A 57,671-nucleotide genomic window follows, 5' to 3' on the forward strand; every position below is an offset into this window, starting at 1 on the left:
CCGTGTAGTTGTTGTACGACATCTCCTTGCCGTGCAGCTGCTCCGCCTCGGCCAGACCGCCGGTGCCCGAGGTGTAGAGGGCGGCGGGCTGGTGCGGGTTCTCGCCGTAGCGCAGGACGCTCTTACGGGTGAGGGCGTCGCCCAGGAACTCCGGGAGGCCCGAGTCGTCGGCGGGCGCGTAGCCGTCCACGAACCAGGAGGCCACGGCCACGTCGTAGGCGGCGGTGTGCTGGAACGCCTCGGCGGCGAGCCGCTTGCGGGCGGTGAGGTCGAAGCCGCCGGCCTTGACGGCGGCGAGGACGTCCGCGTACCGCTCGGGGCTGGTGACGACGGCCACGGACGGGTGGTTCTTGGCGGCGGCGCGGACCATGGAGGGGCCGCCGATGTCGATCTGCTCGACGCACTCGTCGTCGGAGGCGCCGGAGGCGACGGTCTCCTTGAACGGGTAGAGGTTCACGACCACCAGGTCGAACGGCTCCACGCCCAGCTCGGCGAGCTGCTCGCGGTGGGCGTCCAGGCGCAGGTCGGCGAGGATCCCGGCGTGGACGCGCGGGTGGAGCGTCTTGACGCGGCCGTCCAGGCACTCGGGGAAGCCGGTGAGCTCCTCGACCTTGGTGACCGGCACTCCGGCGGCGGCGATCTTCCCGGCGGTGGAGCCTGTGGAGACGAGTTCGACGCCCGCCTCATGGAGACCGCGGGCGAGGTCTTCGAGCCCCGTCTTGTCGTAGACACTGACCAGGGCGCGGCGGATGGGCTTATTCACCGACATGACCGAGATGAACCTTTCGTCCCTCAATGCGATGGCCGTCACGGGCGATCCGCCCCACGGCCTCGACGAGCAGCGAGCGCTCGACTTCCTTGATGCGTTCGTGAAGGGCGGCTTCGCCCTCCGGGGTGTCCTCCTCGGTCACCTCGACCACGCCCTGCGCGATGATCGGACCGGTGTCGACACCGTCGTCGACGAAGTGGACGGTGCAGCCCGTGACCTTGACGCCGTACGCGAGTGCGTCACGCACTCCGTGGGCGCCGGGGAAGCTGGGCAGCAGGGCGGGGTGGGTGTTGACGGTCCGGCCACCGAAGGCGGCGAGGAACGCGGGGCCCACGATCTTCATGAAACCGGCGGAGACGACGAGGTCCGCGCGGTGCTCGGAGACGGCCGCGGTGAGCGCCTCGTCCCACTCCGCACGCGTCGCGTGGTCCTTGAGCTTGCACACGAACGTGGGGATTCCGGCCTTCTCGGCCCGCTCCACGCCACCGGTCCCGTCGCGGTCGGCGCCGACCGCGACGATCCGCGCCCCGTACGCCGCCGGGTCCTCGCCGATGGCATCGAGCAGGGCCTGGAGGTTGGTGCCGGATCCGGAGACCAGCACGACCAGCCGGGCGGGAGAGGCGGAGGGAGGCGGGGAGGCCACGTCGGGGCCCTTTCTCACGTGATGACCGCGGGGTGACGCAGGTGCGGGTGAACTCTGTGCGGTGAACTCTTTGTAGGGTCGTACGAAAGAATCGCTTCGCCCGATACGGGGAACCCTACGAACGGGCCGACCGTCAGCAACGATACCGGCACACCCGGCGGCCCCCACGGGACGGGGGCCGGGCCGAGAGGTAGCGTCAGGGGATAGCGAGCCGTCCACCGGGCGGACGAACCGCCCTCCGGGCGGACATGACGAGATGGGGAAGACGTTCACCACATGCCGGACCGACGCCGTCGCACCGCCTTCCGCCTCCCGTCGCCCGCACGGGCCGCTCTGCTGATGCGGGAGCGCCAGCCCTCTTCGCCGGACTCCTCCTCCGCTTCAGACCCTTCCGGTTCTTCCGGTTCCTCCGGTTCGTCGCCGGACGCGCCCGCGAAGCCGGCCGACGACAATCCGTTCGCCCCGCCGCCGCCCGGCCGGCCGGACCAGCCGTGGCAGCCGCGCCACCCCTCCGGATCGGACGGCAAGGGCGAGGACGAGGGCTCCGGCGGCCGCTCGTCCTGGGGCAGCCAGTGGAGCAACAAGCAGCCGGGCCGAGGCGGCGGCGGCTTCGGCGGCCGTTCCGGTTCGAACGGCCCGGGCGGCAAGGGCGGGCCCGACGGCGGCCCCGCCGGGATGCGCTGGGACCCGACCGACCCCGTGCAGCGGCGCGCCCGCTACGCGCTGCTCGGCGGTATCTGGTCCGTCTTCTTCGCGCTCTTCGACTTCACGGAGATCGCCCTGCTGCTGGGCGCGCTCTCCGTGTACTGGGCCATCAGCTCGCTGCGCGCCGAACCCAGGAGCCCGTCTACGCCGGACCGTACGGCGGTGGGCGCGGGCGCCGGAGCTCCGGCCGCGGGTGACGGCGGTGCCGCACCGGCGGCCGCCTCGGGCCGGACCGGTGAGCGCCGTCCTCAGACCACGGCGGCCATCAGCGGTCTGGTGACCGCGCTGCTGGCCCTGATCATCGTGATCACGACGTACACCGTGCAGCTGGTCTACCGCGACTACTACACGTGCGTGAACGACGCGCTGACCAAGACCGGCGCGGTGGCCTGCAACGACCGGCTGCCGAAGCCGCTGGAACCGCTCTTCGGCGTCAAGGAGTAGCACCGCCCCGGCCGTCGGCGGACTTCTCGCCGGCGGGGGCCGCGTCCACGTCCGTGTCCGCGGGCTTCGCGGGCGTCTCCCCGGAGCGCAGGGCTGCCGGGACGCGTGCGGGGAAGTCGGCCATCAGGCCGCCGGAGCCCCGCTTGAGGGAGGCCCACCGGGCCTCCCTCGCCTCTTTCTCGTGCCAGGGGTCGGTCGGCAGGAAGTCGTACGGTTCGAAGCCCGCGTCGTCGTCCGTGTCCTCGCCCTCCGGGACGGGCTCGGGCTCGGCCGCCTTCTTCCCGGGCTTCTTCTCGCCGGGCGCCTCCTTCCCGGCCGCTTTCTTCTTCCTGGCCGCTTCCTTCTCTCCGGCCGCCTCCTTCTCTCCGATCGCTTCCTTCTCTCCGCCGGCGGCCGCTTCCGGTACGGCCGCGTCCCGGCGCCAGGCCCACCCCGGTTCGCGCAGCCGCCACAGCCGCAGGAGCAGGGCCGCCGGTACGCCGATGGCGGCCGTCCACCCCAGCGCCGCCGGGCCCGCCAGCCACCACACCGGCCCGAACGCGGCGAGCGCTCCTGACCCGAGCGGGCCGCCCGCCACCGCCATGAGCAGCGCCGTGACGGCTCCGCACCCGAGCGCCGCGAGCCCCGTCACCAGCACCGTCTCGCGCGGGGCCCAGGCCTGCGCGCGCGGCGCTTCGGCGGGAGCCGCCCGGCGTACGACGCACCAGGCGACGGCGAGCGCGGCCACGGCCGGTACGGCGAGGGCCGCCCAGTTCAGCCAGGTGGCCGGGGACCGCTCCGGTACCGCCGCCAGCAGCGGGAAGTGCGGTAGGGCCGGCGTCCCGGCGAGGCCCAGCGGGGTGGCCGTGGCGCCCGTACCGAGCGCGAAACCGGGGCCGAGCCCGTACGCCGCGCCCCACAGCGCCGCGTTCGGCACCAGCGACACGGCGAGCAGCAGCACCGCCAGCCGCCCCGGCCAGTCACCGGAGAGCGCCAGGAAGGAGTCCTGCGCCGCCGTCGCGTCCCGGCCCAGCGCCACCGACACCAGCAGCGCGCCTCCGCCGACCAGCACCGCGATGCCGACCGCCGCCGCCCGGCACGCGGCCTCGGCCCGGTCGCGGAAGAGGGTCCGCGCGACGGCCTCCTGGAGCACCAGCGGGAACCAGGACGGCAGCGGCCCGAACGGACGTCCCGCCGCCGTCCACACCCCGGCCGCCGCCGCACCGGCCACCACCAGCGCCACCGGGAACGCCAGCGTGTCCGGCACGACCCGCAGCGACCCGCCGCGCGCATAGGCCGCAGCCCCGGCCACGACCAGCAGGTATCCGGCGGTCACCGCACAGAACGCGCCCGCCTGCGAAGGCCTGGCCCGCCCCTCCTCCTCCGGCTCCGCCGCGTCGCGCGCCGCCCGGTGCGCCAGCCAGACGGGACCCACCACGAGGAGCAGCGGAACCACGCCGACCGGTGCCGGTACGCCGCTGAGGGTGTCGGGCCGGACCAGTTCGGCGCCGTGTGCGAGCAGCCAGACGGCGGCGGCCGCCCGCAGCGCTCCGCCGGGTCCGCTGTCCGGGTACGGAGAGCTGATCCACACCGCCGTCACCAGCACGGCCAGGGAACCGAGACCCAGACCGGCGGCGGCCACGCCCCGCAGAAAGGCGGAGGCCAGGGCGAGGGTCCTGGTCCGTTCGGGCGGCAACATCGGGCTGCGTTCGGTCATTTGGGTCACGCCGCCCATGCTCCCAACGACACGCGCTCAACCCGCGTAACGCGCGAACGGCCGCCGTGTCGCTCAATATACGTTTATGTACTTTTTCTACCGGTGCAGCGCTGCCGGGGGTCGTCGATGACCCGGAGCACCACCGACGAGCCCGCCGCACACCCGCTGCCCTCCCCCAAGGAGCGGCGCAGACTGCGCGAGGCGAAGTCGCTGACGGAGCAGCAGGTGGCGGAGGCCGTGGGCGTCACGCGCGCCACCGTGCGCTCCTGGGAGACGGGCCGCACGAGCCCGCGCGGCCGCAAGCGCGCGCTGTACGCGAAGCTCATCGCTCCGGACCAGAAGCCGAGTCCGGAGCGGAAGCCGAAGCCGCCTCCCGCGCCCCTTGCCGTGAGAGGGCCCGAGCCCGCGTCCGTGATCGCCGCCGATCCCGTGTCCGCGAGCCCGCCAGGGCCCGCTCCCGCGAGCGCGCCCGGGCCGGCCCCGGCGAACGCGCCCGAGCCCGCGAGCGCGTCGACGGCCCCGGACGCCTCGTCACCTCCCGTACCGGCGACTCCTCCTCCGCCCCCCGAGCCGCCGCCCGCCACGCCCCGGCTCTCCCCCGACGAGGCGTTCGACGCGCTGTACGCGCACGCCGCACCCGGCCTCGTACGGCAGACCTACCTCCTGACCGGGCGGCGCGGCCTGGCGCGGGAGTCCGTCGAGCGGGCCTTCCAACTGGCCTGGCACCGCTGGCCCGAGGTGGCCGTGGACCGGGACCCGGCCGGCTGGGTGCGGGCGGCGGCGTACGAGTACGCGATGTCGCCCTGGCACCGGCTCCGCCGCGTCCACCGGCACCCCGACGAACCGCCCACCGAACCGGCCCGGCGGGCCCTGTTCGAGGCGCTGCTCGACCTGCCTCCGGCCTACCGGCGCACCCTGCTCCTCTACGACGGGGTCGGCCTGGACCTGCCGGAGACCGCGGCCGAGACGGAGGCGTCCACTCCGGCGGCGGCCGGACGGCTGGAGGTGGCCCGGGCCGCCGTCGCCGAGCGGCTGCCCGAACTGGCGGCCGCCGCCTCACCCGCCGAACGGTCCGAGCTGCTCCACGACCGGCTCGGCGGCCTCGCCCGCGCCGAGCACGTTCCGACCCCGTCGCCCGCGCGCGCGGTCCGCACCGGCGGCGAGAACAAGGCACGGCTCTGGACGCGGGCCGCGATCGCCTTCGCCGCCCTGCTCATCGGCGCGACCGCGCTGACCCTGCACACCGCGCCCACGCACTACGAGCCGCCGATCGCACCGCCCGAACGGGTCGGCGGCGTACCGCCGCGCGGTGGTCCGCAGAAGCTGACCCCGCAGGACCTGAAGCTGCAGAAGTCGCTGAAGGAGGAGCTGGCGCACGGCCCGGAACGGCTGGTGCCACGCATCCCCTGACCTGGGGGAACGGCGAACGGCGCGGGCCCGCACCCCTGGTTCGGGGGTGCGGGCCCGCGCCGTTCACGCGTGGTGCGGCTGCCTGGCTCAGGCGCCGAGGATCTCGCGCGCCAGCTTGGCGGTCTCGGTCGGCGTCTTGCCGACCTTCACGCCGGCGGCCTCAAGGGCCTCCTTCTTCGCCTGCGCGGTGCCGGAGGAGCCGGAGACGATGGCGCCCGCGTGGCCCATGGTCTTGCCCTCGGGGGCGGTGAAGCCCGCGACGTAACCGACGACCGGCTTGGTGACGTTCTTCGCGATGAAGTCGGCGGCACGCTCCTCGGCGTCGCCGCCGATCTCGCCGATCATCACGATGAGGTCGGTCTCCGGGTCCGCCTCGAACGCCGCGAGGGCGTCGATGTGCGTCGTACCGATGACCGGGTCGCCACCGATGCCGACGGCGGAGGAGAAACCGATGTCACGGAGCTCGTACATCATCTGGTAGGTCAGCGTGCCGGACTTGGACACGAGACCGATGCGGCCGGGCTTGGTGATGTCGCCCGGGATGATGCCGGCGTTGGACTGGCCGGGGGTGATGAGACCCGGGCAGTTCGGACCGATGATCCGGGTCTTGTTGCCCTTCTCGTTCGCGTACGCCCAGAAGGCGGCGGAGTCGTGAACGGCGATGCCCTCGGTGATGACGACCGCGAGCGGGATCTCGGCGTCGATCGCCTCGACGACGGCGGCCTTGGAGAAGGCCGGCGGGACGAAGAGGACGGACACGTTCGCGCCGGTCTTCTCCATCGCCTCGGCGACGGAGCCGAAGACCGGGACCTCGGTGCCGTCGAAGTCGACGGAGGTGCCGGCCTTGCGCGGGTTCACGCCGCCCACGATGTTGGTGCCGTCGGCCAGCATGAGCTTGGTGTGCTTCATGCCCGTGGCGCCGGTCATCCCCTGGACGATGACCTTGCTGTCCTTGGTGAGGAAGATAGCCATGGTGTGGAGTCCCTCGTCCTTACTTCGCAGCCGCGGCGAGCTCGGCGGCCTTGTCGGCCGCGCCGTCCATGGTGTCCACGCGCTGCACGAGCGGGTGGTTGGCGTCGGAGAGGATCTTGCGACCCAGCTCCGCGTTGTTGCCGTCGAGACGCACGACCAGCGGCTTCTCGACCTTCTCGCCCTTGGACTCGAGCAGCGCGAGCGCCTGCACGATGCCGTTGGCGACCTCGTCGCACGCGGTGATGCCACCGAAGACGTTGACGAAGACGGACTTGACGTCCGGGTCGCCGAGGATGATCTCCAGGCCGTTCGCCATGACCTCGGCGGAGGCGCCGCCACCGATGTCGAGGAAGTTGGCGGGCTTCACGCTGCCGTGGTTCTCACCGGCGTACGCGACGACGTCCAGGGTCGACATGACCAGACCGGCGCCGTTGCCGATGATGCCGACCTCGCCGTCGAGCTTGACGTAGTTGAGGTTCTTGGCCTTGGCGGCAGCCTCGAGCGGGTTGGCTGCGGCCTTGTCCTCCAGGGCCTCGTGGCCCGGCTGGCGGAAGTCGGCGTTCTCGTCGAGCGAGACCTTGCCGTCCAGCGCCAGGATGCGGCCGTCCTTGGTCTTCACCAGCGGGTTGACCTCGACGAGGAGCGCGTCCTCGGCGACGAAGGTGTCCCACAGCGTCACCAGGACCTCGGCGACCTTCTCGGCCACCTCGGCCGGGAACTTCGCCTGGGCCACGATCTCGCGGGCCTTGGCGATGTCGACGCCGGAGTTGGAGTCGACCGGGACCTTCGCGAGGGCCTCGGGGGTCTTCTCCGCGACCTCCTCGATGTCCATGCCGCCCTGCACCGAGGCCATGGCCAGGAAGGTGCGGTTGGTGCGGTCCAGGAGGTACGAGACGTAGTACTCCGCCTCGATCTCCGGCGACAGCTCGGCGATCATCACCTTGTGGACCGTGTGGCCCTTGATGTCCATGCCGAGGATGTCGGTCGCTCGGGCGACCGCCTCGTCGGCGTCGGCGGCGAGCTTGACGCCGCCGGCCTTGCCGCGGCCGCCGACCTTCACCTGCGCCTTGACGACAGACTTGCCGCCCAGCTTCTCGGTCGCCTCGCGGGCTGCCTCAGGCGTGTCGATGACTTCACCGGCCAGCACCGGTACACCGTGCTTGGCGAAGAGGTCCCTCGCCTGGTACTCGAACAGGTCCACGCGCGTCCGTCCCTTTTCAGTGGTATCGCGGTTCGTTCTTCTGCGTGGGCAGTGCCGCGAAGGGCAACGTGACTGCTGTGTCACCAGGGAGGCGCACACGGTGTCCGAGTACGCGGCATGTCCATCCGGCAGGTTATCCCCGCACTCCGTGTGACCCTAAATCGCAGATCACACCTGAGCGGTGATAACGGTCACAGAGGGTGCCGGGCGGGCGTGTCCCGTGAGGTGTCGCCGGGTGTCCCGTGGTGCGTCTACGCGCCGGTCTCCTTGTCCGGTATGGGCAGGGGCCGCTTCTCGATCGCGGCGGCCATGATGTCCGGGAAGAGGTCCGGCGTACAGGCGAACGCGGGGGCGCCCAGTGCGCCGAGCGCTGCCGCGTGCTCGTGGTCGTAGGCGGGTGCGCCCTCGTCGGAGAGGGCGAGCAGGGTCACGAACTGCACCCCGGACGCCTTCATCGCCGCCACCCGCTTCAGCATCTCGTCGCGGATCCCGCCCTCGTAGAGGTCGCTGATCAGGACGACCACGGTGTCGGCGGGCCGGGTGATCTGCGACTGGCAGTAGGCGAGCGCCCGGTTGATGTCGGTGCCGCCGCCGAGCTGGGTGCCGAAGAGGACGTCGACCGGGTCGTCGAGCTGGTCGGTGAGGTCGACGACCGCCGTGTCGAAGACGACGAGGCGGGTGGCGAGAGTGCGCATGGAGGCCAGGACCGCGCCGAAGACCGAGGCGTAGACGACGGAGGCCGCCATCGAGCCGGACTGGTCGATGCAGAGGATGACGTCCTTCTTCACGGACTGCGACGCGCGGCCGTAGCCGATGAGGCGCTCCGGGACGACCGTGCCGGTGTCCGGGCCGCCGTCCGCACCGGGGACGGTCAGGTAGTTCTTCAGGTTGGCGCGGATCGTGCGGTCCCAGTCGATGTCCCGGTGGCGCGGGCGGCTGATCCGCGCGGAGCGGTCCAACGCGCCGGTGAGCGTGGCCCGGGTGCGGCTCTCCAGCCGCTTCTCCAGGTCGTCGACGACCTTGCGGACGACGGCGCGCGCGGTCTCCTTGGTCGTCTCGGGCATGGCCTTGTTGAGCGAGAGCAGGGTGCCGACGAGATGGACGTCCGCCTCGACGGCCTCCAGCATCTCCGGCTCCAGGAGCAGCGCGGAGAGGCCGAGCCGGTCGATCGCGTCGCGCTGCATGACCTGGACGACGGAGCTGGGGAAGTACGTACGGATGTCGCCGAGCCAGCGGGCGACGGAGGGCGCCGACGCGCCGAGCCCGGCCGAACGTCCGCCGCCGCCCCGGCCGCCGGGCTTCTTCCCGCCGCCCCCGCCGTAGAGCGCGTCGAGCGCGCCGTCCATCGCGGCGTCCTGGCCGGTGAGGGCGCAGCCGGTGCTCTCCGCGCTGTCCGCGCCGAGCACCATGCGCCAGCGCCTCATCCGCTCGCCGTCGGTGGCGTGCGCGCGCTCGGTCCGTGTCTCCACCGTCTCCCCCGTTCGGTCGTGGTCCTGTGTGGCGTGCCGGGTGGCGTGGGCGGTCATGCGGTCGCCTCCTCCGGTACGGGTGTTACGGCCGTGGTCGGTGTCCGGTCCAGGAGCAGGTGCAGCACCTGCTCCACCGCGTCGGCCCGGTCGGCGTCGAGGCCGGGGCCGAAGCCCGGGTAGGCGTGGTCCGTGGCGTCGGGTCCGGCGCCCTCGGGGACGGGGCCGCGCCGGACCAGCTCGCCGAGGGTGCGGCGTACGCCTGACTCGAAGGCGGAGAACGTACGGCGCAGAAGTGGCAGTACGTCGGTGAAGGTGTCGGCGGGCACGCCGGAGAGCCAGCCGTCGACCAACGCGAGCAGCCGCTCGTCGTGGACGAGGAGCATGCCGCCGCCGGAGGCCCCGCCGACGAACCCTTCGATCCAGGCCGCCGCGTCGGTGGGCGGGGGGCCGGGTGAGAGGGCCAGGCCCATGAGCCGGGCCGCCTCGTCCTCGGTGAGCCGCCCGTCGTCGAGCAGCAGCCGGGTGGCGCGGCCCCGGATGATCCCGGCGACGGTGTCGCGTCCGGCGAGCTTGCGCAGGACGGTGGCCCAGCGGTCGCGGAGGCCGGAGGTGGGGGTGGCGACGGTTGCGGCGGGCGTGGCGGCGCGAGCTTCGGCTTCGGCTTCGGCTTCGGCAGGAGTGGTGCCGGCCTCGGCGGGCGTGGCGGCGCGAGCTTCGGCAGGCGTGGCGGTGTCCGCTTCGGCGGGCCTGGTCCCTGCGGCGAGCAGGCCGATCGCGCTGTGCACGCCGTCCACCTGGCGGTGGAGCGCCTCGGCGCCGTCCGTGTCGAGGCCGGTGCAGGCCGGGGGCAGGCCGACGCAGATCCGCTCGGCGAGTCCGGCGGCGACCTCGGCGAGTGCGGCGGTGTCCGTGGAGCGCACGTCCCCGTAGCGCAGGGAGCGGGCGAGGGCCGGAAGGGCGTCGGCGAGGTGGCCGACGTCGGCGTCGAGCGCGGCACGGTCGGCGAGGGCCTTCATCACGACCGGCAGCGCTTCGGGCAGGCCCGCCAGCAGGCAGTGCTCTGCGAGCGCGGTGACCTCGGAGAGCGCGGTCGCCGCGAGGGCCTGGGACTCGGCCTTCGCCGTGGCGGCGGTCTCCACGGTGGTGCCCCACACGCCGGCCTCCGCGACCCGGACGTGCAGCTCCGGCTCCCAGCGCAGCCGCCAGCTCTCCCGGAAGGTGCCGGTACTGCCACGGCCCGCGGCCGGTTCGCCCCAGCCGATACCGAGGAGGCGCAGCCGGTGCAGGAGGCGGCTCCTGGCGGCGTCGGTCTCCTTGCGCAGGTCGAGGCCGAGCTCCTTCTCCAGCGCTTCCGGCTTGAGGCGGAGGGTGCGCTGGGTGCGGGTCAGGTCGCGTTGGAGCGGGACCGCCGGGGCGCTGTCGGGCACCTCGCCGAGGGTCTCGCCGACGACGAGCCGGTCCTGGATGAGCGCGAGCGGTACGTCGGAGCCCTCGCACATCACGGCCCGTACCGCGTCGGTGGTCTCGCTCAGCCCCGCCAGCGGACGGCCCCGCATCGCCGCGAGCGTCTCGGCGAGCCGGACGGCCTCGATGACGTGGGCGGTGGAGACGGGCCGGTCCTCCTCGCGCAGCAGCCCGGCGACCTTCGTCATCCAGCGCTCGATCGGCCGGTCGGCGGCGCCGAAGAGGTGCCCGTACCACCCGGGCGAGTCGATCCCGGCACCGTAACCGCTGTGCCGCGCGAGGCGGCGGTGGGTCCACGGCACCCAGGTCATCTCGGCCTTGACCTTCGGAAGCCCCTTGAGGAGGGCGCGGTCGGCGGCGAGGGTCGTGCGGGCGGCGAGCGCGGGGACGTGCCAGGCGCCGCAGACGACGGCGAGGCCGTCCCCGAACTCCTTGCGCGCGGTGCGCAGTTGGATCCGCATGTACGCCTCGCGCACGGCGTCCCTGGGATGCCCGCCGTCCCCGTACGCCTCGCGCAGGGCCGTCATGGCCTCCGCGAGCGCGGCGAACGGCGCGAGGGCGTCGGCGGTGGCGTCGGCGGCCGGTGAGCGGTGCTCGACGACGTCCTCCCACCAGCGCTCGGGGTCGTCGTATCCGGCGGTCTCGGCGAGCGCGCGGACCGGATCGACGGCGGGGGTGACCTCCTCGGCCACCGGGGCCTCGGGAGCGGGTGCGGTCTCCTCGCCGTGGGGCTCCTTGAGGGCCAGGGAGTGCGTGGCGGGAAGGTCGATGAAGCGGACCGGGACGTCGTGGGCGAGGCCCCAGCGGATCGCCACCCACTCCGGCGAGAACTCGGCCAGCGGCCAGAAGGCGGCCCGCCCCGGATCGTCCACGGCATGGGCGAGCAGGGCGACGGGCGGCCGCATCCGCGGGTCGGCGGCGAGCGGCAGCAGCGCGTCGCCTTCCGGCGGCCCCTCGATGAGCACGGCGGCCGGCCGGGCGGCGTCGAGCGCGGCACGGACCGCGCGGGCGGAGCCGGGCCCGTGGTGCCGCACGCCCAGCAGCAGCGGCCCGGCGGCGAACGCGGTGTCCACGGCTCCGGTGGCAGCGAGGCTGGTGGCAGCGGGGCTGGTGGCCACGGCTCCGGAGGTGACCGGGCCCGCGGTGGCCACGGCTCCGGTGGTGCCCTGGGTGCCGGTCATACGGAGACCTCGCGGCAGGCGCGGTAGAAGTCCTTCCAGCCGTCCCGCTCGCGCACCACGGTCTCCAGGTACTCCTGCCAGACCACGCGGTCCGCGGCCGGGTCCCGGACGACCGCGCCGAGGATTCCCGCCGCGACATCGCCGGGGCGCAGGATGCCGTCGCCGAAGTGGGCGGCGAGGGCGAGACCGTTGGTGACGACGGAGATCGCCTCGGCCGTGGAGAGCGTGCCCGAGGGCGACTTGAGCTTGGTGCGGCCGTCGGTGGTGACGCCGTCGCGCAGTTCGCGGAAGACCGTCACCACGCGCCGGATCTCGGCAAGGCCCTCCGGTGCGGCGGGCAGGTCGAGCGAGCGGCCGATCTGGTCGACGCGCCGGGAGACGATGTCGACCTCGGCGTCGGGCGTCGCGGGGAGCGGCAGGACGACGGTGTTGAACCGGCGGCGCAGCGCGCTGGAGAGCTCGTTGACCCCGCGGTCGCGGTCGTTGGCCGTGGCGATGACGTTGAAGCCGCGGACGGCCTGGACTTCCTGGCCGAGCTCCGGGATGGGCAGGGTCTTCTCGGAGAGGATCGTGATGAGCGAGTCCTGCACATCGGCGGGGATGCGGGTCAGCTCCTCGACGCGGGCGGTCATGCCGTCGGACATGGCCCGCATGAGCGGGCTGGGCACCAGCGCGTCGCGGCTGGGGCCGTGGGCGAGCAGCTGGGCGTAGTTCCACCCGTAGCGGACGGCTTCCTCCGGGGTGCCGGCGGTGCCCTGCACGAGGAGTGTGGAGTCGCCGCTGACGGCGGCGGCCAGGTGCTCGGAGACCCAGGTCTTGGCGGTGCCGGGGACGCCGAGCAGGAGCAGCGCGCGGTCGGTGGCCAAGGTCGTCACGGCCACCTCGATCAGGCGGCGCGGGCCGACGTACTTCGGTGTGATCACCGTCCCGTCGGGCAGCGTCCCGCCTTGCAGATAGGTGGCGACGGCCCACGGCGAGAGGCGCCAGCGGGCGGGCCTGGGCCGGTCGTCGGCGGCGGCGAGCGCCTTCAGCTCGTCGGCGAACGCGTCCTCGGCGTGCGGGCGCAGGGCCTCGGCGCCGGACGTCTCGCCGGACGCCTCCCCCTGCGCGGTGGTCGCGGTGGTGGTTTCGGGCACGGTCATGGATCCCCCTCCAGATCGTCGACTGATCGGTCGACCTGATGTGGTTCCACCGTGCACCATGCCACTGACAACGGGCCCTGAGCTGGGACTTCAGGGTCCTGACCGGGAGCCAGGACCCTGTGGTCAGAACCCCGTGGCCAGGACCCTGTGGCCAGGCCCCCGTGGCCACGGGGGCCTGCCCGGCTCCGGTCAGCCCACGATCGGCGAGACGGCGACGCAGCCGCCCGCCGTGAGCATGCCTTCGCCCTTCGCCTCCTTGATGACCTCGCCCTTGTACGTGATGCTGCAGGTGACGTCGGCGCCACCGGCCTCCAGCGCCATGGGCATGACGGCGGGCGGCATGATGCCGCGCAGCGTCACGGTCTTCTTCCACGGCAGGGTGGGCGAAGTGACGGTCTCCAGCTTCGGGTCCATGGCGTCGCCGCCTCCGCCGTGGAACGCGATCTCGTCGACGCTCGTACCGGTCACCTCGTACGTGACCTCGTACGTCTCGTCCACGGACTTGTCGACCGCCTTGCCGACCGCCTCGTCCACCGAGTCGGCCGAACAGGCGCCGAGAGCGAACACGAGGCCGGTGACGGCGAGGGCGCCGGCAGCCGCGCGCAGACGGCCGCCGGTGCGGTGGGTGTGCTTCATGTGGGACCCCCCTGGATCGGTCCGCGACCGGATCCCTTCCGGACGCGGAGATCGCAGGAAAACGCAAAGGGCGAGTAAAGTCAAATGGGCCGGCAGCCATCGAACGCCCAGGTCAAGACGATTGTCAGTGGTGCCGCCTACCGTCGTTGACATGCTGCTATCTCACGGGGGAGAACCCTTGCCCGCCACGGAACCGGTGGCGCGCTGGACGGTGGAGCAGGTGCTGTCCCTGGCTCCTGACGACGCATCACGCAAGGCGGGGAACAAGCTGGCCGCGGCCGGACACTGGTCGGGCACCGGCTTCGACGGATCGGGGGCGGTGTGGGGGCTGTGCAGGGGAAGCGGGAGCAAGCCGTACCAGACGGTGGTCGACACCACGGGGCCCGCGTACAAGTGCAGTTGCCCGAGCCGTAAGTTCCCGTGCAAGCACGTGCTGGGGCTGCTGCTGCTCCGGGCCTCCGGCGACGGGGCCGTCCCACGGGGCGAGCCGGCGGACTGGGCCGCGCAGTGGCTGGAGGGCCGGCGAGGGCGGGCGGAGGCCGCGCAGGCCAGGCAGGAGGCCGTCGCGAGCGGCGAGCCGGTCTCCGGCCCGGCCGACGGCGCGGCCGCCAGGAAGCGGGCGGAGCGGCGGGCCGAGCGGGTCACCTCGGGGGCGCAGGAGCTGGAGCAGCGCCTGACCGACCTGCTGCGCGGCGGGCTCGCGACCGCCGACCGCACGGGGTACACGCTGTGGGAGGAGACCGCCGCCCGCATGGTCGACGCGCAGGCGCCCGGGCTGGCGGGCCGGGTCCGGGAGTTGGGAGCCATACCCGGCTCCGGTCCGGGCTGGCCGGTGCGGCTGCTGGAGGAGTGCGGCCTGCTCCATCTGCTGGACACGGCCTGGCTGGGCCGGGAGCGGCTGCCGGAACCGCTGGCCGCCACGGTGCGTACGCGGGTGGGGCTGCCCATGTCCGCCGAGGGCCCGCCGGTCCGCGACCGGTGGCTGGTCCTCGCGCAGTACGACACGCCGGACGGCCGGCTCACCACGCGGCGCATCTGGCTGTACGGGAGCGATTCCGGCCGCACGGCCCTGCTGCTCTCCTTCGGCGCGGCGGGCCGGGCCCCGGAGCTGGCGCTGCCGGTGGGCATCACGATCGACGCCGAACTGACGGCGTACCCGGGCGGCGGCCTCCGGGCCGACCTGGGACGCCAGTTCACCCCGCCCGCGCCGACGCCGGGCACCCCGCCACCGCCGGGAAGCTCCACGGCATCGGCACTCGCCGCGTACGGAGAGGCGCTGCGGGGCGATCCGTGGCTCGACGCCTGGCCGGTCACGCTGCGGGACGTCATACCCGTGCCGTCGGAGGGCGGCTGGCAACTGGCCGACGCGGAGAGCGAGTCCGCGCTGCCGCTCACTCAGGCGGCGCTGTCCCGGCCGGGTTTGTGGAAGCTCGTCGCGCTCTCCGGCGGCGCCCCGGTCACGGTCTTCGGTGAGCTGGGCCACCGGGGCTTCGAGCCGTACGCGGCGTGGAAGGCAGGAGGTGGAGGTGGAGTTGGGGGCACCTCGGACGGGACCGTGCGGCTCATCTGATCCGGACGGACAGCGGTCGGACCACCGCGCTCGGCGGCTCCGGAGCCGGGGACGCCCCGGACCGAGCCGTGCGGCTCATCCGACCCGTACGGACAGCGGTCGGGCCACCGCGCCGGCCGCCCGTGCCCGTCGTCAGCGACCACCTGCCCGACCGCCCGCGCCCGTCGCTTCCGACCGCCTGGCCGCCTGCCGCTGACGCCCACCGCCGGACACCCCCGGCGGACGCCCTCGCTCGATGACCTGAACGCCACAGAAGGGGACCCGATGCCTCCCACCACAACCGCAGCCCACCTCCTCGCCTCCCTCTCCTGGGAGGAGCTGGTCACCTCGGCCCTGCTCGGCACCGACCGCCGCCCGCCGGCCGCGCCCGGAGGACCGGTGCCGGCCGACGGCCCGGCCGCTCTGCTGGGCGCCGCCGCCCTGCACACCGTGCGGCGGCGGGCCGGGCTGCTGCCCGCCGTGGCGGGGGCCAGGCCCGTGCCCGCGCCGCAAGACCCGCGCCCGCACCTGCCCGAGGCCGCCCGGCACCGGCTCGGCCAGCTGCTCGCCGACCGGGCAGCGCCGAGCTCCTCCGGGCGGCGCGGGGCCGCGCCCGACCTCACCGAGCTCATCCCGCAGTGGCTGGCCACCGCCAACCGGCGCGGCTTCCGGCCTCCGGCCGCGCTGGTGCCGCCGCTGCTGGACGCGGCGCGGGCCCGCACCGACCTGCGGCCGCAGGCGCTCGCCTTCGCCGGGCCGCTCGGGCTGTGGCTGGCCGCGCTGAACCCGGAGTGGAAGTTCGCGCTGCGCGGTTCCGCCGGCGGTTCGCTCGTCCCCGACACCGACGATCCGGAGGCGGTGCGCCGGCTGTGGGAGGAAGGGCTGTTCGCGGAGCGGGTCGCGCTGCTCGACGCCGTACGGACGCGGGATCCGGCCGCCGCGCTCGCCCTGCTCACCACGACCTGGTCCACCGAGCGGGCCGAGGACCGGCTGATGTTCCTGGACTCCCTGCGGAACGGGCTCCGGGAAGGCGACGAGGAGTTCCTGGAGCAGGCGCTCGCGGACCGCAGCCGCAACGTGCGCGCCACGGCGGCCGAGCTGCTCTCCGCCCTGCCCGCGTCGGCCTTCGCCGGGCGGATGGCGGCCCGTGCGACGTCGTGCGTGAATCCCGACCGTACGGGGGCGGGCGCGTCCATCGCGGTGGAGGCGCCGCACGAGTGCGATGCCGGGATGCAGCGCGACGGGGTGGCGGCCGTTCCGCCGACGAGCCGGGGTGAGCGGTCCTGGTGGCTGGGGCAGTTGGTGGAGGCCACGCCGCTCGGGGTCTGGCAGGAGCGGTTCGGCGGGCGCCCGGCGGCGGAGATCGTGGCGCTGCCGGTCGCCGACGACTGGGCGGGCGAGCTGCACGCCGCCTGGTGCCGGGCCGCGGTGCGCCAGCGCCACCCGGAATGGGCGCGGGCCCTGCTGGGTGCGGCGGCGGCGCCTCCGGCCGGCTCCACCGGCCCCGCGTCGATCGCCGAGCGGTCCAAGCTCCTGGCGGTGCTGTCCGAGGCCGAACGGGCGGACTGGGTGGCCGCGTTCGTCGCAGCACACGGGCTGTCGGAGGCGTTCCAGCTGCTCGGGGTCTGCACGGTGCCGTGGACCGGCCCGCTCGGGCGCTCCGTGGTGGACGCGCTCGACATCGCGCGGGACGGCGGGAGTTACCCGTGGAGCTTCAGCGGGGTGATGGGCCTGGCCGAGCGCTGCCTGGACCCGGCCGAGGCCGACCGCCTGGAGGTCCTCACGGCCACCCCGGACGAGCAGGAGGGCGCGTCGCCGGGAGCGGGCGGCTACTGGGCGGAGGCGTTCCAGCGTCTGGTCTCCACGCTGCGGCTGCGCGCCGCGATGGAGGCGGAGCTGGCCACCTGAAGCCCCGGCCCCAGGCTCCTGCCCCGGCCGCCGCGCCCCGGGCCCGGCGGCCTCGCCCCCTGCCTCCGGCCACGTACGCGATACGGCCTCCCGTTCCCGGCCACGTACGCGCGTACGGCCCCCGGCTCAGGCCTGCGCCGGCTGGCGGACGTTGGCGTTCACCCAGGTGACGATCTCGGTCGTCGTCGCGCCCGGCGTGAAGAGTTCCGCCACGCCCAGCTTCTTCAGCGGCGCGATGTCGTCCTCCGGGATGATCCCGCCGCCGAACACCTTGATGTCCTCCGCCTCCCGCTCCTTCAGCAGCTCGATCACCTTCGCGAACAGCGTGTTGTGCGCGCCGGAGAGGATCGAGAGGCCGATCGCGTCGGCGTCCTCCTGGATCGCGGTGTCGACGATCTGCTCGGGCGTCTGGTGGAGCCCCGTATAGATGACCTCCATACCGGCGTCCCGCAGCGCCCGCGCGATCACCTTGGCCCCGCGGTCATGGCCGTCGAGCCCCGGCTTGGCCACCACCACACGGATCGGACCGGTCACACCCATCACTGCCTCCACATGGTCTCCCGCGCCTGAAGGGCCGGGGATGTGAACGAACGTTATCCACAGCATCCCGCAAGCCGCCGTTTCACGGCAGGCGGGGAGGGGGAAATCACACGTGGGACATGTTCGCCAGGCCCGGTCCCCGGAGAACCGCGGCAATCCGGCCGCGCGGGACACCCCCTGGAGAGCCGCTACGAGGTCGCCGTACCACCGCGCCGCCAGCCGCACGGCACGGTGGTACGGCCCGTCGCCGCCTCCCGGTGCTCCCCGGTGCCCGCCCGTCCAGGAGGCCGCGATGAAGCCCCTCCCCCTCCCTTCCCTCTCCCCGCTGCCCCGCCTCCCCGGCACCCGGCTCTCCACCGCGCTGCTCGGCGCCACCGTGCTGGAGCTGATCGTCCTCACCGGCCACCTGGCCGCCTACCCCTTCGGTCTCACCCAGGAGCGCCGCACCCCGCTCCGGCCGCCGCAGGCCGGCTCCCTGCCCGGCTCCCCCACCGCCGAACGGCCTGTCGTCCTGCTGCACGGGTTCATCGACAACCGCTCCGTCTTCGTCCTGCTGCGCCGCGCGCTCGCCCGCCACGGCCGCCGCCATCTGACGTCCCTCAACTACTCGCCGCTCACCCGCGACCTGCGCACCGCCGCCGAGCTGCTCGGCCGCCATGTGGAGGAGATCTGCGCCCGCACCGGGCAGCGCGAGGTCGACATCGTCGGGCACAGTCTCGGCGGCCTCATCGCCCGCTACTACGTCCAACGGCTCGGCGGCGACCGCCGGGTGCGCACTCTCGTCACCCTCGGCACCCCGCACGGCGGCACCGCCGTCGCGCCCGGAGCAGGCCTCCACCCCGTCGTGCGCCAGATGCGCTCCGGCTCCACCCTCATGGAGGAGCTGCGCCGCCCCGCGCCCGGCTGCCGGACCCGGTTCGTCAGCTTCTGGAGCGAGCTGGACCAGGTGATGGTCCCGGTCGGCACGGCCTGCGTCGACCATCCGGACCTCGACGCCGTCAACGTACGCGTCACCGGAATCGGCCATCTCGCTCTGCCGGTGCACCCGGCGGTCGCCGCCGCGGTCCATGAGGCGCTGGAGGCTCTGAAGCCGACGGCCCACGAGGCTCTGGAACCACAGGAGACCCGGGAGGGAGCAGCACCCTCAACCGGAACGACCTCTGTCGCTTAAAATAGAACAGTTCTCGAACATAGGGCCAAGCCTCTGCCTGTCGTCCACCGAAAGGCGGTCGATTGCCCGTTTCCTGAGGACGCAAAACCTGCCGAAGATTGTCGTCCTCACATACTGCCGGGTACAGTCGCGGCCACTGCTTCCCCTTGGGACCCCCCTCACCGGGATCCCGAACAGTCCTGCTGCCGAGGCGAGAGAGAAGTTGGTGAACGACCAGCACCCCCACGCCGGGCCTGTCGGGTACGACACCCGATCGACCGGCAGCTTCGACACCGACCCGCTCTTCGGTTCCCTCCCCGGCGGTTCCGAGACCACGGATTACGCGGCTTCCGGTTACGACACCTCTTATGGTGCCCACAGCGGTTCGTACGATTCCTCCGCCTGGGACACGGGCGCGCAGCAGACAGTCACGTACGACGCGTACGCCGCCCCGGCCCACACCGCCGACCCCCAGCAGTGGGACACCGGCGCGACGCCTCTCTGGCAGCAGCAGCCCTCCGACCAGGACGGGTTCACCACGGCGGCGTACGGCACGACCTCGTACGGCACCGGGGGCTACGAGACGGACGGCTACGACACCGGCGCCTACGCCACGTACGGCACGGGCACCGCGTACGCCGCGGACGGCTCGTACGCCACAGACGGCTCGTACGGCACAGATGCGTACGAGACCGGCTCGCACGCCACGGGTACGTACGACACCGCCGCCTACGACACCGGCGCGTACGGGACGATCGGCGCCGACGGGACCGGCACGTACGACGCCACCGCCTTCACCACCGGGGCGTACGACACCGGCGCCTACGACGCGACCGCCTGGAACTCCGGCGCCACGCCCGAGGACCCCGCGTACGAACCCGAACAGACTTCGCATCAGCTGTACGAACAGCAGACGCCCGAAGAAGAGTCCGGCACCACCGAATTCGTCGTCCTCGAAGAGGCCGGTCACGCGACCGGCCTCGCCCCGGAGGCCACCCCTGGCGACGACAGCACCGCCCCCGAAGCCTCCCCGCTCTCCGTCGACCGCACCGTCGTCCGCGCCCCCGCCCCGCGCAGCCGGGCCCGCCGCAGGAGCCCCGCCAAGCGGTCCGCCCTCCTGACCGTCGCGGTCCCCTCCGCCTGCGTGATGAGCGTCGCCGGTATCGCGGCCGCCTCCGTCAGCGGGATCAGCGACGAGGAGAAGCCGGAGAAGACCGCCTCGCTGGCCGTCGCCGATCCGAGCACGGTCAAGGCGGTCGCCGCGAACAACAAGCTCGACAGCCAGCTGGAGCAGCTCTCCGAGGGCAGCGACGACTTCCGCCAGCGCGCCAGCCGCACGCAGGAGCGCATCGACCTCAAGCAGCGGCAGGTCGAGGAGAAGAAGAAGCGCGAGGAGGAGGCCGCACGCCGTGAGGCGCTGCGCCCCAAGTTCGTCCTGCCGGTCAAGCAGCACGGGCTCAGCGCCTACTACGGCCAGGCGGGCGTCAACTGGATGTCCGTGCACACCGGCATCGACTTCCCCGTCGGCTACGGCTCCCCGGTGATGGCCGCGACCGACGGCACCGTCCGCACGCAGTACAACAGCGCCTACGGCAACATGGCGATCGTGACGACGGCCGACGGTACGGAGACCTGGTACTGCCACCTCAGCAGCACCAAGATCCGCTCCGGCCCGGTGAAGGCCGGCGACGTCATCGCGTACGCGGGCAGCTCCGGCAACTCCACCGGCCCGCACCTGCACTTCGAGGTCCGGCCGGGCGGCGGTGCCTCGGTGGACCCGCTGGCGTGGCTGCGCAGCCACGGCGTCGAGCCGACCTGACGGAACCGGAACGCGCGTCAGCGACGGGAGAGGGGCGGGACGGCTGCGACAAGCCGTCCCGCCCCTCTCCCGTGACGTCGTCGCCTCCTACAGCTTCCGGCGACCGCCGCTTCTCGACTGCAGCTTCCCGACTACAGCTTCTCGACCGGCGCGTACCGCAGGAGCAGCTTCTTGGGGCGCTCGTCGCCGAAGTCGACCGTCGCCTTGGCCTGGTCGCCGATGCCTTCGACGGCCGTCACCGTGCCGAGCCCGAACTGGTCGTGCGTGACCCGGTCCCCGGCCACCAGCGTGACCGTCGGCTTCTCCGTCGAGCGCCGGGTCGCGAAGCCCGACGGGCCGGAGCGGGCGCGCGAGGAGGAGAGCGAGGACGTGATGCCCGAGGTGGGTCCGGCCGGGGCGGCCATCGGGCCCTTGCGCTTCCACTCCAGGTGCGCTTCCGGGATCTCCTCCAGGAACCGCGAGGGCGGGTTGTACGAGGGCTGGCCCCAGGCGCTGCGCATGGCCGCCCGGGTGAGGTAGAGCCGCTCGCGGGCGCGGGTGATGCCGACGTACGCCAGACGGCGCTCCTCCTCCAGCTCCTTGGTCTGGCCGAGGGCCCGCATGTGCGGGAAGACGCCGTCCTCCAGGCCGGTCAGGAAGACGACCGGGAACTCCAGGCCCTTCGCCGTGTGCAGCGTCATGAGCGTGATGACGCCGGAGCCGTCCTCGTCCTCGTCGGGGATCTGGTCGGAGTCGGCGACCAGCGCGACCTTCTCCAGGAACTCCGCGAGCGTGCCGCTGCCCTCGTCCTCTCCGCGCTCCTGCTCGAACTCCAGGGCCACGGCGGCGAGTTCCTGGAGGTTCTCGATACGGGTCTCGTCCTGCGGGTCGGTGGAGGCCTGGAGCTCGGCGAGATAGCCCGTGCGCTCCAGCACCGCTCCCAGCACGACGGCGGGCCCGGCGCCGGACTCGACGATCGTGCGGAGCTCCTCCATCAGCGTGTTGAACCGCTTGACGGCGTTGGAGGAGCGGGCCGCCATGCCGTACGCCTCGTCGACGCGGCGCAGCGCCTGCGGGAAGGAGATCTTCTCGCGCATCGACAGCGCGTCGATCATGGCCTCGGCGCGGTCGCCGATGCCGCGCTTGGGCACGTTGAGGATGCGGCGCAGCGGGACGGCGTCCTCGGGGTTGGCGAGGACGCGGAGGTAGGCCAGGACGTCCCGGACCTCCTTGCGCTCGTAGAAGCGCACGCCGCCGACGACCTTGTAGGGCAGGCCGACGCGGATGAAGATCTCTTCGAAGACGCGGGACTGGGCGTTGGTGCGGTAGAAGACGGCGACGTCGCCCGCCTTGGCGTCGCCCTTGTCGGTGAGCCGGTCGATCTCCTCGGCGACGAACTGCGCCTCGTCGTGCTCGGTGTCCGCGACATAGCCGGTGATGCGGGCGCCGGAGCCGGCGTTGGTCCACAGGTTCTTCGGGCGGCGGCTCTCGTTGCGCTCGATGACCGCGTTGGCGGCGGAGAGGATCGTCTGCGTGGAGCGGTAGTTCTGCTCCAGGAGGATCGTCTTCGCGTCCGGGTAGTCCTCCTCGAACTGGAGGATGTTACGGATGGTGGCGCCGCGGAAGGCGTAGATCGACTGGTCCGCGTCACCGACGACACACAGCTCGGCCGGGGCGTCGGCGGCCTCTCCGGACGGGCCGACCAGCTCCCGTACCAGCGTGTACTGGGCGTGGTTGGTGTCCTGGTACTCGTCGACCAGGACGTGCCGGAAGCGGCGGCGGTAGTGCTCGGCGACGTCCGGGAAGGCCTGGAGGAGGTGGACCGTCGTCATGATGATGTCGTCGAAGTCCAGCGCGTTGGCCTCGCGCAGGCGGGCCTGGTAGAGCGCGTACGCCTGGGCCAGCGTCTTCTCGAAACCGTCCGCGGCCTGCCCGGCGAAGGTCTCCTCGTCGATGAGCTCGTTCTTGAGGTTGGAGACCTTGGCGGTGAAGGACTTCGGCGGGTAGCGCTTGGGGTCCAGGTCGAGATCGCGGCAGACCAGGGCCATCAGGCGCTTGGAGTCGGCGGCGTCGTAGATCGAGAACGACGAGGTGAAGCCGAGCTTCTTCGACTCGCGGCGCAGGATGCGGACGCACGCGCTGTGGAAGGTCATGACCCACATGGCGTTGGCGCGCGGGCCCACCAGCTGCTCGACGCGCTCCTTCATCTCGCCGGCGGCCTTGTTGGTGAAGGTGATCGCGAGGATCTGCCCCGGGTGCACGCCGCGCTCGGCCAGCAGGTGGGCGATGCGGTGGGTGAGCACGCGGGTCTTGCCGGAGCCGGCGCCGGCGACGATGAGCAGCGGGGACCCGGCGTGCACGACGGCTGCGCGCTGCTCGGTGTTCAGCCCGTCGAGCAGCGCGGCGGAGTCGATCACCGGGCGCGGGTGACCGTCGCGGTAATACCCCTCGCGCGGCGGCGGAGGCGCGTCGTAGACGCCCTCGAAGAGCCCCTCCGGCACCGCTTCGGGTGCGTGGTCCTCGGGGGGCGGCGGCGGGCCGTCCTCCGAGGACTGGAGGCCGGTCAGGAAGTTGTCGTCAAAGAGGCTGCTCATCGCCTCCCGAGTCTAGGCGGCCGCACCGACAACCTTCCGCCGAAGGCCGGAAGCGGCCCGGATGGGACCCGGAAGGGACCGTTCCCGGCCGTACGCACGGAGAGCGGACGTCCACGTTCCGTGAAGGAAGGCCCGGTCGGAGGGGGTGCGGGGGACCCGGATCCGGAAAGGTCACGAAAATGTATCGGGCATATCGCTCATCCTCCTTCCCAGCGGTACCACCGGTTGGCTAGCGTGCTCGGTCAGGTGATCCGTAATCTCCCTGAGACGAACCGCGTCTCACGGCCACCTCTGCCGAATCCGTGCTGCCTCCCAGCAGTTCGGAACCGGGGACCCACACGCACAACCGGGGTGAATCGGTCCGTACCCTCGCACAACGGACCGTAGGACAGCCTTCCGTTCCGTCCGAACCCGACAGCTAACCCGGTAGGCGGTCCACGGAAGGAGATGCCGGTCTTGGCATCGCATCGCAAGCCGCGCACGAAGGTGCGCACGACCACCCCTGCCGTCGGGTTCACGACGGCCGCGCTGGCCTCGGTGACGCTGCTCTCCACGCAGAGCGCGACCGCGGCCCCCGCCGAGCCGAAGCCGGCCATCGAGGACGTGCAGAAGAAGGTCGACGAGCTCTACCGGCAGGCGGGCAGCGCGACCCAGCAGTACAACCGGGCGAAGGCCGCCTCCACCGCCCAGCGCACCAAGGTCGACACGCTGCTCTCCGACGTGGCGAAGCGGACCGAGAAGATCAACGAGGCCCGCCGGGAGCTGGGCGCCTTCGCGGCCGAGCAGTACCGCACCGGCGGCATCGCGCCGACCGCCACCTTCTTCCTGGCGGACGACCCGCAGGCGTACTTCGACCAGAGCCGGCTGATGAGCCGGTCGACCGAGCGGCAGCAGAAGGCCGTCGACGACTTCCGTACGCAGCAGGCCGCGGCATCGAAGAAGCGGGCGGAGGCCGTGCAGAGCCTGGAGTCGCTCACCGAGGCGCAGACCACGCTCCGCTCCAGCAAGCAGAAGGTGCAGACGAAGCTCACCGAGGCCCGGTCCCTGCTCGCGCGGCTGACCGCGGAGGAGAAGGCGCGGCTGGCGGAGCTGGAGCGCAAGAAGGAGGCCGAGGCCAAGGAGAAGGCCGAGCGCCTCGCCGCCCGCCAGGCCGCCGAGGCCAAGGAGCGCGAGGAGCGCGAGGCGGCGGAGAGGAAGGCGCGCGAGGAGGCCGCGAAGGAGTCCGGCGGAGACAGCGACTCAGGTTCCGGTTCCGGCAGCGGTACGGGGACGAGTCCGGGGTCCGGTACGGGCACGGGCACCGGGGCCGGCAGCGGTTACTCCGCCAAGGCCGAGAAGGTGCTGGCCTTCGCGCGCGCCCAGATCGGGAAGCCGTACGTGTGGGGGGCGTCGGGCCCGTCCTCGTACGACTGCTCGGGGCTGACCCAGGCGGCCTGGCGGGAGGCCGGCGTCACGCTGCCCCGGACCACCTGGGACCAGGTGAAGGTGGGCACGCGGGTCGCCACGTCCGACCTCCAACCCGGGGACCTGGTCTTCTTCTACGACGACATCAGCCATGTCGGCATCTACAAGGGCGACGGGATGATGATCCACTCGCCGAAGCCGGGAGCGAACGTCCGCGAGGAGTCGATCTACTCCATGCCGATCTACGGCAGCGTGCGTCCGGCGTAGCGCCGAGGGGGCGGTCGCTTCCAAGCGGCCGCCCCGGGGCACCCCGGGGCGCCTCACAGGTCCCTCAGGTCCCTCAGATCCCTCAGGTCCAGAGCACGGCGATGAAGATGTTGGCGACTGTCAGTCCGCCGACCGCCGCGAACGCGCCCTTCCCGACCTTCTCGTCGTCCCGCTTGACGTAGACGAGCGCGAGGATGACGACGAGGAGCGCCAGCTTCACGCCGATCTTGATGTTGTTCACCGCCTGGTCGTCGGCCTGGTTGAGCCCGACCAGCGCGACGCCGGTGACCAGCATGGTCAGCGCGCCGTGCAGCATGGCGGGGACGAAGCGCGCGGTGCCCGCGCCCATCGCCTTCATCTGCGTCAGGAAGCCGCCCAGCAGGGAGGCGATGCCGATGATGTGCAGCGCGACGAAGACGCCGATCAGTGCGTTCATGGTCCGGAGCCTAGCCATGGCCAAACCTTTACCCGGCAGTGAGGCAAGCCTTCCTTGACGCCTTCACCGGAACTGTGTGCTCTCCGTCCGAACCTGCCGGAATGATCAATTCCGTATCTGCGTCTACGGTCATCCGTCGACGCCGAAGCGTCACATGCGGGCAATAGCTGTCATGGCGACCCTTTTCCGTGCGCCCGGCATAGCGTCCTTGCCGGACCTGCCGGTATCCCCCGGCGGGCAGCCGACAGGAAGGACGCCGCTCCCGTGGCCGCGCACCGGAAATCCGCTCACCGGAAACCCAAGCAGCGCCCGTTCTCCGGCCCTGCTGCCCGCACCGCCGCCACCCTGGCGCTCGCCGGGGCCGCCACCGCCACCTCGGCCACCGGGGCCGGGGCCGCACCCACCGAGCCCGCGCCCACCGCCGCCCAGGTCCGGGCCAAGGTCGACCGGCTCTACCACGACGCCGAGGTCGCCACCGAGAAGTACAACGGGGCGAAGGAGAAGGAGGCGGCCGCCAGGAAGGCCGTCGACACCCTGGCCGACGAGGCCGCCCGCCGCACCGACCGCCTCAACACGGCCCGCCACACGCTCGGTTCGATGGCCACCGCCCAGTACCGCACCGGCGCGCTCGACCCCGCCGTGCAGCTGGCGCTCTCCTCGGACCCCGACAGCTACCTGGAGCGCGCCGCCCACCTCGACCGGGCCGGTGACCGGCAGGCGAGCCTGCTCAGCGGGATCCGGCGCCAGCTCTCCGGCATCGCCCGGGTCAAGGCCCGCGCCGACCAGGAGACCGAGGCGCTCGCCGCCCGCCGCGCCGAACTGCGCGAACACCGCACCGCGATCCAGACCAAACTGGCCGACGCCCGCAGGCTCCTGGCCACCCTCACCGCCGAGGAGCGCGCCGCGTACGAGCGCGCCGCCGACGCGGCCCACGGCGGCGGCCCGGCGACCTCCGCCGACCGGGCCGGCGCGGGCGCGCACGCCGACCGCTCAGCACCCCGCGCCTCGGTCGCCGCGCCCAACTCCCGCGCGGCCAGGGCCGTCTCCTTCGCGCACGGCGCGATCGGCAAGCCGTACGTCTGGGGCGCGACCGGTCCAGGCGCCTTCGACTGCTCCGGGCTGACCCAGGCGGCCTGGCAGGCGGCGGGCGTCAGCCTGCCCCGCACCACCTACACCCAGATCAACGCCGGCCGGCGGGTCTCCCGCTCCGAGCTGGCCCCCGGCGACCTGGTGTTCTTCTACTCCGGGATCAGCCACGTCGGCCTCTACATCGGCGGCGGCCAGATGATCCACGCCCCGCGCCCCGGCGCCCCGGTACGGATCGCGCCGATCGATCAGATGCCTTTCGCGGGGGCGACCCGGGTGGCATAGTCCCCCGCGCCGACCTTTCCCGCCCAGAAGGAACGTCCCGCATGTCGATGGCGAACGCCGTCCAGGAGTACGCCCGCACGCTCACGCTGCGCTCCCCCGGCCACTACCGGGTGGGTCCGTTCACCGTCCGGTACAACCCGGGCTGGGAGCTGAAGTACGCCAACTACGCCATCCCCGACCGGGATGCGGAACCCACGGCGGACGACGTGGCGGCCCTGGTCGCGGCGTTCCGGGAGCGGGCGCGGCTGCCGCGCCTGGAGTTCCTGCCCGCCTGGGCCCCGGCCGTCGAACCGGCCCTGCTCGCCGCCGGGTTCACCGTGGAGAACCGGGCCCCGCTGCTCGTCTGCGCTCCCGAGGACCTCCGTGCGCCGAAGCCGGTCGACGGCCTGCGCATCGCCGTGCCCGCCACCGATACGGAATTCACCGACGCCGCCCGTGTCCAGCACCACGGCTTCGGCGGCGCGGGCGAACCCGAGCCGGGAACGATCACCGGGCTGCGCTCGACGGCGGCCGGTGACGGGGTCGCCGCCCTGGCGGTCCTGGACGGCGCACCGGCCGGGGCGGGCGGCTGCACCCTCCCCGTCGACGGCCTCAGCGAACTGGTCGGCCTCGCCGTAGCCGCCCCCTTCCGCCGCCGGGGCGTCGGCGCCGCGCTCTCCGCCTGGCTGACCGAACGGGCCCTGGACCAGGGGTGCCGGGCCGTCTGGCTGGAGCCGGGCGACGCCGACGTGGAACGGATCTACACGGGCATCGGCTACCGCAGGGTCGGCGAGAAGGTCAACATCTCGCTGCCCCTCTGAGGCCGGAGCGCGGCTGAGCGATGCCCGGCCCGCCCCGCTCGGCTCAGACCAGCCGTCGCGCCGTCGCCCACCGCGTCAGCTCGTGCCGGTTGGAGAGCTGGAGCTTGCGCAGCACCGCCGAGACATGCGACTCGACCGTCTTCACCGAGATGAACAGCTGCTTCGCGATCTCCTTGTACGCGTAACCACGGGCGATGAGCCGGAGCACCTCGCGCTCGCGCTGGGTGAGTCGGTCCATGTCCTCGTCGACCGGCGGGGCGTCCGTGGAGGCGAAGGCGTCCAGGACGAAGCCGGCCAGTCGCGGCGAGAAGACCGCGTCGCCCTCCTGGACCCGGAAGATGGAGTCGACCAGGTCGGTGCCGGTGATCGTCTTGGTGACATAGCCGCGGGCGCCGCCGCGGATCACGCCGATGACGTCCTCTGCGGCGTCCGAGACGGAGAGCGCGAGGAAGCGGACCGGGTCGTCGGCCGCGCCCATCAGCGGGGCGCAGCGGCGCAGCACCTCGACACCGCCGCCGCCCGGGAGGTGGACGTCGAGGAGAACGACCTCGGGGCGGGTGGCCGTGATGACGGTGACCGCCTGGTCGACGTCGGCGGCCTCGCCGACCACTTCGACGCCGGTCTCCTCGGTGCGGCCGATCTCGGCCTGGACGCCGGTGCGGAACATCCGGTGGTCGTCGACGAGCACGACCCGTACCCGTCGCTCCGGGCCCCCGGTGGCTTCGGTGTTCTCGGTCATTCGCTCGCCCTTTCCATCTCCAGCTCGACCTCGGTGCCCCCGCCGGGCACCGAACGCAGCCGGGCAGTGCCGCCGTTGCGCTGCATCCGGCCGATGATTGATTCTCGTACGCCCATGCGGTCGGCGGGAACCTCGTCCAGGTCGAAGCCCGGACCCCGGTCCTTCACGGAGACGAAGACCGTGGCGCCCTCGACCTCGGCGAAGACCTGTACGGCGCCGCCCTCGCCACCGTACTTGGCGGCGTTGACCATCGCTTCGCGCGCGGCCTGCATCTGGGCGCCCAGCTTGTCGTCGAGCGGGCAGTCGCCGACGACCACCACCTCCAGCGGGACGCCGTGCTTGTCCTCCACCTCGGCGGCGGCCCGCTTGACCGCCTCGGCGAGCGTCTCCGGCTCGTCGTCCTCGTCCTTGCCGGTGCCCTCGGGGTTGTAGAGCCAGTTGCGCAGCTCGCGCTCCTGGGCGCGGGCCAGGCGTCTGACCTCGCCGCCGTCGTCCGCGTTGCGCTGGATGAGGGTGAGGGTGTGCAGGACGGAGTCGTGGACGTGGGCGGCGACCTCGGCGCGCTCCTGGGCGCGGATGCGCATCAGCCGCTCCTCGGAGAGGTCCTGGACCATCCGGACCAGGTAGGGCCCCGCGAGCAGGGCGATGCCGGTGAGGACGGCTATGGCGGCGGTCAGGACGTTGCCCAGCTGGGCGGCCGAGCCGCGCACCACCATGAAGACGGCAAGGCCGAGGCCCACGAGGGCGACTCCGGCGAGCGCGCGGGCCAGTTGCAGCAGCCGGCGGCGGCGGCCGACCTCCATCCAGCGGGCGCGCCGCGCGTTGTCCGCCTGGCGCCAGACGAGGACGGAGCCGGCGCCGATGAGGAGCGTCGGCCAGATGTAGCGGTCGGCCTCGCTGCCCATATCGACGTTGACGACGAAGACGACGGCCCCGACGAGGAGGGCGACCAGGGCGAAGACCTGGCCCGGGTCCGGCTTGCGGAGCTTGCGCCGGCCGTCGGCGGCGGTCTCGAAGACCGAGCGCGGGGCGTGGACGCCGCCGACTCCGCCGACGCCGAGAGGGACGACGATCCAGAACACCGCGTACAGCAGGGCGCCCAGGCCGTCGCTGAGGAAGAGCCCGAGGAAGACGAACCGGACCCAGGCGACCGGCAGCCCGAGGTGCCCGGCGAGCCCGCGCGCGACGCCGCCCAGCATCCGCCCGTCGGCGCTGCGGTACAGCTTGCGCAGCGGCGGCTCCTCCGGGTCGGAGGCGAGTGAGCTGTGCGCGGCTCGGGCGGTGGCGGCTGGCATACCCCGATCGTCACACGCGGCGGGGGCGCGAGGCATCAGGGTAGTCCCCCTGATCGACCCTGAGGCCAGCCCTACCCTCGCCGGTCCCACCGCGCCCTCGCCGGTCCCACCGCGCCCTCGCCGGTCCCACCGCGCCCTCGCCGCCCATGGCACCCCTGGCACCCCTGCGGGAAACCTGGCGGCCCACCCCCTGCGGGACGGCCCGGCGCAAAATCAGGGACCGGCCAGGGTCGGCGCGGCTCCCACCAGCGGGTGCGGGCCGTCACCATGGAGGTATGACCGCTCCCTCGGACGCCGTCCCCGGCGTCGCACCCCCCGACGCGCCCGGACCGCAGCTGCGCCGCAGCCCGCGGCAGAAGATGGTGGCCGGGGTCTGCGGCGGGCTCGGCCGGTACTGCGACGTGGACCCGGTGATCTTCCGGATCGTGCTCGGCGTCCTCTCGGCGACCGGCGGGATCGGCCTGATCTTCTACGGCTTCGCCTGGCTCCTGCTGCCGCTGGAGGGCGAGGAGGAGAACGAGGCGCGCCGGCTGCTGTCGGGCCGGGTCGACGGGGCGTCGCTGGTGGCGCTGCTGCTGGCGCTGATCGGGTGCGGGCTCTTCCTGTCGATGCTGGGCAACCGGGGCATGCTGGCGTTCGCGGCGCTGCTGTCGGTGGCGGTGGTCGGCTGCTCGGTGTGGACGCAGTCCCGCAGGGCGTCGGCGCCGGAGGACCCGGCGGCCCCGCCGGGCACCCCCACCGCCCCCGCCCCCTCGCACACCGGCGGCCTCGGCTCGCCGCCGCCGGAGGTGAAGGCGCCGCCGAAGCCGGGCGGCCCGTCGTGGTGGCGGGACCCGATCGTCAAGGACGGGACGACGGGGCCGGTCGGCTCGGGCTATCTCTGGGGCCCCTCGGACACCGACCCGGAAGCGGCGCGGGAGACGGTCCGGGCCGGGCGTCCCAGCGTGGACGCCCCGTTCCGGCCGCCGGCTCCGGCCCCCGCCGCGCCGGGACCGCGCCCGATCGGCGGGCTCGTCTTCCTGGCCGCGCTGGTGACGGGCGGTCTGACCACCTGGCTGAGCTGGGCCCACGAGCCGCTCGGCACGGTGCTGCAGATGGGCCTGGTGGCCGCGCTCGCCGTCTTCGGGCTCGGGCTGCTGGTCTCCTCCGCGCTGGGCCGGACCGGGTTCGGCACGGTGCTGCTGGCGATGGTCACGGCGGTGCTGCTGGCCGGCGCTACGCTGCTGCCGAAGGAGATCAGCACGGACTGGGCCCGCCAGGAGTGGCGTCCGGCCGAGGTCACCGCCGTACAGCAGCGGTACGAACTGGGCACCGGTGATGCCCGGCTGGACCTGTCCACCGTGGTGGTGCCGCCGGGCGGGACCGTGCGCACCCGGCTGGAGGTCGGGGCGGGCCGGGCGGCCGTCGTCGTGCCGAAGGACGTGACCGTGAAGGTGCGGGCCGAGGCCGGTCTCGGGGAGATCCGGCTGGAGGAGGGCCTGCGGGTCCAGGTCCGCATCAACAGCGACCAGTCGACGCAGCGGACGCTTCCGCCACCGGAGGGCGGCAAGCCGGCCGGGACGATCGAACTCGAAGTGGAAGTCGGAGTCGGACAGGTGGAGGTCAGCCGTGCTGCGTCATGAGTTCCGGCCCGGACGGGCGGTGGCTGGTCTGACGATGCTGGCCCTGGCCGGAGGGTACGCGGCCGACGCGGCCGGGGCCTGGGAGGTCACCTGGGCCTTCTTCCTGCCGGTGTTCCTCGGCGGCCTCTGGCTGGCTGCCACGGCGACCTGGACCGCCTACATGCTGCGGCGCCGCCGCGACGCGAGGAAGGCGTCGACGGAGAACATGGAGGCGCCCGCGAGCACCAAGGGCAGCCACGCCATCAGATAGGGCAGGTCGTTGCCGTAGTAGTACGGGGTCGACTGCCAGCTCACCGTCAGCCACAGGCTCAGCGAGATCAGCGCCCCGCCGAGCGCGGCGAGCCGGGCCCAGAGGCCGACCAGGGTGCCGAGGCCGACGAGGAGTTCGCCGATCGCGATGGCGTAACCGAACCCTTCGGGGCTCTTGAGCGCCAGGTCGACGAGGGCGGGGATCGCGGAGGAGTCGCGGACCGTGTCCATCAGCTCGCCGATCGAGCCGGGGCCGGTGGCGGAGAGGAAGCCGCTGTCGGTGAGCTTGTCGAGCCCCGCGTAGACGAAGGTGACGCCGAGGAAGAGCCGCAGCGGCAGCAGGGCGTAATGGCCCGCCCGCTCCCGCAGCCCTCCCGGCCCGCCCGTACCGTACCGACCGCCGTTGCCGCCGCCGTAACCGTTCATCACCACTGCCCCGCTTCCCGAAGACCCGTCATCCGACCATACGTACGCCTGTACGGCGGCGCTCACCAGAGGCGGGAAGCGGATGTGGTCAGTCCGTGACGTCGATGGAGCAGCGGTCGGTCTCCACTCCGGCGGCGGTGACCACCTGGACGTCCACGGTCCCCGGCTCGACCTCGACGGGGACCGGCACGGTGAGGACGGTGTCGGTCGGGTTGGCGAACCCTCCGGCGACCGGGATCAGCGGTACGTGGACGTGGACCGTGCCGATCCGTACGACGAGCCGGGCCAGCCGGTCGGGGGTGCCGGCGCCCGGCGGTACGAAGCCCGCGCCCCGGATCTCGATGTCGTCGCCGGTCCGGATCGGCGCGTCCAGGTCCCCGGCCTCCCGGGCCCGTACGACGGAGAGCACGACCGGACGGCCGCCCTCCGCGTACTTCCCGGCGAAGTACGTCGCCGCCGAGACGGCCACCAGCAGGGCCAGGCCCCACGGCAGGTCGGGCAGCTGCTCCGGGCGGCGGGCCAGCCGGACGGCGGCGAACAGCACGGCGACGGCGCTCACCAGCACGTACTGCACATCGGTGAACGAGCCGCGCCCGGAGTCGTCGGTCAGCAGGTCGGCGGCGCGCGGCCGGTCCGCGCGCAGCTTCTGGAGCCGCCGGCCCAGCACCCGTACGGTCACCACCCGGCGTACGACGACGGCGACGGCGCACACCAGCGCCAGCACGGCCACCACACCGGCGGACCGCACGAGGTCGAGCCCTTCGATCAGCGCGTCCCGGCTCTCCGGGTCCGAGGCGCCTGCCAGCTGGAGGGCGAGGACCAGAACGGCGTAGACGGTGAGCAGCACCCAGGCGGCGGCGACGGTCCTGGAGGTGGAGAGCCGGTTGTCCTCGCCGATCAGCGGGGCGAGGAGGCCGCCGCGGGCGCGGTGGAAGCGGGCGGCGACGGTCAGCAGGGCGGCGGTGAGGACCGCGGCGGCCAGCGCGGCGGTGCGGGCGGTCGTCCAGCCGGGCCCGATCGCGGTGAGGCTCGCACCGACGAGCAGGGCGAGCACCGCGCCCCAGACGACGAACAGCGTGGACCGCCACACCTGGAGGAGCCAGACGTCTCCGGCGGCCCGGCCGCGTTCGGCGACGGTACGGGCCGACTCGGTCAGCTCGTCGGAGACCCACTGCCGGGACGCGGAGGCGGACTGCGCGACTCCGGCGGGCAGACCGTTCCCGGCGGCCAGTTCGTCCCGCTTGGCGAGGAACGCGGCGACCGCGCGCCGGTGCCCCTCGCGTGCTCCGTGCGGGCAGTCGCCGCACGTACAGCCTCCGCCGTGCGTGCCGCTCGCCCTTGCCTCGTCCAACACCACGGAGATTTACGCCCTTTCCCACCCCGGTACAGCCAACTCACCTGTGATATCAGCGAATTGTGCCGTACGGGACGGGCGCCTCCCGCATCGGGTCGGACACGAACGGATACCGTCAGAACGTTCGACTGATCCGCTGCCACAGAGGCTGGTAGTTGATCCACGCCACCAGGTCGCTGCCGAGCTGGTCACGGGTGGTGAGGGCGTCCCGGTGGTCGATCAGCACCGGCTTCCCGGCGGCGCGCGCCAGCAGCTGGACCTGGCAGGCGCGCTCCAGGGTCAGGAACCACCAGGCGGCCGCGTCCACCGAGTCACCCACGGTCAGCAGCCCGTGGTTGCGCAGGATGACGGCCTTGCGCGGCCCGAGCGCCTCGGCGATCCGGCGCCCCTCCTCCTCGTCCACGACGACACCGGTGTACGCGTCGTAGAGCGCGAGGTCCTCGTAGAACGCGCAGGCCTCCTGCGTGATCGGCTCGATCCGCTCCCCCAGCGCGGCCAGCGCCCGTCCGTGGGTGGAGTGGGTGTGCGCCACGGCGACGGCCCCCGGCCGGGCCCGGTGCACGGCCGCGTGTACGGCGAAGGCGGCCTGGTTGACGTGGAACCGCCCCTGGACCACCTGCCCGTCCCCGTTGACGAGGATCAGGTCCTGCGGAGCGATACCGGCGAAGGACGCCCCGAACGGATTGACCCAGTAGCAGTCGTCCAGCTCCGGATCGCGCACGCTGATGTGCCCGGAGACCCCGTCCTCGAACCCGTACTCCCCGAACAACCGCAACGCCCCGGCCAGCCGCTGCCTCCGGTACGCCCGCTCCTCGTCCGGCGACGCGTGCACGGGCGGCATGGCGAAGTGCAGCTGCTCCACGGGGATGGGCGCGGGGGCGGGCACGGCGGGCGGCTCGGACATGGCGGCTCCTCACTTTCCCGGGGGCGTACGGGATCGGAAGTTACCGGCGGGTGGGGGTGAGGGGAAGGGGTGGGGGTACGGCAATGCCGCCGCCCGGACGGATGGGCGACGGCATCGGCGTTGACCTGGGAACCCTAGGGGTTCACACGAACCCGGGAGGTCACTCCCACTCGATCGTCCCCGGCGGCTTGCTCGTCACGTCGAGGACGACGCGGTTGACGTCGGCGACCTCGTTGGTGATGCGGGTGGAGATCTTCGCCAGCGTCTCGTACGGCAGGCGCGACCAGTCCGCCGTCATGGCGTCCTCGGAGGAGACCGGCCGCAGCACGATCGGGTGGCCGTAGGTGCGGCCGTCGCCCTGGACGCCGACCGAGCGGACGTCGGCGAGGAGGACCACCGGGCACTGCCAGATGTCACGGTCCAGGCCGGCCGCCGTCAGCTCCTCGCGGGCGATGGCGTCGGCCTCGCGGAGCAGGTCCAGGCGGTCCTTGGTGACCTCGCCGACGATGCGGATGCCGAGGCCGGGGCCGGGGAACGGCTGGCGCTGGACGATCTCCTCGGGCAGGCCCAGCTCCTGGCCGACCATCCGGACCTCGTCCTTGAACAGCTGGCGCAGCGGCTCGACGAGCTGGAACTCGATGTCGTCGGGGAGGCCGCCGACGTTGTGGTGGGACTTGATGTTGGCGGTGCCGGTGCCGCCGCCGGACTCCACCACGTCCGGGTAGAGCGTGCCCTGGACCAGGAAGGCGACCTCGGGGCCCTCCTCCTGGAGGATCTCCAGCTGGGCCTGCTCGAAGACGCGGATGAACTCGCGGCCGATGATCTTCCGCTTCTGCTCCGGGTCGGAGACCCCGGCCAGCGCGTCCAGGAAGCGCTTCTCGGCGTCGACCACCTTCAGCTTCGCGCCGGTCGCGGCGACGAAGTCCTTCTCGACCTGCTCGGTCTCGCCCTTGCGCATCAGGCCGTGATCGACGTAGACGCAGGTGAGCTGCGAGCCGATGGCCTTCTGGACGAGTGCCGCCGCGACGGCGGAGTCCACGCCGCCGGAGAGGCCGCAGATGGCGCGCTTGTCGCCGACCTGCTCGCGGATGAGGGCGATCTGCTCCTCGACCACGTTGGTGGTGGTCCAGTTCGGCTCGATGCCCGCGCCACGGTAGAGGAAGTGCTCCAGGACCTGCTGCCCGTGGGTCGAGTGCATGACCTCCGGGTGGTACTGGACGCCGTACAGCTTCTTCTCGTCGTTCTCGAAGGCGGCGACCGGGACCACGTCCGTGGAGGCGGTGACGGTGAAGCCCTCCGGCGCCGCCGAGCAGGCGTCGCCGTGCGACATCCACACCGGCTGCTCGGTGGGCGTGCCCTCGAAGAGCGTCGAACCCGCCTTCGTGACGTGCAGCGGGGTGCGGCCGTACTCACGCGCCCCGTTGTCGTCGACCGTGCCGCCGAGGGTGGTCGCCATCAGCTGGAACCCGTAGCACATGCCGAAGACCGGGACCCCGGCTTCGAAGAGCGAGCGGTCCAGCGAGGGCGCGCCCTCCGCGTACACCGACGACGGGCCGCCGGAGAGGATGATCGCGCGCGGGTTCTTCGCCAGCATCTCCGCCACCGGCATGGTGGACGGGACGATCTCGCTGTAGACCCGGGCCTCGCGGACCCGGCGGGCGATGAGCTGGGCGTACTGCGCGCCGAAGTCGACGACGAGGACCACGTCGGCCGTGGTGTCGTGGGCGGCGGGGGGTGCTGCTGGCACGGGGCGGCCTTCCGGCGGTGGTGAAGGGGGTCGGTTCTTCCGATTCTACCGGCCGTGCGTGACCCCTCCGCCGGGCCGGTGATGCGGGGAGCGCCCGCCCTCACGTCTCAGGAGCCGATGCCCTCACGTCTCAGGATGCGGGCCCCGGCTTGGTGAGGCCGCCGGGCCGGGGCCATACTGTCTGCCATGCGTCAGCACACGATCTTCGTCTTTACCTATGGCATCCGGCCCGCCGGCTGCCATGGTCGTGCTGCTTGAGCTACTGACAAGCAACGTTCCAGGCGCCCCGGGCCATCGGCCCGGGGCGCCTCGCGTGTCCGGGCCCGTTGCCCCGGGGGGCCGCCACCCCACCGGGAGTCACCACCATGAACAGCACCGCCGCCACCCCCGCCGAGCGGACCGGCGCGCACACCGACGAGGCCGCCACCCTGATCGGCGGCGCCCGTGAGCGCATCGACACCCTCGACGACCGGATCATCGGCCTCGTCCAGGAACGGATGGCCGTCTCGGCGGTGATCCAGGAGGCCCGCATCACCTCGGGCGGCCGCCGGGTCAACCTCTCCCGCGAGACGGCCGTACTCGGCCACTACAGGGACGCACTGGGCAAGCCGGGTACTGCTCTGGCGATGACCCTGCTGGAGCTGTGCCGCGGCCGGGTGTGAGACGCGAGGCCTGAAGGGCCGGATGTGAGGCGCAAGGTCTGAGGGACCGGGTGTGAGACGCGGGCCTGGAGGGCCGGATGTGAGGCGTGGGACGGCGGGCGCAGGACCGTATCTGCGTTCGGTGCCCGTCTCACCCGTACGGCGCGTGACCGGGACCGGCGCGCCTTCGTTGGTCCCGGTGTCCGTGCCAACCAGGGGCGGCATCGGTGGAAAACCACGCGTGGCTCCGCCGGGACGTGTGACGTACCGCAGAGGTACGTCGTGGGACCACATCCCGGCGCACGTGACCGGTCCGCAGGGGACAGCGGCCCGGTCACCCCATGTGCGGCCGTGCCCGGGGACGCCCGGGTCGGCCGCATCGGGACCGTCCTTTCCGGCCGGAGGCCCGCTCCCTCCTCCGCGGCTCTTCCTCTCAGCTCTGCCGCGCGGCCCGTCGCCGTACGACCGTGAACAGCACCAGGCCCGCCGCCAGCGCCCCGGCCGCCGTGCCCGAGGCGATCAGAACGGTCGATCCCGTCGAGGCGAGGCCGCCCCCCGAGCCTCCCGTCGTACCCGCCGCGCCGCCGCCGGACGTGGTGGCCGGTGCGGACTCGGAGGGGTCGGACGTTTCCGACGGGCTCTCCTCCGGGTCCGGCGCCGAGGTCGGCGGCGTGGACGGCTCGCCGGAGCCGCCGTCGTTGCCGCCGTCCGTCGTACCGCCGGAGTCGGCGCCCTCGCCCTCGCCGTTCACGATCAGGTACGCCGTGTTGTTGGCCGGCTTCGGGTCGAACGGCAGCTTCGGGTCCTGCAGCCAGGTGTTGCGTACGGTGACCTCGCCGCCCGCTCCGACCATCGCCTCGTCGATCCGCAGCTCGAAGGGCAGATCGAGTCCGGCCCCGTCCCGCACGGTCATGGAGGTGTTGCAGACGTAGCGCGGCGCCGGGCTCTTCTGGTCCTCGCGGTATCCGCCGGCGGCCGTCACCGCGCGGCAGCGGTCCGGCTTGGCCGTGACGGTCGTGCCCTGCGGGACCGTGAAGTCGACGGTGGCGACGGCCTCGCCGGAGCGGATGTAGCCGATCCACGCCGGGCCCTCGTTGCGGAACCCGATGACGGCCTGCACGGTGGAGCCCTCGGTCCCGGCCACCTTGTCGCCGTACGCCACGAAGTCGGCCGTGTTCGCCGTACGGAAGTCGGCCTCCTGCTGGTTGTCGTACGGGTCCAGGTCCGCGCTCCTGGCCGCGGCGCCCGTCCTCACCGGGACCGCCTTCAGCACGGCGCCGTCACCGCGCTCGAAGCGGGCGCCCGCGCGCTGGGCGGTGCGCTGGGCGGCGCTGTTCTCCTCGATCCGGTAGAGGAAGGTGTCGTAGAAGGCGCGCTCGGTGGCCTCCAGCGTCAGCGGGGTCGCCAGCGTGTACGTCGCGCCCGCCTCGAAGGCTCCCGGGACGGAGCAGAGCGCCGTGGTCCAGCCGAAGTCCGGCTGGGCCGGGTCGTCCACCGTGTACTCGCAGTTGGAGTAGCGCTGCGGGATGTCCAGGCCGCGCGAGTACCGCAGGGTGAGCAGGACCCCGTCGGCGTCCCTGGTGCCGCGGTTGGCGAAGGTGATCGGGGCCTGCTGCTTCTCCCCCGGAGTCAGCTGGGTCCTGAACGGCAGCTGCTTCATCACGAGGTCGGGGCCGCCGACCGTGAGCCGGGTGGTGAACGGCGTGAAGGTGACGCCGTCCGCCTCGCCGGTCACCGTGATCGTGCCGGTGTCGCCGTCCTCGCTGCCGTCGGCGGCGGTGACGACGAGGTCGGCGGCTCCCTGGAGGCCGGGCCAGACGCCCCAGTCCTCACAGACCGCCTTCGCGCCGGTGACCTCGCACTCCGGACCCGACTCGCCGTCGAACGCCACATCGGCGACACCGGCGACACCGCTGAGGTCGAAGGTGAGCGTGAAGTCACCGCCGAAGCCGCCGTTCTCCTCGTCCTCGGACGGGTTGTTGAGCGTGATCCCGACCGTGGCGGCCTTCGGCCGGCCGCTCTCCGGATACGGGTGCAGCCCGGTCTCGGCCGGACCGCCGAGCGTGAACACCGGCGCCGCCTCGGCCTGCGCCGGCGCGGCCGCCACGGCGAGCGAGGCCGCGGCCAGCAGGCCTGCGGCGGCGAGAGAACCGGCCGCGCTGCGCAGCGCGGTTCTCGGGGAGAAGCGTGTCATCGGGGACCTCTGGTACGTGGCGGGCGCTGTGTGACTGCTGTGAGGCAGTACGGGTTGGACCGCGCGGCTCCCCGAACAGTTGTCCTCCGCAAGATCACGGATTGGGTACGGGGGTGTTCCCGACGCCCTTCACCTCGGTCCCGGCCTCCGCCGTCCCCTTCGGCGGGACGACGGGGATGCCCAGGAACGGCAGCTTCAGCGCCGCGAACGCGTCCTTCGGCACGGCCGGCGCCAGCGGCTCGACCGGGGTGAGGCGTTCGTAGGCCCCGCCCTGCTCCGGCCTCGGGTCCGCCTCGCCCTTGTTGGGCCAGAGCGACATGGCGCGCTCGGCCTGAGCGGTGATGGTCAGCGACGGGTTGACGCCCAGGTTGGCGGAGATCGCCGAGCCGTCGACGACGCTGATGCCGGGGTGGCCGTAGAGGCGGTGGTACGGGTCGATGACGCCTTCGTCCGCGCTCGCGCCGATCGGGCAGCCGCCGAGGAAGTGGGCGGTGAGCGGGGTGCCCATCAGCTCACCGACGTTGGAGCCGGCGAAGCCGTTGATCTCCTCCGCGAGGAGCGAGGCGCTGCGCGTGGCCTCCGGGATCTGGGTCGGGTTGGGCGCGCCGTGGCCCTGGCGGGCGGTGAGCAGGCCTTTGCCGATGCCGCCCGGTTTGCGGTACGTGGTCAGCGAGTTGTCGAGCGACTGCATGACGAGGCCGATGATGGTGCGTTCCGACCAGTGGTGGTTGGAGAGCGAACGCGCGGCGAGCGTGGGGTGCTTGACCATGTTGGCGAGCCAGCCGCGCACCCGGTGGGCCCCGTAGGGCACCTGGAGGATCGACATCGCGCCCATGGCGTTGGAACCCTTGCCGTAACGGACCGGCTCGATGTGGGTGTTGTCGTCGGGGTGGATCGAGGAGGTGATCGCGACGCCCTGGGAGAAGTCGGCCTTGGCGGTGCCGTGCTTCCTGCGGTAGCGGCGGTCGCTGGTCTGGGAGCCGACCAGCGCCTCGGAGTTGGTCCGGGTCAGCTCGCCGAGCTTCGCGGAGAGCCGGGGCAGCAGGCCGCGGTCCTTCATGGAGTGCAGCAGGGTCTGGGTGCCGTACGTGCCGGCCGCGACGACCACCTTGCGCGCGCGCAGCCTGGTGGGCTTCGCCTTGCGGCGGCGGTCGGTGGGGACGGTGAGGACGCGGTAGCCGCCCTCGGGGTCGTCGGTGACCGCGACGACGGAGGTCATGGGGTGGATGACCGCTCCGGCCCGCTCGGCGAGGTGGAGGTAGTTCTCGTTGAGGGTGTTCTTCGCTCCGTGGCGGCAGCCCGTCATGCACTCGCCGCACTCGGTGCAGGCCTTGCGGGCGGGTCCGGCGCCGCCGAAGTACGGGTCGGGGACGGTGTCGCCGGGCTTGGCCTTCGCGGTGCCGTCGGCGTCCTTGCCGTCGCCGAAGAAGACGCCGACCGGGGCCAGGTGGAAGGTGTCGCCGACGCCCATCGCCTCGGCGGCGGCCTTGAGGTGGATGTCGGAGGGGGTCATGGTCGGGTTGAGGCGGACCCCGAGCATCCGGCGGGCCTGGTCGTAGTACGGCTTCAGCTCGTCCTGCCAGTCGGTGATCGCGGCCCACTGGCGGTCCTCGAAGAACGGCGCGGGCGGCACGTACAGCGTGTTGGCGTAGTTGAGCGAGCCGCCGCCGACCCCGGCGCCCGCGAGCACCATGACGTTGCCGAGCAGATGGACGCGCTGGATACCGAAGAGGCCGAGCGCCGGGGCCCACAGGTAGTTCTTCAGATCCCAGGAGGTCTTCGGGAGCGTGCCGGGAGTGAAGCGGCGGCCCGCCTCCAGGATGCCGACGCGGTAGCCCTTCTCGGTCAGCCGGAGCGCCGACACCGCGCCGCCGAACCCCGAGCCGACGACGAGGACGTCGTAGTCGTACGCGGCGTCGTCCTCGGCCGGCACATGGCTCACGGGCTGATTCTGGGCAGGGCTGTCCTGGGACATGGCGCTCCTCACTACGGAATCGGGGCGGAAGGACGGGGAACGGCGACGGCGCTCAGCGCAGCCGGAACGCCTTCATCGCCTTGAGGCTGCGGGTCATGAAGGCGGCGTGCTGTTCGTCGTCCATGCCGAAGGACGGGGCGAGCGGGATCAGCCGCTGCTGGGCGACGGTCTGTGCCTCGGTGTACTTGAGGATGCCTTCCGAGCCGTGGCGCCGGCCGAGGCCGGAGTCCTTCATGCCGCCCATCGGGGACTGGACGCTTCCGTAGGCCGGTGCGAAACCCTCGTTGATGTTGACGGTGCCGGTGCGCAGCCGGGCGGCGACCTGGTGGCCGCGCTTGGAGTCGGTGGTCCAGACGCTGGAGTTGAGGCCGTACGGCGTGGCGTTGGCCAGTGCGATCACCTCGTCCTCGTCGCTGAAACGGTAGAGGGAGACGACCGGGCCGAAGGTCTCCTCGGTGCAGACGGCCATCGGCGCCTCGACGCCGTCCAGGATGGTCGGCTCGTAGAAGAGCGGGCCGATGTCGGGGCGCGCGACGCCGCCCGCGACGAGCGTGGCGCCCTTCTCGACGGCCTCGGCGACATGCCGGCTGACCGTCTCCAGCTGCCGCTCCCCGACGAGGGAGCCCATGTCGGCGCCGTACGCGAGGGAGGCGCCGAGCCGCATGGCCTTGGTCCGGGTGGCGAAGCGCTGCACGAAGTCGTCGGCGATCGACTCGTGGACGTACAGCCGTTCGATGGAGATGCAGAGCTGCCCGGCGGAGGAGAAGCAGGCGCGGACGGCGCCCGCGGCGGCCTTCTCCACGTCGGCGTCCTTCAGGACGAGCATGGCGTTCTTGCCGCCGAGCTCCAGCGAGACGCCGACCAGGCGGGAGGCGGCGCCGATCGCGACCTCGCGGCCGGTGCGGGTGGAGCCGGTGAAGGAGACGTAGTCGGCGCGGCTGACGACCTCCGGGCCGACGACCGGACCCTCGCCGAGCACGACCTGGAAGACCTCGGCGGGCAGTCCGGCCTCGATGAGCAGGTCACGGGCCCAGAGCGCGGTGAGCGCGGTCTCCGTGTCGGGCTTCATCACGACCGCGTTGCCGGAGACGAAGGCGGGCAGCGCGTCGCCGACGGACAGCTCGAAGGGGTAGTTCCAGGGCGCGATCTGGCCGACGACGCCGCGCGGCTGGCGCAGCTCGGTGACCTTGGTGAGGGTCGGGATCACCCCGGTGTGGCGGCGCGGCTTGAGGTAGGCGGCGGCCCTGCGCCCGTAGTGGCGGGCGGCGACGGAGACGGCCTGGACCTCCTCATGGGCGTGCAGGCGGGCCTTGCCGGTCTCCAGCTGGATGAGGTCGAGCACCTCGGACTGGCGGCTGAGGACCAGGTCGTGGAAGCGCAGGAGGATCGCGGCCCGCTGCCGTACGGGGGTGGCGGCCCAGGCGGGCTGGGCGGCGCGGGCCCGGTCGAAGGCGGTGGCGACGTCCTCGGGGGTGGACTCGGGCAGGTCGGCCAGCTTCTCGCCGGTGAACGGCGAGTGGTTGGCCGTGCGGCCCGATCCGACGACGCCGCGGATCAGCTGCGCGATCACCTCGGGGGTGACCACGTCGGCGGCGGTGCGCACGCCGGCGGGGGCGACCGCGACGGGGTTCGTACCGAGGGGGGCGTCAGGGGCCTGCGAGTCCGTCATGAGGCCGAGAGTATGTCCAGCCGCACCCTTTGGGTACCCGTGGGTAACAGTTTTTCACAGGACCCGACGCCCACCTCGGACCGTCCAGCCGATCGAGCCAGTGATCGCTGGCGGCATAACCGCTGATCAGGGCCTATACGGAGGCGTGAGCGGCCATGCCGTGGTCCGCCGCGCCGAATTTCGGCCCTCGGCGTACACCGAAGGGCGCGGCGGCCGCTCAGCCCTGCTCCCCCCGGCGCCCGCTCAGCCCTGCTCGCCCGGCGCCCGCCAGCTGCGCAGCATGATGTCGAACTTCTCGCGGCTGGCGTCCCAGCCCTCCTGCGGCGCGGTCAGATACAGCGCGTACTCGGGGCCGCCGGAACCGCCGTAGTACATCTGGTCGATTCCGTGCCGGGGCCCCGGGTGATCCTTGGTCTCGTGCCAGGTGAACTCCCAGAGCGAGCCGGGCCGGTCGCGGAAGGTGTTCTTCTCCAGCACGATCCGCTGGTACCCCGGCAGCCGCTCCGCCAGTTGCTGCTCCATGTTCCGCATGTGCAGATACGGATGGTCGAAGTCCGGGTCCGGGTCGACGCTGATCCGGATGCGGTGGGCCCCGCCGTCCGGCGTGTAGTCGATCTGCCCGTCGTTCACCTCGCGCGTCCAGTTCTCCGGTACGACGAGGCTGAAGCCCGCCGGATCGTCGACCCGGCGCCAGCCGTCGGGTATCTCGGGCGCGGGCGTGGTGGGAGCGGGCGGGGACGTCCGGGGGGTGCCGGACGTGGTGGGGGTGGGGGTGGTCGTCCGGCCGCTGGCCGAGGCGCCCTGTCCGTACTTCATCGCGGCCAGCCCGCCCGCGCCCCCGAGGATCGCCGCCGCGACGACCACGACGAGGACCGTGCGCCAGCGCCGGGAGCCGGCCCGCCGGGTGACGGGGGCGGAGCCGGGGCCGGTGAGGGGGCCGGTGGCGGGGAGGTGCGGGGGGCCGGTGGCGGGGAAGTGCGGGGGGCCGTCGGCGCCGGGCGTTCCGGGGATCCGGGCGGTGGAGCCGTCCGGGCCCGCGTATCCGTACCGGCCCTCCTCCGTGACCCGTTGCGTCGGCACGTACTCCTGGGCCGCGCGCGGCTGCCGGCCCTCCATGGCGTCCAGCAGCATCTGCTCGGTCTCGGCGGCCGTGGGCCGGCCGGCCGGGTCCTTGCGGAGGAGCGCGGTGATGACGGGTCCGAGCGGACCGGCCTTGACGGGCGCGGGCGGTTCCTCGGTGACGACGGCCTGCATGGTGGAGATCGGGGACGTGCGCCGGAACGGCGATCGGCCCTCCACCGCGGTGTACAGCGTGGCGCCGAGCGACCAGAGGTCGGAGGCGGGTCCCGGGTCGCCGCCGCGTACCCGTTCGGGCGCCAGATAGTCGATGGAGCCGACCAGTTCACCGGTTCTGGTGATCGTGGAGTCGCCTTCGATCGCGGCGATCCCGAAGTCGGTGAGGAGCACCTGCCCGCTCCGGGCCAGCAGGACGTTGCCGGGCTTGACGTCCCGGTGCAGCACTCCGGCGCTGTGCGCGGCGCGCAGCGCGCTCAGGACGTGCAGGCCGATCCTGGCGGCCTCGCGCGGCGCGATCTCGCCCTTGGCTTTGGCCTCGTCGGCGAGCGAGGGCCCGTCGACGTACTGCATGACGATCCAGGGCCGCTTGTCGTACTCGATCACGTCATGGACGGTGACGACGCCGGGGTGCGTGATGCGGGCCGCCGCGCGTGCCTCCTTCTGCGTACGGGCGTGCAGGACGAGCCGGTCGGCCTCGGCGACGTACAGCCCGGCGGTCAACTCCTTGACGGCGACCGTGCGGTGCAGCACCTCGTCATGGGCGCGCCAGACCTTGCCCATGCCGCCGCGGCCGAGCTCCTCGCCCAGCCGGTAACGCCCCGCCAGCACCAGTCCCGCGGCCGTGCCTTGTGATCGGTCCACCTGTGTCCCCGCCCCCGTTCCTCAGCTTGCCAGATTACGGAGCGCGGGCGGCGGGACGGAACGGGGGATCGCCCACGAGACCGCACTGTGATGGTTGTCGACATCGCACAACGGCCCTGGCGGCCGACCCACGATGACGTGTGGTCAGGCGTTGACCCGGTAGGAGGCGATGGCCTGCTGGTAGATCTCGGTGACCTTGTCGCGTTCGTTCTCCGGGCCGATGACCTGGACGATGTGGTAGCGGCCGTCGACGATCATGGCCAGGTTGCGGACGTAGACCTCGCGGCCGCCGCTGTCCTGCCAGGTGAACTGCCCTTCGGCCATGGCCTGTCGGCCCACGTCGACCCGGCGCAGCCCGGAGGAGGTGGCCCAGCTGGAGTCCCGGAACGGCTGGAGCTCGGGCTGCTTGACCCGCTGGTAGTCCAGCGGATCGCTGCCGCCCTCCTTCACGGTGTCCCGGCCGGGCACGACGAGGAGCGTGAACCCGTCGCTGCTGTAACGGATCTGACGGTCCGCGTTGGCCGGGCTGCGCTGCCAGCCCTTCGGTACGCCGACCTCGAAGCCCTCCGCGTCCTTGCTGAGCGTGTAGCCGGGGGCGAGCGCGACGGCGGAACGGCTGGTCTGCGGCTGCTGGGAGCCGGGGTCGGAGCCGGCGCCGTCGGAGGGTGCGGGTGAGCCGGAGGCGGCCGGTGGTGGCGCGGCGGAGCCGGTGGGCTGCCCCGGCGCACCTTGTCGGGACCCGGTCTCCTGCTTGGGCATGAAGAGGAAGGCGTACGTGATGGCCGCGGCCATCAGCAGCAGGATGAGGATCAGCAGCAGCCGGCCGAGGTGGCGCGGCGAGCGCCCGTCGCGCGGCCGGGAGGGCTCGCGCAGCACCCGGGGGCCCTTGGGCTCGCGCGGTGCGCGGGACGGGCGGGACTCCCAGGCGTCGGCCGGGTGGGCGCGGCCCTGGTCGGGACCGGGTGGCAGCAGCGACTCGTGGCGCGGCGGTGGCTGCCGCAGGTCGTGGCGTTCGGCGGCGCGCTGCTTCTCCAGCTGCTGCCGCTGCCGCTTGCCCTGGCGGTGGCGGCCGTGCGCCGAGCCGCCGCCGAACCGGCCACGGCGCCTGCGGACCAGCTCGCCGCGACGGCGTACGACGGGGAGCCGGGTGGCGTCGGGCGCGGGCAGCGGGACGACGTCGGTGCCCGCCTCCGGCTCGGGCGCGGACCGCACGAGCGAGCGCAGCCAGCCGCGCAGCTCCTCGAAGTCCGGCCGCTCGGTGGGGTCCTGGCGCAGCAGCGACTCGACGACGGGCCGCAGCGGGCCGCACTCCTCGGCGAAGGCGGGCGGCTCGGCGCAGACCATCTGGACGAGCTCGGCCGCGCTCTCCTCCGGGTAGGGCGCGTGGCCCTGGACCGCACGGTAGAGCAGCGCGCCGAGCGCCCACAGGTCGGTGGAGGGACCGATGGGCGGCGCGAGCTGCCAGTTGTCGTGGACCGGACCGGCCTGCTCGGGCGCCCAGCGCTCGGTGACGGGCCCGACGACCGCGATCCGGGCCTGCCGGGCGCGCTCGGCGGCGAGCGGAGTGGCGGGGCCTCGGTAGACGGCCGTCTTGACGCTGCCCGCGACGGCCTCCTCCCAGGTGGAGGAGGGGGCGCGCTCGGCCGGAAGGCGAGGGGCCGGGGCGAGGGACGACTGGCCGGGGCGGCGGGAGTCGGCGCGCAGCGCGTCCGCGCCGGAGCCGCCGGCGGGAACGGGACGGCCGGAGCCGGGCCCGTCGTCCCAGGTGCCCGCGAGATGGACACGGCGGGGCGGACGGGGGCCCTCCTCGTCGTCGTCCTCGTCCTCGTCGTCGTAGGGGTCCTCGGGCGGGCCGCCCCAGGGGCCGGTCAGGCGGGGGCCGGGGAGGCCCGGGGTGGCGGGGGCGCCGGGTTCGGAGCGCTGCGGAGGGAGGACGCCGGTCGCTCCGGCTTCGGGCGCCGGAGGCTCGGGGGCCGAGGGTTCGCGGGCCGGGGGCTCGGCCTCCTCCTTCGCGAGGTTGGCCGGAGTGGTCCCGGCAGCCTGCTGACGGTCCTCGGTGACCCGGGCGGCGGCGCGCGCACCGGCCCGGTAGGCGGCGATGGCCCCGGCACGGGCAGCCCGCAACTGGGCGGCGCTCGCGGCTCCGGGCTCGGCGGGGGGCCGGGGCGTGGGGGTGTAGGGCACGGCGGGCGTGGCGGGACGCGGAACGAGCTCCTGGCCGCCGGGGGTGCCGTGGGCCTCTTGTCCTTGGCCCTCGCTCCGGTCATCCGGGCGGCGGACGTGGTCCTGCGGCTGGGCCCGCACATACGGCGGTACGAGCGGGAGTTCCTGGCTCTCGTGGCTGTCGGCCGACGGCGGCAGGGCGTAGGCGCCACGGCGGTCCGGCGCGCCCGACAGCTCCACCGGCTCGTCGGCGTCGACCGTCTCGACGACCGGTATCCCGAGCGTGTCATCGGTGTTACCGACCCCGGGCCCCGCATAGGCCCCAGGCGCCTCGTACGCCCCCGGTCGGCCACCGTACGTCTCCGACGCCCCTCCGCCGTACGACTCCGACCGCTCTCCGTACGGTTCCGACCCGTCGCCGTACGCGTCCGAGGTGCCGCCGTACGACTCCGCGCCCGCCACCGGCTCCTCGTCGGGCAGCGGCTCGGGGGCGTATCCGCAGAGCGCCTCCTCGGCGGCGCCCGCCGCCAGGCCGGTGAGCATCACGCGGCCGTCGTCGCAGACCAGGACCGTGCGGACGGTGATGTTCCGGTGGGTCCAGCCGTGCGCGTGGAGCACCCGCAGGGCGGTGAGCACGTCGGAGCCGATCTCGGCGGCCCGGAACGGGTTCAGCGGGCGTTCGGCGAGGAGCGCGGCGAGCGGGCGGGCGGCGACGAGCTCGCTGACTATCCAGAGCGAACCGGCCTCGGCGAACACGTCGAAGACCTGGTCCAGCCGCGGATGGTCGGGCACCTGAGCGGCGGCCTGCGCGGCCTCGATCGCCCGCCGGACCGCCGGCTCCGTACTCCGCCGCACCGCCCGCCCGGTGATGCGCCCGCCCGCCGAGGCCCGGCCGTCGGCGTCGACCACCTCGGCGTCCACGATCTCCGGCAACGGCACCTGGCGGACCAGGACTTCCTGACCGCTGTATGTGTCGAACGCCCGGGTCTCGACCAGTTCGTACCCGTCGGACGGCGGCAGCGGAAGGCGGTAGCGGTCGGCAAGCACCCGACCCGCGTAGTCGTCCACGACGCCTCCCCAGAGCGCGCTGTTCCCCCGGCCAGCTGTTCCGGCCATCTGTTCCGTACGAATCAGCCGGTTCAGTCAATTACGGTCGTTCGGTGGGCAATTGACCCACTGTTCCGGCTGCGTACGGTCTCCGTCGTCTTACGATACGTGGCAACGCGCGCAGACGGGCCGGGTCGCGCCAACCCGGCCCGCCCAATACGTACCAAGCGGCCTTCCGACGCTCACTTCGTGGGCGTGAAGGTGGCGTGCGCCGTCTCGCGCAGGGTGCGGCACTCGTCGCCGTCCCACTCGTCGGCCTTGCAGCTGACCATGATCGAGTAGCCGCGCTGAGCGTCGACCTTGAAGCCGCGGTTGAGCACCCGGACCCGGACGCCGTTCTGGGTGCGCTCGAACGTCCAGTCCGCGACGGTCGGATAGCCGTTGTAGTCGACCTTCTCTATGCCGATGTGCTTGTAGTTGTCGCTGAGGAGCCTGACGCTGGCCACGGCCCCGCTCCAGGCGGCGGCCGCGTCGTCCTTGGGAGAGCCGTTGAAGTCGACCTGGACCCGGGGGAAGCCGCCGCGCTCGGCGTTGTAGATGCCGCCGGAGTTGGAGCCCGCTATGGCCGTGCGCCGGAAGGTGTCCGGCATCCCCATGGTGAAGTGGAAGCGGTCGTCGGAGATCTCTTTGTACCCAGCGGGCAGGCCGCCGCCGCCCGGCTCGTCGGTCTTCGAGTCGTCCCCGGCGGGGTCGTCCGCACCCGGGTCGTCCGTCTTCGGGTCGTCCGTAGCCGGGTCTCCGGACGGGTCGCCGGACGGGTCGCCGGACGCCTTGCCGTCCTCGGTGCCCTGGCCCTCCTTCTGACCGCCGCCTTCGCCCTCTCCTTCCGAGCCGCCTGCCGCGGCTCCGGCCGACGCCGCGGTGTCGCCCTTGCCGGCGCCGGTCTTGTCGTCATCGCCGCCCAGCGTCAGCGCGAGGACGGTGCCGAGGATCGCCAGCACGACGACGGCAGCGATGATCGCGAGCGTGCGGCGCGGCACGACATCGGTGATCGAGGCGCGAGTGGTGGCCGGTGAGGTCGGCGGTCGCTGCGGAGGTACGGCCGCGCCCGACGCGGCCCCGGAACCCGCCGGTCCGGCCGCCGCCCCGGGGCCGGCGGCCAGAACGGTGGTGACCGCCGGGCCGGACGCCTTCGCGGCCTTGCCGCCCGGAGCGCCGGGAGGGGTGGCGGGCTTGGGCGGAGCGACCGGAGAGCCACCGGTCGCAGCGGAGGCTTGAGAGGCCTGGGAAGCAGGCGCCTGAGCAGTGGAGGCCGGGGACGCCGAGGCCGCCGCCGCACCGGCCGCACCCGCCGCGAGACCGGACGCCGCCTTCGCACCCCGTACGGAACGGAGCGCTCCGCGCAGCCGGTCCCGCGTGCCCTCACCGGCACCGGACTCGCTCGACGCACCGGCCGGCTTCGGCGGCTTGGCGGTCTTCGCCGCCTTCGCGGCCCGGCCCGCGCCCGGCTCTGCGTCGGCGGGGACCACCGGAAGCGCCATGACCTGCGTGGAGTCGGCGGGCGGGACCGCGGGCGTGTCGGGAGCGTTGATCACCTTGTTGAGCAGTGCTCGCGCCCCGGCGTCGTCCAGCCGCTGGTCCGGGTCGCGGGCGAGGAGCCCGTAGATGACCTCGGTCAGCGGGCCCGCGTTCTTCGGCGGGTCGAGCGGCTCGGTCATCACGGCCGTCAGGGTGGCGATGGCCGAGCCCTTGTCGTACGGCGGGCAGCCCTCGACGCTCGCGTACAGCAGACCGCCGAGCGACCACAGGTCGGCGGGCGGTCCGGGCTTGTGGCCGCGGGCCCGCTCCGGCGAGATGTACGAAGGGGCGCCGACGAGCATGCCGGTGGAGGTGACCGAGGGGTCGCCCTCCACCTGGGCGATGCCGAAGTCGGTGAGGACCACGCGGCCGTCCTCGGCGATCAGCACGTTGGACGGCTTCACATCGCGGTGCAGGATGCCCTGGCGGTGGGCCGAGCGCAGCACGTCGAGGATGGCGAGCCCGACCTCGGCGGCCCGCTTCGGCGTCAGCGTGCCGTCCTCGCGGATGACTTCGGCCAGCGACTTGCCTTCGACCAGCTCCATGACGATCCACGGGCGGTCGTCCTCGTCGACCACGTCGTAGACGGTCACCGCGCTGTTGTTGCGGATCCGTGCGATCGCCTTGGCCTCACGCAGCGTGCGCGTGATCAGCCGACGCTTCTCGTCCTCGTCGATGGCGCCGGGGAACCGCAGTTCCTTCACCGCCACCGTGCGGCCGAGCGTCTCGTCGTCGGCGCGCCAGACCGTACCCATGCCGCCCCGGCCGAGCACTCCCCCGAGCCGGTAGCGCCCCGCGAGGAGACGACCGTTCTTGTCCCCTTGGGGCTCCCGTGCCTGCTCCGCCTCCGACATGCGTCCCCTCTGCGATCAACCCGCCCTGGCAGAGCGTTCATTGTCCCTCACCCCGGGACCGGTCCTGGTGCCGGGTCCGGGCTCCGCCGCGATGCGAGCCGGAGAGGGAATATCCCACAGCCTCCTACCAACCCGGCCTCCCCGTCCAGCGCCGAGCGGGCGGCCACCGCCCCGGAACGGGGCCTCCGCCTCTCAACTGACCGAGGGGTCAAGGGCGGTGACCACCCGGGTGAACGCCGGCCGGCCCCTGGTCAGATCGGCACGATGTCCGGCGCTCCGAGCCGGGCCGCGTCCGCCGTGAGGTCGTCGGGCTGCCGCTGCGACTCACGCTCGGCCTCCACCCGCTTCTCGTAGTGCTCGACCTCCCGGTCGATCCGGTCCTCGTCCCAGCCGAGCACCGGCGCCATCAGCTCCGCGCAGAGGCGGGCGCTGCGGGTGCCCCGGTCGAAGGTCTCGATGGAGATCCGGGTGCGGCGGGTCAGCACGTCGTCGAGGTGGCGGGCGCCTTCATGGGAGGCGGCGTAGACGATCTCGGCACGGAGATAGTCGTCGGCGGCGGGCAGCGGTTCACCGAGGGTGGGGTCGGCGAGGATCAGCTCCAGAATTTCTTCCGTCATTGAGCCGTACCGGTTGAGCAGGTGCTCCACCCGGACGACATGGAGCCCGGTCCGGTCCGCGATCCTGGCCCGCGCGTTCCACAGGGCCTTGTATCCCTCGGCGCCGAGCAGCGGGGTGTCCTCGGTGACACAGGCGGCGACGCGCTGGTCGAGCCCGTGCACCGCCTCGTCCACCGCGTCCTTGGCCATGACCCGGTACGTCGTGTACTTGCCGCCCGCCACGACGACGAGGCCGGGAGCCGGATGGGCGACGGTGTGCTCGCGCGACAGCTTGCTGGTGGCATCGGACTCACCGGCCAGCAGCGGGCGCAGCCCGGCGTAGACGCCTTGGACGTCGTCCCTGGTCAGCGGGGTGTTGAGGACGGAGTTGACGTGCTGGAGGAGGTAGTCGATATCGGCGCTGGAGGCGGCCGGGTGGGCCTTGTCCAGGTCCCAGTCGGTGTCCGTGGTGCCGATGATCCAGTGCCGGCCCCAGGGGATCACGAAGAGGACGGACTTCTCGGTGCGCAGGATGAGGCCGGTGGAGGAGTGGATGCGGTCCTTGGGGACGACCAGGTGGATGCCCTTGGAGGCCCGGACGTGGAACTGTCCGCGCTCGTTGATGAGCCCCTGGGTGTCGTCCGTCCACACGCCGGTGGCGTTGACGACCTGCTTGGCCCGGACCTCGTACTCCCTGCCGCCCTCGACATCCCGCACCAGCGCGCCGACGACCCGCTCGCCCTCGCGGAGGAAGCCGATGACCCGGGCGCCGTTGGCGACCTGGGCGCCGTACGAGGCGGCGGTGCGGACGAGCTCGGTGACGAAGCGGGCGTCGTCCATCTGGGCGTCGTAGTACTGCAGGGCGCCGACCAGGGCGTCCTTCTTGAGTGCGGGGGCGACGCGCAGTGCGTGCTTGCGGGAGAGGTGGCGGTGCACGGGCAGGCCGCGGCCGTGGCCCGAGGAGACCGACATCGCGTCGTACAGCGCGACGCCGGAGCCAGCGTAGAACCGCTCCCATCCCTTGTGCTGCAACGGGTAGAGGAAGGGCACCGGCTTCACCAGGTGCGGGGCCAGCCGCTCCAGGAGGAGGCCGCGCTCCTTCAGCGCCTCGCGCACCAGCGCGAAGTCGAGCATCTCCAGATAGCGCAGCCCGCCGTGGATCAGCTTGCTCGACCTGCTCGATGTGCCGGACGCCCAGTCGCGCGCCTCGACCAGGCCGGTCGAGAGCCCTCGGGTGGCGGCGTCCAGCGCCGTCCCCGCACCGACGACGCCCGCCCCGACGACCAGCACGTCCAGCTCGCGCTCGGCCATGGCGGCGAGCGCGGCGGTGCGCTCGCCGGGTCCCAGTGTCGCTGTCCTCACTGCTGCCTCCCGGTGGATCAGGGTGGTCGGACACGGGAGTGCCACCCGGCCTAGGAGCCGGCCGCCCGTGTCCACCCTTCGATTCTGTCCGCGCTCCCCGACTTCAGCCACCGCCTGTGGACAACACTCGGACGACAGGCGTCACGCAATGCGACATATAGGTCATATTTACGCCTAGTCTGACATTGCACTGTCCACAGCAGTTGCGCTTTCAGCTCTCCGGTCTTAGGGAAGGCGGCCTTCGACATGCCCGCAGACCTCGCCGTCATCGGACTCGGCCACCTCGGCCTCCCCCTGGTCCAGGCCGCCGTGGCCGCCGGGATCGACACCGTCGGCTACGACACCGACCCGCGCCCCGTCGCCGAACTGCGCGCGGGCCGCACGCCCGTCGAAGGCTCCCTCACCGCGTCCGAGATCCGCCGCATGCTCTCCGGCGGCTTCCGCCCCACCACCAGCGCCGCCGAGCTGGGCCGGGTCCGTACCGCCGTGATCTGCTCCCCCACCCCCCTCGGCCCCGACGGCACCGTCGACCTCACCGCACTCCGCGACGCCGCCCGTGCCCTGGCCGCCCGGCTGCGCCCGCACACCACCGTGCTGCTGGAGTCCGCCGTACCTCCCGGCACCACCGAGAACGTCCTGCGCCCGCTGCTCGAAGAGGGCTCGGGGCTCACCGCCGGGCGCGACTTCCACCTCGCCTGCTCCCCCAGCCGGCTCGACCCCGGCAACCGCACCCACACCTACGCCTCCACCCCCAAGGTCATCGGCGGCCTCACCCCCGCCTGCACCGAGTCGGCCGCCGCCTTCTACGGCCGCCTCACCGACAAGGTCGTCCGGGCCAAGGGGCCGCGCGAGGCGGAGATGACGAAGGTGCTGGAGACCAACTTCCGGCACGTCAACATCGCGCTGGTCAACGAGATGGCCGTGGCCTGCCACGACCTCGGCGTCGACCTGTGGGACGTCATCCGCTGCGCCGAGACCAAGCCCTTCGGGTTCCAGCCCTTCCGCCCCGGTCCCGGCGTCGGGGGCCACGGCGTCCCGGTGGACCCGGGCTGCCTCCCGTACAGCGGCCGCACACCCGGCCACCCGCTGCGGATGGTCTCGCTGGCGCAGGAGATCAACGACCGGATGCCGCGGTACGTCATCCAGCGCTGCGCCACCCTCCTGAACGAGCACGGCAAGTCCGTGCGCGGCGCCCGCGTCCTGCTGCTCGGCGTCACCTACAAGCCGGACAGCGCCGACCAGGAGGCCGCGCCCGCCCGCGAGATCGCCACCCGGCTGATGGACATGGGCGCCCAGATCGGCTACCACGACCCGCACGTCCTGGACTGGCGGGTGCGCGAACTCCCGGTCCCGCGCGCCGACTCGCTGTACGAGGCGGCGGCCGCCGCCGACCTGACCGTGCTGCTCCAGCACCACCGCACCTACGACCTCCAGGGCCTCGCGGTGAAGGCCCAGCTCCTCCTGGACACACGGGGCGCCACGCCGGCGGGGGCCGCGCACCGGCTCTGACCATGCGTACCGGCCAGCAACACAGGTGCATATCGGCCATCGGATAGCTAGTGACCAATTTGGCTGCGTACTGCTACCGTGCGGCGTCACAGAGCGCACACGTGTTCGCGTCAAGAACCGCAGCTGCGCATTTCGCCCCAGGGGGAGAACCACCGTGAGCCAGCCCGTGCAGCCGCCGAACCAGCCCCAGCAGCCGTACGGAGGCCAGCCCGTCGACGGCAACCCGTACGCCGCCGGACCGGCCGCCCCCGCCCCCGCGGCCCCGACGGGCAACCCCTACGGCGAGCAGCCCCAGGCCCCCACCGGCAACCCCTTCGCGAACCCGCAGGGCCAGCCCGCCCCGTTCGGCGGCGGCGCCCCCTTCGCCCCGGCTCCCCCGGTACGCAACGGCCTCGCCCTCGGCGTGCTCGTCGCCCTCGGCGCGGCGATCGTCGCGTCCATCCTGTACGGCGTACTCCTCGGCTCCATCGAGCGCGAGTTCGGGTACGCGGCGATCGGCGTCGGCTTCCTCGTCGGCTTCGCGGCGGGCAAGCTCGGCGGCGCCAACCCGGTGACCATCGCCGCGGCCGCCGTCTTCTCGGTCGGCGCCGTCTACTTCGGCCAGCTCATCGGTTACGCCATGGTGATGGCGAACGTCGCCCATGTCCCGTTCTCCGAGGTGTTCTTCGACCACTTCGACGCCGTGACGAGCGCCTGGAAGGAAGAGGCCGACTTCATGCGGTACCTCTTCCTCGGCCTCGGCGCGCTCGCCGCCGTCGGTGGCGCCAAGAAGGCGAACTGACACTTCGCGGGATGCAGACGGAAGGGCCCGTACCGCCACTGCGGTACGGGCCCTTTCCGATCACGTACGAGCGTACGGGCGGGTCAGCGGCGGTGCTGCGAGTCCGCCACCGTCACCTCGACGCGCTGGAACTCCTTGAGGTCGCTGTAGCCGGTGGTGGCCATCGCGCGGCGCAGGGCGCCGAAGATGTTCATCGAGCCGTCCGGGGTGTGCGAGGGGCCGGTGAGGACCTCCTCCGTCGTCCCGACCGAGCCGAGGTCGACCAGCTTGCCGCGCGGCACGTCCTCGTGGACGGCCTCCATGCCCCAGTGGCGGCCGCGGCCCGGGGCGTCCGTCGCGCGGGCCAGCGGGGACCCCATCATCACGGCGTCGGCGCCGCAGGCGATGGCCTTCGGCAGGTCGCCGGACCAGCCGACGCCGCCGTCCGCGATGACGTGCACGTACCGGCCGCCGGACTCGTCCATGTAGTCGCGGCGGGCGCCGGCCACGTCCGCGACGGCGGTGGCCATCGGGACCTGGATGCCGAAGACGTTGCGCGTGGTGTGCGCGGCGCCGCCGCCGAAGCCGACGAGGACACCGGCCGCGCCGGTCCGCATCAGGTGCAGGGCGGCGGTGTACGTGGCGCAGCCGCCGACGATGACCGGGACGTCCAGCTCGTAGATGAACTGCTTGAGGTTGAGCGGCTCGGCGGCGCCGGAGACGTGCTCGGCGGAGACCGTCGTACCGCGGATGACGAAGATGTCCACCCCGGCGTCGACGACGGCCTTGGAGAACTGGGCGGTGCGCTGCGGGGAGAGCGCGGCGGCGGTGACGACACCGGAGTCGCGCACCTCCTTGATGCGCTGCCCGATCAGCTCCTCCTGGATCGGGGCGGAGTAGATCTCCTGGAGCCGGCGGGTCGCCGTCTCGACCGGCATCTCGGCGATCTCGTCCAGCAGCGGCTGCGGGTCGGCGTGCCGGGTCCAGAGCCCTTCCAGATTCAGGACGCCCAGGCCGCCGAGCTCACCGATGCGGATGGCGTGCTGCGGGGAGACCACGGAGTCCATGGGAGCGGCCAGGAACGGCAGCTCGAAACGGTAGGCGTCGATCTGCCAGGCGATCGAGACCTCCTTCGGGTCCCGGGTGCGGCGGCTCGGCACGACAGCGATGTCGTCGAATGCGTAAGCCCGGCGGCCGCGCTTGCCGCGCCCGATCTCGATCTCAGTCACGATGTGTGGCCTTTCCCTCTACGTCTGCGCTGACCAGTATCCCCGACACGCGCCTGAGGGGCGGACCGGAGTTCCCGGTACCGCCCCTCGGTGACGCGCCGCCGCGTTACTTCCGGCTGTAGTTCGGTGCTTCCACCGTCATCTGGATGTCGTGCGGGTGGCTCTCCTTGAGGCCCGCCGAGGTGATCCGGACGAAGCGGCCCTTGCTCTCCATCTGGTCGACGGAGGCGGCGCCTACGTAGCCCATGGTCTGGCGGAGGCCGCCGACGAGCTGGTGGAGGACATTGGCCAGCGGGCCGCGGTAGGGCACCTGGCCCTCGATGCCTTCGGGGACGAGCTTGTCGTCGGAGGAGACCTCGCCCTGGAAGTAGCGGTCCTTGGAGTACGAACGGCCCTGGCCGCGCGACTGCATGGCGCCCAGCGAACCCATACCGCGGTACGACTTGAACTGCTTGCCGTTGATGAACATCAGCTCGCCCGGCGACTCCTCGCACCCGGCGAGCAGGCTGCCCAGCATGACGCTGTCCGCGCCGGCGGCGAGCGCCTTGCCGATGTCGCCGCTGTACTGCAGACCGCCGTCGCCGATGACCGGGACACCCGCCGCACGGGCGGCGAGCGCGGCCTCGTAGATCGCGGTGACCTGCGGGACGCCGATACCGGCGACCACCCGGGTCGTACAGATGGAGCCGGGTCCGACGCCGACCTTCACTCCGTCGACACCGGCGTCGATCAGCGCCTGGGCGCCGTCGCGGGTGGCGACGTTGCCGCCGATGACGTCGATGGAGACGCTCGACTTGATCTTCGCCATCCAGGCGAGGGCGTTGCTGTTGTGGCCGTGCGAGGTGTCGACGATGAGGAAGTCGACCCCGGCGGAGGCGAGCGCCTGGGCACGCTCCAGCGCCTCGGGGCTGGCGCCGACGGCCGCGCCGACCAGCAGCCGGCCTTCGGCGTCCTTGGCGGCGTTCGGGTACTGCTCGGCCTTCTTGAAGTCCTTGACCGTGATGAGGCCCTTGAGGATGCCCGCGTCGTCGACCAGCGGCAGCTTCTCGATCTTGTGGCGGCGGAGCAGCTCCATGGCCTCCACGCCGGAGATGCCGACCTTGCCGGTGACGAGCGGCATCGGCGTCATGACCTCCCGCACCTGGCGCGAGCGGTCCGACTCGAAGGCCATGTCGCGGTTGGTCACGATGCCGAGCAGCTTGCCCGCGGCGTCGGTGACCGGCACACCGCTGATCCGGAACTTGGCGCAGAGCGCGTCCGCCTCGCCGAGCGTGGCGTCGGGGTGCACGGTGATCGGGTCGGTGACCATCCCGGACTCGGACCGCTTGACCAGGTCGACCTGGTTGACCTGGTCCTCGATCGAGAGGTTGCGGTGCAGCACGCCGACGCCGCCCTGACGCGCCATCGCGATGGCCATCCGGGACTCGGTCACCTTGTCCATGGCGGCCGAGAGCAGCGGGATGTTCACGCGGACGTTGCGCGAGATGAGGGACGAGGTGTCGACCGCGTTGGGCAGGACCTCTGACGCGCCCGGCAGCAGCAGCACGTCGTCGTATGTCAGCCCGAGCGTCGCGAACTTCTCAGGCACTCCGTCGACGTTTGCAGTCATGACACCTTCCCCAAATGGTCTTGATCGGTGCGGATGTCCATGCTAACGGGCTCCACGGGTGTCTCATTCCACGATCAAGATCAGTCAGGCGTTCTGTAGTTTCCTACGGGCCGTCCTGCCGGATGTGTCCTACTGCTCGGCCAGCGCCCGCAGCCGGCTGAGCGCGCGGTGCTGGGCGACCCGGACCGCACCCGGGGACATGCCGAGCATCCGCCCGGTCTCCTCGGCCGTCAGCCCGACCGCGACCCGCAGGACCAGCAGCTCGCGCTGGCTCTCCGGAAGGTTGGCCAGGAGCTTCTTGGCCCAGGCGGCGTCGCTGCTGAGCAGGGCGCGCTCCTCCGGGCCGAGGGAGTCGTCGGGCCGCTCGGGCATCTCGTCGGAGGGGACGGCGGTGGAGCCGGGGTGGCGCATCGCGGCGCGCTGGAGGTCGGCGACCTTGTGGCCGGCGATGGCGAAGACGAAGGCCTCGAAGGGCCTGCCGGTGTCCTTGTAGCGCGGCAGCGCCATCAGGACGGCGACGCAGACCTCCTGCGCGAGGTCCTCCACGAAGTGACGGGCATCACCGGGCAGCCGGTTCAGCCGGGAGCGGCAGTAGCGCAGGGCCAGGGGGTGGACATGGGCCAGCAGATCGTGCGTGGCCTGCGCGTCGCCGTCGACGGCCT

At 72.8% G+C, this 57,671-nt stretch carries 42 protein-coding genes and 1 riboswitch (2 of these 43 only partly in view); of the genes, 14 read left to right on the forward strand and 28 right to left on the reverse strand.

The window, feature by feature from the left end:
- Nucleotides 1-769, reverse strand: the beginning of a protein-coding gene (gene purH, locus ACIRR8_RS16005) for a bifunctional phosphoribosylaminoimidazolecarboxamide formyltransferase/IMP cyclohydrolase (RefSeq protein WP_404064484.1). 785 nt of this gene lie to the left of the window's left edge; the window shows 769 of its 1,554 coding nt (coding positions 1-769); the start codon lies at nucleotides 767-769; its stop codon lies off the left edge, out of view.
- Nucleotides 756-1,412, reverse strand: coding sequence for a phosphoribosylglycinamide formyltransferase (purN, locus tag ACIRR8_RS16010; RefSeq protein ID WP_404064487.1), 657 nt, complete (start codon nucleotides 1,410-1,412; stop codon nucleotides 756-758). The genes purH and purN overlap by 14 nt, the downstream gene beginning before the upstream one ends.
- Before the next feature lie 276 nt (nucleotides 1,413-1,688).
- Between purN and ACIRR8_RS16015 the strand changes: the two genes are divergently transcribed.
- Nucleotides 1,689-2,561 (forward strand): hypothetical protein, encoded by an 873-nt coding sequence (locus ACIRR8_RS16015; RefSeq protein WP_404064489.1) that lies wholly within the window; start codon nucleotides 1,689-1,691, stop codon nucleotides 2,559-2,561.
- On the opposite strand, the gene ACIRR8_RS16020 is transcribed toward ACIRR8_RS16015, so the two are convergent.
- A complete protein-coding gene (locus ACIRR8_RS16020) occupies nucleotides 2,551-4,257 on the reverse strand; it encodes a DUF6350 family protein (protein ID WP_404065481.1) in 1,707 nt (568 codons plus the stop codon). The two genes, ACIRR8_RS16015 and ACIRR8_RS16020, sit on opposite strands and share 11 nt — an antisense overlap.
- Nucleotides 4,258-4,383: 126 nt before the next feature.
- Between ACIRR8_RS16020 and ACIRR8_RS16025 the strand changes: the two genes are divergently transcribed.
- Nucleotides 4,384-5,667 carry a helix-turn-helix domain-containing protein gene (locus ACIRR8_RS16025; RefSeq protein WP_404064492.1) on the forward strand — a complete coding sequence of 428 codons (1,284 nt, stop codon included), beginning with the start codon at nucleotides 4,384-4,386 and terminating at the stop codon, nucleotides 5,665-5,667.
- Between the two features lie 87 nt (nucleotides 5,668-5,754).
- Here ACIRR8_RS16025 and sucD read toward each other — a convergent pair whose 3' ends face one another.
- The 6 genes from sucD to ACIRR8_RS16055 form a co-directional block, all read right to left on the reverse strand.
- Complete coding sequence (gene sucD, locus ACIRR8_RS16030) at nucleotides 5,755-6,639, reverse strand: succinate--CoA ligase subunit alpha (RefSeq protein WP_018510498.1); 885 nt, start codon at nucleotides 6,637-6,639, stop codon at nucleotides 5,755-5,757.
- A gap of 19 nt (nucleotides 6,640-6,658) precedes the next feature.
- A complete protein-coding gene (gene sucC, locus ACIRR8_RS16035; protein ID WP_404064495.1) occupies nucleotides 6,659-7,840 on the reverse strand; it encodes an ADP-forming succinate--CoA ligase subunit beta in 1,182 nt (393 codons plus the stop codon).
- A gap of 251 nt (nucleotides 7,841-8,091) precedes the next feature.
- On the reverse strand, nucleotides 8,092-9,366 hold the full coding sequence (locus tag ACIRR8_RS16040; protein WP_404064497.1) for a VWA domain-containing protein: 1,275 nt from the start codon (nucleotides 9,364-9,366) through the stop codon (nucleotides 8,092-8,094).
- Nucleotides 9,363-11,954, reverse strand: a complete 2,592-nt coding sequence (locus tag ACIRR8_RS16045) for a DUF5682 family protein (protein ID WP_404064500.1) — start codon at nucleotides 11,952-11,954, stop codon at nucleotides 9,363-9,365. Before ACIRR8_RS16045 ends, ACIRR8_RS16040 begins: the two co-directional genes overlap by 4 nt.
- A complete protein-coding gene (locus tag ACIRR8_RS16050; RefSeq protein ID WP_404064502.1) occupies nucleotides 11,951-13,096 on the reverse strand; it encodes an AAA family ATPase in 1,146 nt (381 codons plus the stop codon). Before ACIRR8_RS16050 ends, ACIRR8_RS16045 begins: the two co-directional genes overlap by 4 nt.
- A gap of 189 nt (nucleotides 13,097-13,285) precedes the next feature.
- Complete coding sequence (locus ACIRR8_RS16055) at nucleotides 13,286-13,732, reverse strand: hypothetical protein (RefSeq protein WP_404064505.1); 447 nt, start codon at nucleotides 13,730-13,732, stop codon at nucleotides 13,286-13,288.
- A gap of 151 nt (nucleotides 13,733-13,883) precedes the next feature.
- Between ACIRR8_RS16055 and ACIRR8_RS16060 the strand changes: the two genes are divergently transcribed.
- Together ACIRR8_RS16060 and ACIRR8_RS16065 are read left to right on the forward strand one after the other, a co-directional pair.
- Nucleotides 13,884-15,302, forward strand: coding sequence for an SWIM zinc finger family protein (locus ACIRR8_RS16060; protein WP_404064508.1), 1,419 nt, complete (start codon nucleotides 13,884-13,886; stop codon nucleotides 15,300-15,302).
- 264 nt (nucleotides 15,303-15,566) lie between these two features.
- Nucleotides 15,567-17,189, forward strand: coding sequence for a DUF5691 domain-containing protein (locus tag ACIRR8_RS16065; RefSeq protein ID WP_404064510.1), 1,623 nt, complete (start codon nucleotides 15,567-15,569; stop codon nucleotides 17,187-17,189).
- Nucleotides 17,190-17,315: 126 nt separating this feature from the next.
- Here ACIRR8_RS16065 and ACIRR8_RS16070 read toward each other — a convergent pair whose 3' ends face one another.
- Nucleotides 17,316-17,729, reverse strand: coding sequence for a cobalamin B12-binding domain-containing protein (locus ACIRR8_RS16070; protein ID WP_356754773.1), 414 nt, complete (start codon nucleotides 17,727-17,729; stop codon nucleotides 17,316-17,318).
- 292 nt (nucleotides 17,730-18,021) lie between these two features.
- On the opposite strand from ACIRR8_RS16070, the gene ACIRR8_RS16075 reads away from it, so the two are divergent.
- A complete protein-coding gene (locus ACIRR8_RS16075) occupies nucleotides 18,022-18,900 on the forward strand; it encodes a lipase family alpha/beta hydrolase (RefSeq protein ID WP_404064513.1) in 879 nt (292 codons plus the stop codon).
- A gap of 205 nt (nucleotides 18,901-19,105) precedes the next feature.
- Nucleotides 19,106-20,698 carry a peptidoglycan DD-metalloendopeptidase family protein gene (locus tag ACIRR8_RS16080; protein ID WP_404064516.1) on the forward strand — a complete coding sequence of 531 codons (1,593 nt, stop codon included), beginning with the start codon at nucleotides 19,106-19,108 and terminating at the stop codon, nucleotides 20,696-20,698.
- Nucleotides 20,699-20,829: 131 nt separating this feature from the next.
- Here the strand turns inward: ACIRR8_RS16080 and pcrA are convergent, their stop codons facing one another.
- Nucleotides 20,830-23,271 carry a DNA helicase PcrA gene (gene pcrA / locus ACIRR8_RS16085; protein WP_404064519.1) on the reverse strand — a complete coding sequence of 814 codons (2,442 nt, stop codon included), beginning with the start codon at nucleotides 23,269-23,271 and terminating at the stop codon, nucleotides 20,830-20,832.
- A 282-nt stretch (nucleotides 23,272-23,553) separates the two neighbouring features.
- Nucleotides 23,554-23,720, forward strand: a riboswitch (cyclic di-AMP (ydaO/yuaA leader).
- Here pcrA and ACIRR8_RS16090 point away from each other — a divergent pair.
- Complete coding sequence (locus ACIRR8_RS16090; RefSeq protein WP_404064522.1) at nucleotides 23,719-24,942, forward strand: NlpC/P60 family protein; 1,224 nt, start codon at nucleotides 23,719-23,721, stop codon at nucleotides 24,940-24,942. Its footprint overlaps the riboswitch before it by 2 nt.
- An 82-nt stretch (nucleotides 24,943-25,024) precedes the next feature.
- On the opposite strand, the gene ACIRR8_RS16095 is transcribed toward ACIRR8_RS16090, so the two are convergent.
- Nucleotides 25,025-25,378: a hypothetical protein gene (locus tag ACIRR8_RS16095; RefSeq protein ID WP_404064525.1), complete on the reverse strand. Its 354-nt coding sequence runs from the start codon at nucleotides 25,376-25,378 to the stop codon at nucleotides 25,025-25,027.
- Nucleotides 25,379-25,642: 264 nt separating this feature from the next.
- Here ACIRR8_RS16095 and ACIRR8_RS16100 point away from each other — a divergent pair, with 264 nt between their 5' ends.
- Together ACIRR8_RS16100 and ACIRR8_RS16105 are read left to right on the forward strand one after the other, a co-directional pair.
- A complete protein-coding gene (locus ACIRR8_RS16100) occupies nucleotides 25,643-26,749 on the forward strand; it encodes an NlpC/P60 family protein (protein WP_404064527.1) in 1,107 nt (368 codons plus the stop codon).
- Nucleotides 26,750-26,790: 41 nt separating this feature from the next.
- Complete coding sequence (locus ACIRR8_RS16105) at nucleotides 26,791-27,549, forward strand: GNAT family N-acetyltransferase (protein ID WP_404064530.1); 759 nt, start codon at nucleotides 26,791-26,793, stop codon at nucleotides 27,547-27,549.
- Between the two features lie 43 nt (nucleotides 27,550-27,592).
- Here the strand turns inward: ACIRR8_RS16105 and ACIRR8_RS16110 are convergent, their stop codons facing one another.
- Nucleotides 27,593-28,288, reverse strand: coding sequence for a response regulator transcription factor (locus ACIRR8_RS16110; RefSeq protein WP_028416635.1), 696 nt, complete (start codon nucleotides 28,286-28,288; stop codon nucleotides 27,593-27,595).
- Nucleotides 28,285-29,583 carry a PspC domain-containing protein gene (locus ACIRR8_RS16115; protein ID WP_404064533.1) on the reverse strand — a complete coding sequence of 433 codons (1,299 nt, stop codon included), beginning with the start codon at nucleotides 29,581-29,583 and terminating at the stop codon, nucleotides 28,285-28,287. Before ACIRR8_RS16115 ends, ACIRR8_RS16110 begins: the two co-directional genes overlap by 4 nt.
- Nucleotides 29,584-29,858: 275 nt before the next feature.
- Between ACIRR8_RS16115 and ACIRR8_RS16120 the strand changes: the two genes are divergently transcribed.
- Nucleotides 29,859-31,205, forward strand: coding sequence for a PspC domain-containing protein (locus tag ACIRR8_RS16120; protein WP_404064536.1), 1,347 nt, complete (start codon nucleotides 29,859-29,861; stop codon nucleotides 31,203-31,205).
- Nucleotides 31,192-31,455, forward strand: coding sequence for a hypothetical protein (locus tag ACIRR8_RS16125; protein WP_404064539.1), 264 nt, complete (start codon nucleotides 31,192-31,194; stop codon nucleotides 31,453-31,455). The genes ACIRR8_RS16120 and ACIRR8_RS16125 overlap by 14 nt, the downstream gene beginning before the upstream one ends.
- On the opposite strand, the gene ACIRR8_RS16130 is transcribed toward ACIRR8_RS16125, so the two are convergent.
- The 4 genes from ACIRR8_RS16130 to guaA form a co-directional block, all read right to left on the reverse strand.
- Nucleotides 31,362-31,880, reverse strand: a complete 519-nt coding sequence (locus tag ACIRR8_RS16130; RefSeq protein WP_404065484.1) for a DoxX family protein — start codon at nucleotides 31,878-31,880, stop codon at nucleotides 31,362-31,364. The genes ACIRR8_RS16125 and ACIRR8_RS16130 overlap by 94 nt on opposite strands.
- A gap of 88 nt (nucleotides 31,881-31,968) precedes the next feature.
- Nucleotides 31,969-33,237 (reverse strand): hypothetical protein, encoded by a 1,269-nt coding sequence (locus tag ACIRR8_RS16135; protein ID WP_404064542.1) that lies wholly within the window; start codon nucleotides 33,235-33,237, stop codon nucleotides 31,969-31,971.
- A gap of 112 nt (nucleotides 33,238-33,349) precedes the next feature.
- Nucleotides 33,350-34,138 (reverse strand): class II aldolase/adducin family protein, encoded by a 789-nt coding sequence (locus tag ACIRR8_RS16140; RefSeq protein ID WP_404064545.1) that lies wholly within the window; start codon nucleotides 34,136-34,138, stop codon nucleotides 33,350-33,352.
- A 160-nt stretch (nucleotides 34,139-34,298) separates the two neighbouring features.
- Complete coding sequence (gene guaA, locus ACIRR8_RS16145) at nucleotides 34,299-35,885, reverse strand: glutamine-hydrolyzing GMP synthase (RefSeq protein WP_404064547.1); 1,587 nt, start codon at nucleotides 35,883-35,885, stop codon at nucleotides 34,299-34,301.
- Between the two features lie 365 nt (nucleotides 35,886-36,250).
- Here guaA and ACIRR8_RS16150 point away from each other — a divergent pair, with 365 nt between their 5' ends.
- A complete protein-coding gene (locus ACIRR8_RS16150; protein WP_404064550.1) occupies nucleotides 36,251-36,547 on the forward strand; it encodes a chorismate mutase in 297 nt (98 codons plus the stop codon).
- Between the two features lie 412 nt (nucleotides 36,548-36,959).
- On the opposite strand, the gene ACIRR8_RS16155 is transcribed toward ACIRR8_RS16150, so the two are convergent.
- From ACIRR8_RS16155 to ACIRR8_RS16185, 7 genes are all read right to left on the reverse strand, one after another.
- Nucleotides 36,960-38,720 carry a peptidase gene (locus tag ACIRR8_RS16155; RefSeq protein ID WP_404064552.1) on the reverse strand — a complete coding sequence of 587 codons (1,761 nt, stop codon included), beginning with the start codon at nucleotides 38,718-38,720 and terminating at the stop codon, nucleotides 36,960-36,962.
- A gap of 94 nt (nucleotides 38,721-38,814) precedes the next feature.
- Nucleotides 38,815-40,695: a GMC oxidoreductase gene (locus tag ACIRR8_RS16160; RefSeq protein ID WP_404064554.1), complete on the reverse strand. Its 1,881-nt coding sequence runs from the start codon at nucleotides 40,693-40,695 to the stop codon at nucleotides 38,815-38,817.
- Nucleotides 40,696-40,747: 52 nt separating this feature from the next.
- Complete coding sequence (locus ACIRR8_RS16165) at nucleotides 40,748-42,364, reverse strand: succinic semialdehyde dehydrogenase (protein WP_404064557.1); 1,617 nt, start codon at nucleotides 42,362-42,364, stop codon at nucleotides 40,748-40,750.
- A gap of 243 nt (nucleotides 42,365-42,607) precedes the next feature.
- On the reverse strand, nucleotides 42,608-44,302 hold the full coding sequence (locus ACIRR8_RS16170) for a serine/threonine-protein kinase (RefSeq protein ID WP_404064560.1): 1,695 nt from the start codon (nucleotides 44,300-44,302) through the stop codon (nucleotides 42,608-42,610).
- Nucleotides 44,303-44,446: 144 nt separating this feature from the next.
- The gene (locus ACIRR8_RS16175; RefSeq protein WP_404065486.1) at nucleotides 44,447-47,533 is read right to left on the reverse strand and encodes a protein kinase; all 3,087 of its coding nucleotides are present in this window, start codon (nucleotides 47,531-47,533) and stop codon (nucleotides 44,447-44,449) included.
- A gap of 221 nt (nucleotides 47,534-47,754) precedes the next feature.
- On the reverse strand, nucleotides 47,755-49,944 hold the full coding sequence (locus ACIRR8_RS16180) for a serine/threonine-protein kinase (RefSeq protein WP_404064563.1): 2,190 nt from the start codon (nucleotides 49,942-49,944) through the stop codon (nucleotides 47,755-47,757).
- Nucleotides 49,945-50,195: 251 nt separating this feature from the next.
- Nucleotides 50,196-51,902 (reverse strand): glycerol-3-phosphate dehydrogenase/oxidase, encoded by a 1,707-nt coding sequence (locus ACIRR8_RS16185; protein WP_404064566.1) that lies wholly within the window; start codon nucleotides 51,900-51,902, stop codon nucleotides 50,196-50,198.
- Between the two features lie 246 nt (nucleotides 51,903-52,148).
- Here ACIRR8_RS16185 and ACIRR8_RS16190 point away from each other — a divergent pair, with 246 nt between their 5' ends.
- The gene (locus ACIRR8_RS16190) at nucleotides 52,149-53,411 is read left to right on the forward strand and encodes a nucleotide sugar dehydrogenase (RefSeq protein ID WP_404064568.1); all 1,263 of its coding nucleotides are present in this window, start codon (nucleotides 52,149-52,151) and stop codon (nucleotides 53,409-53,411) included.
- 154 nt (nucleotides 53,412-53,565) lie between these two features.
- Nucleotides 53,566-54,192 carry a hypothetical protein gene (locus ACIRR8_RS16195; RefSeq protein WP_404064571.1) on the forward strand — a complete coding sequence of 209 codons (627 nt, stop codon included), beginning with the start codon at nucleotides 53,566-53,568 and terminating at the stop codon, nucleotides 54,190-54,192.
- Nucleotides 54,193-54,275: 83 nt separating this feature from the next.
- Here ACIRR8_RS16195 and ACIRR8_RS16200 read toward each other — a convergent pair whose 3' ends face one another.
- The 3 genes from ACIRR8_RS16200 to ACIRR8_RS16210 form a co-directional block, all read right to left on the reverse strand.
- Entirely contained in the window at nucleotides 54,276-55,400 is a 1,125-nt protein-coding gene (locus ACIRR8_RS16200) for a GuaB3 family IMP dehydrogenase-related protein (RefSeq protein ID WP_018490868.1), read from the reverse strand.
- 106 nt (nucleotides 55,401-55,506) lie between these two features.
- Nucleotides 55,507-57,009 (reverse strand): IMP dehydrogenase, encoded by a 1,503-nt coding sequence (guaB, locus tag ACIRR8_RS16205; protein WP_404064575.1) that lies wholly within the window; start codon nucleotides 57,007-57,009, stop codon nucleotides 55,507-55,509.
- 129 nt (nucleotides 57,010-57,138) lie between these two features.
- Nucleotides 57,139-57,671: the 3' portion of a sigma-70 family RNA polymerase sigma factor gene (locus ACIRR8_RS16210; protein WP_356836762.1), read on the reverse strand. 43 nt of this gene lie beyond the right edge of the window; 533 of the gene's 576 nt are visible here — the last part of the coding sequence; the start codon falls outside the window, past its right edge; its stop codon occupies nucleotides 57,139-57,141.

It is taken from the genome of Streptomyces sp. NPDC101178, from assembly GCF_044767965.1.
Lineage (GTDB): Bacteria > Actinomycetota > Actinomycetes > Streptomycetales > Streptomycetaceae > Streptomyces.

Bases quoted from the DNA above. Each gene is read 5' to 3' on its own strand.
- ACIRR8_RS16060 (WP_404064508.1), top strand. From the start codon at position 13,884: ATGCTGCTATCTCACGGGGGAGAACCCTTGCCCGCCACGGAACCGGTG.
- ACIRR8_RS16075 (WP_404064513.1), top strand. From the start codon at position 18,022: ATGAAGCCCCTCCCCCTCCCTTCCCTCTCCCCGCTGCCCCGCCTCCCC.
- ACIRR8_RS16065 (WP_404064510.1), top strand. From the start codon at position 15,567: ATGCCTCCCACCACAACCGCAGCCCACCTCCTCGCCTCCCTCTCCTGG.
- ACIRR8_RS16095 (WP_404064525.1), bottom strand. From the start codon at position 25,378: ATGAACGCACTGATCGGCGTCTTCGTCGCGCTGCACATCATCGGCATC.
- ACIRR8_RS16070 (WP_356754773.1), bottom strand. From the start codon at position 17,729: ATGGGTGTGACCGGTCCGATCCGTGTGGTGGTGGCCAAGCCGGGGCTC.
- ACIRR8_RS16180 (WP_404064563.1), bottom strand. From the start codon at position 49,944: ATGTCGGAGGCGGAGCAGGCACGGGAGCCCCAAGGGGACAAGAACGGT.
- ACIRR8_RS16015 (WP_404064489.1), top strand. From the start codon at position 1,689: ATGCCGGACCGACGCCGTCGCACCGCCTTCCGCCTCCCGTCGCCCGCA.
- ACIRR8_RS16165 (WP_404064557.1), bottom strand. From the start codon at position 42,364: ATGACGGACTCGCAGGCCCCTGACGCCCCCCTCGGTACGAACCCCGTC.
- ACIRR8_RS16110 (WP_028416635.1), bottom strand. From the start codon at position 28,288: ATGACCGAGAACACCGAAGCCACCGGGGGCCCGGAGCGACGGGTACGG.
- ACIRR8_RS16155 (WP_404064552.1), bottom strand. From the start codon at position 38,720: ATGACACGCTTCTCCCCGAGAACCGCGCTGCGCAGCGCGGCCGGTTCT.
- ACIRR8_RS16040 (WP_404064497.1), bottom strand. From the start codon at position 9,366: ATGACCGCCCACGCCACCCGGCACGCCACACAGGACCACGACCGAACG.
- ACIRR8_RS16150 (WP_404064550.1), top strand. From the start codon at position 36,251: ATGAACAGCACCGCCGCCACCCCCGCCGAGCGGACCGGCGCGCACACC.
- ACIRR8_RS16050 (WP_404064502.1), bottom strand. From the start codon at position 13,096: ATGACCGTGCCCGAAACCACCACCGCGACCACCGCGCAGGGGGAGGCG.
- ACIRR8_RS16025 (WP_404064492.1), top strand. From the start codon at position 4,384: ATGACCCGGAGCACCACCGACGAGCCCGCCGCACACCCGCTGCCCTCC.
- ACIRR8_RS16045 (WP_404064500.1), bottom strand. From the start codon at position 11,954: ATGACCGGCACCCAGGGCACCACCGGAGCCGTGGCCACCGCGGGCCCG.
- ACIRR8_RS16020 (WP_404065481.1), bottom strand. From the start codon at position 4,257: ATGACCGAACGCAGCCCGATGTTGCCGCCCGAACGGACCAGGACCCTC.
- ACIRR8_RS16190 (WP_404064568.1), top strand. From the start codon at position 52,149: ATGCCCGCAGACCTCGCCGTCATCGGACTCGGCCACCTCGGCCTCCCC.
- ACIRR8_RS16130 (WP_404065484.1), bottom strand. From the start codon at position 31,880: ATGAACGGTTACGGCGGCGGCAACGGCGGTCGGTACGGTACGGGCGGG.
- ACIRR8_RS16055 (WP_404064505.1), bottom strand. From the start codon at position 13,732: ATGAAGCACACCCACCGCACCGGCGGCCGTCTGCGCGCGGCTGCCGGC.
- ACIRR8_RS16160 (WP_404064554.1), bottom strand. From the start codon at position 40,695: ATGTCCCAGGACAGCCCTGCCCAGAATCAGCCCGTGAGCCATGTGCCG.
- ACIRR8_RS16115 (WP_404064533.1), bottom strand. From the start codon at position 29,583: ATGCCAGCCGCCACCGCCCGAGCCGCGCACAGCTCACTCGCCTCCGAC.
- ACIRR8_RS16120 (WP_404064536.1), top strand. From the start codon at position 29,859: ATGACCGCTCCCTCGGACGCCGTCCCCGGCGTCGCACCCCCCGACGCG.
- ACIRR8_RS16090 (WP_404064522.1), top strand. From the start codon at position 23,719: ATGCCGGTCTTGGCATCGCATCGCAAGCCGCGCACGAAGGTGCGCACG.
- guaB (WP_404064575.1), bottom strand. From the start codon at position 57,009: ATGACTGCAAACGTCGACGGAGTGCCTGAGAAGTTCGCGACGCTCGGG.
- ACIRR8_RS16105 (WP_404064530.1), top strand. From the start codon at position 26,791: ATGTCGATGGCGAACGCCGTCCAGGAGTACGCCCGCACGCTCACGCTG.
- pcrA (WP_404064519.1), bottom strand. From the start codon at position 23,271: ATGAGCAGCCTCTTTGACGACAACTTCCTGACCGGCCTCCAGTCCTCG.
- sucD (WP_018510498.1), bottom strand. From the start codon at position 6,639: ATGGCTATCTTCCTCACCAAGGACAGCAAGGTCATCGTCCAGGGGATG.
- ACIRR8_RS16140 (WP_404064545.1), bottom strand. From the start codon at position 34,138: ATGTCCGAGCCGCCCGCCGTGCCCGCCCCCGCGCCCATCCCCGTGGAG.